The sequence below is a fragment of the Enterococcus sp. M190262 genome (assembly GCF_005843965.1).
GTDB lineage: Bacteria > Bacillota > Bacilli > Lactobacillales > Enterococcaceae > Enterococcus_D > Enterococcus_D gallinarum.
In genome coordinates this window covers 2,391,030-2,448,700 of the sequence record NZ_CP040461.1, presented here as the reverse complement: position 1 = coordinate 2,448,700, position 57,671 = coordinate 2,391,030, and the positions used below count along the sequence as shown (strand labels likewise).

56 protein-coding genes and 2 riboswitches (2 of these 58 cut by a window edge) are annotated in these 57,671 nt (G+C 41.5%); of the genes, 7 read left to right on the top strand and 49 right to left on the bottom strand.

Translation table 11 applies throughout. From position 1 onward, the window contains the following. From FE005_RS17025 to FE005_RS17020, 15 genes are all read right to left on the bottom strand, one after another. On the bottom strand, positions 1-229 hold the start of the coding sequence (locus FE005_RS17025) for a GNAT family N-acetyltransferase (protein WP_228073945.1). It extends 275 nt beyond the left edge of the window; only the first 229 of its 504 coding nucleotides appear in the window; the start codon lies at positions 227-229; its stop codon lies beyond the left edge, outside the window. Between the two features lie 79 nt (positions 230-308). After that, the gene (locus tag FE005_RS11490; protein WP_138371807.1) at positions 309-809 is read right to left on the bottom strand and encodes a GNAT family N-acetyltransferase; all 501 of its coding nucleotides are present in this window, start codon (positions 807-809) and stop codon (positions 309-311) included. A 115-nt stretch (positions 810-924) separates the two neighbouring features. Next, complete coding sequence (locus tag FE005_RS11485; protein WP_138371806.1) at positions 925-1,347, bottom strand: SRPBCC family protein; 423 nt, start codon at positions 1,345-1,347, stop codon at positions 925-927. Between the two features lie 135 nt (positions 1,348-1,482). Then, positions 1,483-2,475 (bottom strand): serine hydrolase, encoded by a 993-nt coding sequence (locus tag FE005_RS11480; protein WP_005472538.1) that lies wholly within the window; start codon positions 2,473-2,475, stop codon positions 1,483-1,485. Positions 2,476-2,717: 242 nt separating this feature from the next. Continuing rightward, positions 2,718-3,257 carry a DUF1697 domain-containing protein gene (locus FE005_RS11475; RefSeq protein WP_113849781.1) on the bottom strand — a complete coding sequence of 180 codons (540 nt, stop codon included), beginning with the start codon at positions 3,255-3,257 and terminating at the stop codon, positions 2,718-2,720. A gap of 259 nt (positions 3,258-3,516) precedes the next feature. Beyond that, a complete protein-coding gene (locus FE005_RS11470; RefSeq protein ID WP_230321049.1) occupies positions 3,517-3,888 on the bottom strand; it encodes a GNAT family N-acetyltransferase in 372 nt (123 codons plus the stop codon). Between the two features lie 36 nt (positions 3,889-3,924). Then, positions 3,925-4,749 carry a prenyltransferase gene (locus tag FE005_RS11465; RefSeq protein WP_113849783.1) on the bottom strand — a complete coding sequence of 275 codons (825 nt, stop codon included), beginning with the start codon at positions 4,747-4,749 and terminating at the stop codon, positions 3,925-3,927. A 408-nt stretch (positions 4,750-5,157) separates the two neighbouring features. Beyond that, a complete protein-coding gene (locus FE005_RS11460; RefSeq protein ID WP_138371805.1) occupies positions 5,158-5,697 on the bottom strand; it encodes a flavodoxin domain-containing protein in 540 nt (179 codons plus the stop codon). After that, on the bottom strand, positions 5,684-6,151 hold the full coding sequence (locus FE005_RS11455; protein ID WP_034704739.1) for a MarR family winged helix-turn-helix transcriptional regulator: 468 nt from the start codon (positions 6,149-6,151) through the stop codon (positions 5,684-5,686). The genes FE005_RS11460 and FE005_RS11455 overlap by 14 nt, the downstream gene beginning before the upstream one ends. A gap of 195 nt (positions 6,152-6,346) precedes the next feature. Further along, on the bottom strand, positions 6,347-7,711 hold the full coding sequence (gene rlmD, locus FE005_RS11450) for a 23S rRNA (uracil(1939)-C(5))-methyltransferase RlmD (protein ID WP_138371804.1): 1,365 nt from the start codon (positions 7,709-7,711) through the stop codon (positions 6,347-6,349). Positions 7,712-7,954: 243 nt separating this feature from the next. Then, positions 7,955-9,784, bottom strand: coding sequence for a translational GTPase TypA (gene typA / locus FE005_RS11445; protein ID WP_003127228.1), 1,830 nt, complete (start codon positions 9,782-9,784; stop codon positions 7,955-7,957). 128 nt (positions 9,785-9,912) lie between these two features. Continuing rightward, on the bottom strand, positions 9,913-10,680 hold the full coding sequence (locus tag FE005_RS11435; protein ID WP_003127227.1) for an inositol monophosphatase family protein: 768 nt from the start codon (positions 10,678-10,680) through the stop codon (positions 9,913-9,915). 9 nt (positions 10,681-10,689) lie between these two features. Beyond that, on the bottom strand, positions 10,690-10,962 hold the full coding sequence (locus FE005_RS11430) for a UPF0223 family protein (protein WP_060814865.1): 273 nt from the start codon (positions 10,960-10,962) through the stop codon (positions 10,690-10,692). 240 nt (positions 10,963-11,202) lie between these two features. After that, on the bottom strand, positions 11,203-11,685 hold the full coding sequence (locus FE005_RS11425) for an MGMT family protein (protein WP_060814866.1): 483 nt from the start codon (positions 11,683-11,685) through the stop codon (positions 11,203-11,205). Positions 11,686-11,749: 64 nt separating this feature from the next. Beyond that, positions 11,750-11,998 carry a hypothetical protein gene (locus tag FE005_RS17020; RefSeq protein ID WP_228073944.1) on the bottom strand — a complete coding sequence of 83 codons (249 nt, stop codon included), beginning with the start codon at positions 11,996-11,998 and terminating at the stop codon, positions 11,750-11,752. Positions 11,999-12,932: 934 nt separating this feature from the next. Between FE005_RS17020 and FE005_RS11415 the strand changes: the two genes are divergently transcribed. Continuing rightward, positions 12,933-13,457 (top strand): type 1 glutamine amidotransferase domain-containing protein, encoded by a 525-nt coding sequence (locus FE005_RS11415; protein WP_138371803.1) that lies wholly within the window; start codon positions 12,933-12,935, stop codon positions 13,455-13,457. A 111-nt stretch (positions 13,458-13,568) separates the two neighbouring features. Here the strand turns inward: FE005_RS11415 and FE005_RS11410 are convergent, their stop codons facing one another. The 18 genes from FE005_RS11410 to purC form a co-directional block, all read right to left on the bottom strand. Continuing rightward, positions 13,569-14,762, bottom strand: a complete 1,194-nt coding sequence (locus FE005_RS11410) for an MFS transporter (RefSeq protein ID WP_138372216.1) — start codon at positions 14,760-14,762, stop codon at positions 13,569-13,571. 165 nt (positions 14,763-14,927) lie between these two features. Next, entirely contained in the window at positions 14,928-16,334 is a 1,407-nt protein-coding gene (gene lpdA / locus FE005_RS11405; RefSeq protein WP_003127217.1) for a dihydrolipoyl dehydrogenase, read from the bottom strand. A gap of 7 nt (positions 16,335-16,341) precedes the next feature. Continuing rightward, on the bottom strand, positions 16,342-17,982 hold the full coding sequence (locus tag FE005_RS11400; RefSeq protein WP_005472521.1) for a dihydrolipoyllysine-residue acetyltransferase: 1,641 nt from the start codon (positions 17,980-17,982) through the stop codon (positions 16,342-16,344). A 25-nt stretch (positions 17,983-18,007) separates the two neighbouring features. After that, positions 18,008-18,985 (bottom strand): alpha-ketoacid dehydrogenase subunit beta, encoded by a 978-nt coding sequence (locus tag FE005_RS11395; RefSeq protein WP_003127215.1) that lies wholly within the window; start codon positions 18,983-18,985, stop codon positions 18,008-18,010. Positions 18,986-18,987: 2 nt separating this feature from the next. Then, on the bottom strand, positions 18,988-20,097 hold the full coding sequence (gene pdhA, locus FE005_RS11390; RefSeq protein WP_003127214.1) for a pyruvate dehydrogenase (acetyl-transferring) E1 component subunit alpha: 1,110 nt from the start codon (positions 20,095-20,097) through the stop codon (positions 18,988-18,990). A 434-nt stretch (positions 20,098-20,531) separates the two neighbouring features. Beyond that, positions 20,532-23,123, bottom strand: a complete 2,592-nt coding sequence (mgtA, locus tag FE005_RS11385; protein ID WP_138371802.1) for a magnesium-translocating P-type ATPase — start codon at positions 23,121-23,123, stop codon at positions 20,532-20,534. 270 nt (positions 23,124-23,393) lie between these two features. After that, positions 23,394-23,564: riboswitch (M-box (ykoK) riboswitch) on the bottom strand. A 93-nt stretch (positions 23,565-23,657) separates the two neighbouring features. Beyond that, a complete protein-coding gene (gene wecB, locus FE005_RS11380) occupies positions 23,658-24,788 on the bottom strand; it encodes a non-hydrolyzing UDP-N-acetylglucosamine 2-epimerase (protein WP_138372215.1) in 1,131 nt (376 codons plus the stop codon). 328 nt (positions 24,789-25,116) lie between these two features. Further along, on the bottom strand, positions 25,117-26,094 hold the full coding sequence (gene guaC / locus FE005_RS11375; protein WP_003127210.1) for a GMP reductase: 978 nt from the start codon (positions 26,092-26,094) through the stop codon (positions 25,117-25,119). 210 nt (positions 26,095-26,304) lie between these two features. Then, positions 26,305-27,219 (bottom strand): aldo/keto reductase family oxidoreductase, encoded by a 915-nt coding sequence (locus tag FE005_RS11370; RefSeq protein WP_003127209.1) that lies wholly within the window; start codon positions 27,217-27,219, stop codon positions 26,305-26,307. A gap of 136 nt (positions 27,220-27,355) precedes the next feature. Continuing rightward, entirely contained in the window at positions 27,356-28,609 is a 1,254-nt protein-coding gene (gene purD, locus FE005_RS11365; protein WP_138371801.1) for a phosphoribosylamine--glycine ligase, read from the bottom strand. 25 nt (positions 28,610-28,634) lie between these two features. Further along, the gene (purH, locus tag FE005_RS11360) at positions 28,635-30,173 is read right to left on the bottom strand and encodes a bifunctional phosphoribosylaminoimidazolecarboxamide formyltransferase/IMP cyclohydrolase (protein ID WP_138371800.1); all 1,539 of its coding nucleotides are present in this window, start codon (positions 30,171-30,173) and stop codon (positions 28,635-28,637) included. After that, positions 30,170-30,751: a phosphoribosylglycinamide formyltransferase gene (gene purN, locus FE005_RS11355; protein ID WP_021150959.1), complete on the bottom strand. Its 582-nt coding sequence runs from the start codon at positions 30,749-30,751 to the stop codon at positions 30,170-30,172. Before purN ends, purH begins: the two co-directional genes overlap by 4 nt. Continuing rightward, entirely contained in the window at positions 30,748-31,794 is a 1,047-nt protein-coding gene (purM, locus tag FE005_RS11350) for a phosphoribosylformylglycinamidine cyclo-ligase (protein ID WP_005472505.1), read from the bottom strand. The genes purN and purM overlap by 4 nt, the downstream gene beginning before the upstream one ends. A gap of 21 nt (positions 31,795-31,815) precedes the next feature. Next, entirely contained in the window at positions 31,816-33,237 is a 1,422-nt protein-coding gene (gene purF / locus FE005_RS11345) for an amidophosphoribosyltransferase (protein ID WP_060814870.1), read from the bottom strand. After that, entirely contained in the window at positions 33,222-35,450 is a 2,229-nt protein-coding gene (gene purL, locus FE005_RS11340; protein WP_113849834.1) for a phosphoribosylformylglycinamidine synthase subunit PurL, read from the bottom strand. Before purL ends, purF begins: the two co-directional genes overlap by 16 nt. Next, the gene (gene purQ / locus FE005_RS11335) at positions 35,443-36,120 is read right to left on the bottom strand and encodes a phosphoribosylformylglycinamidine synthase subunit PurQ (protein WP_103300058.1); all 678 of its coding nucleotides are present in this window, start codon (positions 36,118-36,120) and stop codon (positions 35,443-35,445) included. The genes purL and purQ overlap by 8 nt, the downstream gene beginning before the upstream one ends. Continuing rightward, positions 36,117-36,380: a phosphoribosylformylglycinamidine synthase subunit PurS gene (purS, locus tag FE005_RS11330; protein ID WP_003127200.1), complete on the bottom strand. Its 264-nt coding sequence runs from the start codon at positions 36,378-36,380 to the stop codon at positions 36,117-36,119. The genes purQ and purS overlap by 4 nt, the downstream gene beginning before the upstream one ends. Then, positions 36,371-37,093 carry a phosphoribosylaminoimidazolesuccinocarboxamide synthase gene (purC, locus tag FE005_RS11325; protein WP_060814873.1) on the bottom strand — a complete coding sequence of 241 codons (723 nt, stop codon included), beginning with the start codon at positions 37,091-37,093 and terminating at the stop codon, positions 36,371-36,373. Before purC ends, purS begins: the two co-directional genes overlap by 10 nt. A 264-nt stretch (positions 37,094-37,357) precedes the next feature. On the opposite strand from purC, the gene FE005_RS11320 reads away from it, so the two are divergent. The 3 genes from FE005_RS11320 to FE005_RS11310 all read left to right on the top strand — a co-directional run bounded on the left by FE005_RS11320 (position 37,358) and on the right by FE005_RS11310 (position 40,502). Further along, the gene (locus FE005_RS11320; RefSeq protein ID WP_003127198.1) at positions 37,358-37,744 is read left to right on the top strand and encodes a hypothetical protein; all 387 of its coding nucleotides are present in this window, start codon (positions 37,358-37,360) and stop codon (positions 37,742-37,744) included. A 146-nt stretch (positions 37,745-37,890) separates the two neighbouring features. Continuing rightward, complete coding sequence (locus tag FE005_RS11315) at positions 37,891-38,448, top strand: DUF1054 family protein (RefSeq protein ID WP_230321047.1); 558 nt, start codon at positions 37,891-37,893, stop codon at positions 38,446-38,448. A 5-nt stretch (positions 38,449-38,453) separates the two neighbouring features. Then, positions 38,454-40,502: a penicillin-binding transpeptidase domain-containing protein gene (locus tag FE005_RS11310; protein ID WP_138371798.1), complete on the top strand. Its 2,049-nt coding sequence runs from the start codon at positions 38,454-38,456 to the stop codon at positions 40,500-40,502. 73 nt (positions 40,503-40,575) lie between these two features. On the opposite strand, the gene purB is transcribed toward FE005_RS11310, so the two are convergent. The 9 genes from purB to FE005_RS11265 all read right to left on the bottom strand — a co-directional run bounded on the left by purB (position 40,576) and on the right by FE005_RS11265 (position 48,400). Beyond that, a complete protein-coding gene (gene purB, locus FE005_RS11305; protein WP_041119285.1) occupies positions 40,576-41,874 on the bottom strand; it encodes an adenylosuccinate lyase in 1,299 nt (432 codons plus the stop codon). 13 nt (positions 41,875-41,887) lie between these two features. Continuing rightward, positions 41,888-43,006, bottom strand: a complete 1,119-nt coding sequence (purK, locus tag FE005_RS11300; RefSeq protein WP_171917740.1) for a 5-(carboxyamino)imidazole ribonucleotide synthase — start codon at positions 43,004-43,006, stop codon at positions 41,888-41,890. Continuing rightward, complete coding sequence (gene purE, locus FE005_RS11295) at positions 42,999-43,484, bottom strand: 5-(carboxyamino)imidazole ribonucleotide mutase (protein ID WP_003127192.1); 486 nt, start codon at positions 43,482-43,484, stop codon at positions 42,999-43,001. Before purE ends, purK begins: the two co-directional genes overlap by 8 nt. A gap of 172 nt (positions 43,485-43,656) precedes the next feature. Then, a complete protein-coding gene (locus tag FE005_RS11290) occupies positions 43,657-44,961 on the bottom strand; it encodes a nucleobase:cation symporter-2 family protein (RefSeq protein ID WP_060814165.1) in 1,305 nt (434 codons plus the stop codon). Next, positions 44,961-45,542 (bottom strand): xanthine phosphoribosyltransferase, encoded by a 582-nt coding sequence (locus FE005_RS11285; protein WP_003127190.1) that lies wholly within the window; start codon positions 45,540-45,542, stop codon positions 44,961-44,963. The genes FE005_RS11290 and FE005_RS11285 overlap by 1 nt, the downstream gene beginning before the upstream one ends. Positions 45,543-45,617: 75 nt before the next feature. Continuing rightward, a riboswitch (purine riboswitch) is annotated at positions 45,618-45,715 on the bottom strand. A gap of 89 nt (positions 45,716-45,804) precedes the next feature. Then, positions 45,805-46,482, bottom strand: a complete 678-nt coding sequence (locus FE005_RS11280) for a hydrolase (protein ID WP_138371797.1) — start codon at positions 46,480-46,482, stop codon at positions 45,805-45,807. A gap of 20 nt (positions 46,483-46,502) precedes the next feature. Next, complete coding sequence (locus FE005_RS11275) at positions 46,503-47,102, bottom strand: glycoside hydrolase family 73 protein (protein WP_003127188.1); 600 nt, start codon at positions 47,100-47,102, stop codon at positions 46,503-46,505. Beyond that, positions 47,095-47,883 carry a D-alanyl-D-alanine carboxypeptidase family protein gene (locus FE005_RS11270; RefSeq protein WP_117474474.1) on the bottom strand — a complete coding sequence of 263 codons (789 nt, stop codon included), beginning with the start codon at positions 47,881-47,883 and terminating at the stop codon, positions 47,095-47,097. The genes FE005_RS11275 and FE005_RS11270 overlap by 8 nt, the downstream gene beginning before the upstream one ends. A 13-nt stretch (positions 47,884-47,896) precedes the next feature. After that, positions 47,897-48,400 (bottom strand): hypothetical protein, encoded by a 504-nt coding sequence (locus FE005_RS11265; RefSeq protein WP_034704725.1) that lies wholly within the window; start codon positions 48,398-48,400, stop codon positions 47,897-47,899. Positions 48,401-48,525: 125 nt separating this feature from the next. On the opposite strand from FE005_RS11265, the gene FE005_RS11260 reads away from it, so the two are divergent. Further along, positions 48,526-49,482, top strand: a complete 957-nt coding sequence (locus FE005_RS11260; protein ID WP_081131358.1) for a Gfo/Idh/MocA family protein — start codon at positions 48,526-48,528, stop codon at positions 49,480-49,482. A 55-nt stretch (positions 49,483-49,537) separates the two neighbouring features. Here the strand turns inward: FE005_RS11260 and FE005_RS11255 are convergent, their stop codons facing one another. Next, complete coding sequence (locus FE005_RS11255) at positions 49,538-50,488, bottom strand: aromatic acid exporter family protein (protein ID WP_005472481.1); 951 nt, start codon at positions 50,486-50,488, stop codon at positions 49,538-49,540. Positions 50,489-50,584: 96 nt separating this feature from the next. On the opposite strand from FE005_RS11255, the gene FE005_RS11250 reads away from it, so the two are divergent. Further along, positions 50,585-51,181, top strand: coding sequence for an aromatic acid exporter family protein (locus FE005_RS11250; protein WP_003127183.1), 597 nt, complete (start codon positions 50,585-50,587; stop codon positions 51,179-51,181). Between the two features lie 188 nt (positions 51,182-51,369). On the opposite strand, the gene nagA is transcribed toward FE005_RS11250, so the two are convergent. Both nagA and FE005_RS11240 read right to left on the bottom strand, forming a co-directional pair. Then, entirely contained in the window at positions 51,370-52,515 is a 1,146-nt protein-coding gene (nagA, locus tag FE005_RS11245; RefSeq protein ID WP_060814168.1) for an N-acetylglucosamine-6-phosphate deacetylase, read from the bottom strand. A 56-nt stretch (positions 52,516-52,571) separates the two neighbouring features. Then, positions 52,572-53,429, bottom strand: coding sequence for a helix-turn-helix transcriptional regulator (locus tag FE005_RS11240; protein ID WP_003127180.1), 858 nt, complete (start codon positions 53,427-53,429; stop codon positions 52,572-52,574). A gap of 142 nt (positions 53,430-53,571) precedes the next feature. Between FE005_RS11240 and FE005_RS11235 the strand changes: the two genes are divergently transcribed. Continuing rightward, positions 53,572-53,751, top strand: coding sequence for a DUF2187 domain-containing protein (locus tag FE005_RS11235; protein ID WP_003127178.1), 180 nt, complete (start codon positions 53,572-53,574; stop codon positions 53,749-53,751). Positions 53,752-53,899: 148 nt separating this feature from the next. Here the strand turns inward: FE005_RS11235 and FE005_RS11230 are convergent, their stop codons facing one another. The 4 genes from FE005_RS11230 to FE005_RS11215 form a co-directional block, all read right to left on the bottom strand. Beyond that, positions 53,900-55,117 (bottom strand): pyridoxal phosphate-dependent aminotransferase, encoded by a 1,218-nt coding sequence (locus FE005_RS11230; RefSeq protein ID WP_003127177.1) that lies wholly within the window; start codon positions 55,115-55,117, stop codon positions 53,900-53,902. 202 nt (positions 55,118-55,319) lie between these two features. Further along, a complete protein-coding gene (locus tag FE005_RS11225) occupies positions 55,320-56,195 on the bottom strand; it encodes an ABC transporter ATP-binding protein (RefSeq protein WP_005472477.1) in 876 nt (291 codons plus the stop codon). 11 nt (positions 56,196-56,206) lie between these two features. Continuing rightward, a complete protein-coding gene (locus FE005_RS11220; protein ID WP_103300051.1) occupies positions 56,207-57,421 on the bottom strand; it encodes an ABC transporter permease in 1,215 nt (404 codons plus the stop codon). Then, positions 57,421-57,671 carry the 3' end of a hypothetical protein gene (locus FE005_RS11215; protein ID WP_138371796.1) on the bottom strand. It continues 859 nt past the right edge of the window, so the window shows 251 of its 1,110 coding nt (coding positions 860-1,110); its start codon lies beyond the right edge, outside the window — the gene reads right to left on this strand; the stop codon is at positions 57,421-57,423. The genes FE005_RS11220 and FE005_RS11215 overlap by 1 nt, the downstream gene beginning before the upstream one ends.

The window sequence follows — 57,671 nt, the reverse complement described above, 5'->3', positions numbered from 1 at the left end:
TTAAATAGATATCACCGATCAGCCGTTCATCTAAAGTGTGCACAACTGCTAAATTTTTGCCTTCAGAAAAACTTTTTGTATGCAGCAGTTCTTTGATATACGCAGCTTTTTCCATGTTTTTGAAACCTTGGTACTTCATCCACTCTAAATCATTTCTATAGGTCATAACTGTTGGGATATCTTCGATCCTAAAATCACGGATAAAACAACGTGGTGTGCAAAAATACATGATACCCCTCCTCATTGCATCTTGACCCTTATCTCAAGTAGAGAGTCAACTGACGTTTTGCTTATTGAAAATAGACTCGCTAGTTCCTTGATCTTGGGTGAACAAAAATTTTTTCGTAAGAAAGAACCTTGACTTTCTTTTGATTCATTTGAGCAATGGTTTCTTTAGTGGGCCGAAAACCTAACGATCGCCAAAGTTTACCCGCTGGTTGATTATTCAATAAAACGGCCAAGGCTAGTTTCGTCATCCCTTCAGAAAGAAGAATTTCTTCTAATTTATGAACGATTGCTTTCCCGTGTCCTTGCCTCTTTTCATTGATCAGCAATAATCCAATATAAGCGGTTTGCTCTTCTGGATAGTCAACTAAGTAGTCAAGGATCGCCACCGGCTTTGTATCCTTTCTAACTAAAAAAAAGCGTTTATTTTCTTTCTTTACTGATTCAGGCTTATCTACCATATCTTGTTTTAATAACTGCAAGGAAGCCACATCATCCGTTAAAGAAAAATACGGCTGATTATTTAAATAGATGGAAACAGCTTCCTGTTCATTTGCGTCAGTCACTCTCTCAAAAGTAAACATTGGTCAACTCCTTTAAAACTTTTTCTTTTGTGATTGTCTCAAGTCATTTTCTTGTCTGTTCTATGCTTGATGTGCTGCAGTCTGCTGCGGTTGGCAGCCAGCAACGAAATACATTTCAATGGGATTTTTCCGTAACTTCTTTCTCTCTTTTTAGGATTGCTGTCAAATCTGCGAGATATTTCTCCTGTTGCTTCTTCAAATATCTTTTAGAAAATGGTTTCAAATAAAACTTCTTCAGCGTTACCTCTTCCGTAAAGATCATATCTGTCTGAGCACCTGATTTGGTGAATTTTCCTTGCCAACGCCCTCGCATATTTGTGTTTTCCATCGTAAATGAATACAACGTGAAAGGCTCTTTGTCGATAATCGTAAATGTTGTGGGATACCCGCTTTTTGTGTATTCGATAAACTGCCTTTCATTGATCACCTCAATTTTACTTAAATCACTTCGCCAGGAATAGTCCTGAAGATTGGTGACAATTTGCCAGATCTTTTGGATATCCTGATCAATACTGGCACGAATCGTTGCCTTGACCATAGAGTTCCTCCGTTATCGTTAATTTGTGTTGGTATCTGTCCAAGAAATGCTCATTCGTTCAACGTTCTTTTAAGAAGATTCTCATGGAACGCAGTCGCCGCTCCTTTCCATTCGTCCCTTCAATAAGTGAAGGGCTCAGACTATTTCTGTCAGGACAAATGGCTTCACATACGTTTCTACAAAGTCGACCCGATCAAGGACCGTAGGTTTGAAATACGCGGTTACAGCAATAACCAGTTTGTTTTTCGAATCAACGTAAATGACATTGCCGCTATTGCCAATTGCTGAATAGACATTCTGCTTTGGGTCTAGTATCCACCATAAATACCCATAGTGCATCTGCTGAAATTGGATTAGAGCTGGCTGCGTTGGTGTACTCATTTCTGCGATCCATTCAGCAGAGACAATTTGTTTTCCTTTGTGTCGGCCTTGGTTCAAGCAGAGTTCGCCAATTTTCGCCATATCGCTGGCTGACAAGCACAAACCATAACCAGCTGTACCAACACCCAATGGATCACAAAACCAAACCGGCTCCTTTGGCTCTTTTCCGATGGTGAACTGCTTGTGTTCTGCTGCTGTTTCGGCATGGTAGTTGTGATGTCGACTAACGCCGATGGGTTCAAATAAATAGCTGTTTGCAAAATCAACCGTGGTCATTTTTGTTGCTTGGCATAATAAACCAGTCAAAATATGCAGACAAACTGTTCGATAATCAAATTGATTCGTCAACCCTTTTCTTCCACCCAAAAAGTCTAAAGAAGCTTTCGTCCAATCTTGGCTAGTACAGACTTTTGTCCAAGGATCTCCTTTTCCTTTATAAGGTGCCTGCATGGTGAGTAAGTGTTTGATGGTCACGTCATAGATCGTCTTTTCTCCTCGTTTCACGCTATAATCAGGAAAATAATCAAGGACTTTATCTTCAATACTATAAATTTTTCCCTGATCGATGGCGATTCCGATCAACAACGATACTACGCTTTTTGTCGCCGACATCACATGGCAAGTATCATTTCTCTGATAATGATTCCATTCATCTGAATAGACTTCTTCGTGGTTCTTGTAAGCAACAATTTGACAAATATTTGGCTGGGTACTCGTAATCAACTCATGCAATTCTGCTTTTTTCATCATCATTCTCCTTTCAAGAATAAGCATAAATCCATTAAAAATAGATTACAAGGCTCCTTCTTCGGAGAATTAAAATTTTCAGAATAGTTTTGCATTCAATTGATTTCTTCCATGCTTTGAAAAAAGCGACACTCAAAGTCAATTTATGACCAATAAAACCCAGTAATTAGAGAACACTACCTAAACCTTTCACAATGAGTTTAAGAGCGGAATCAGCCAATAATTGACAGGACTTTCTTTGATCACATGTCAACAATTTTTCTTACAGTATTGGCTGTTCGGATGGTCAGTTGATCCTTTACCTTTGGCTTTGCGGTCTTTGCCCACCAATTTGTTTTTTGATGTTCTTTGCGAATAAAGGACCAAAAGACAATATCTTTATAAGGATACACTCTTTCAAAGTCCGCTTTTGGTTCACCAATCTCAGTCAGTAAAACTTCAAAAGACAATGGCTTCATCATAAATATGACGTTGTCATAAATTTCTTTGTTCTCATCTCCCCACCATTCAGGAGCATTTGCTAATAATTCTTTTAGTTCGGCTTGTAAAACCACATGAATGGGAATGTCTAACTCAAAGCCGAGCTTGATCCTTGTTCTCATTTTATTGGCTAAAATCTGTGGGTCCTCTCTGTTACTGGAAAAGATAACATTGCCACTGTTTAGATAAGTGACAACATCTGTAAATTCGTCTTTCTTTAATTCTTCTTTTAATTCAGACATACTCAACTTATTTTTCCCGCCGACATTGATTCCCCTTAATAAAGCAACATATCGATCCATTCTTCTGACTCCTTTACCAGGTTCACTTTCGTTTCTGCACCAAGAACACTTTTAAAGAAAAGTTCTTTTCGTCTCTAGTCCACTTCAACACACCTATTTACTTCTAGATAAAAAGCATAGTTTTCGTAACTGCCTTGCTTTTCAACATTCATTCTGAAAGATCTTTGAAATAAAGCCCAGTTCCTTCATCCAATTCAAAGCCGTTTTTTTCCAACACAGCGATTGAAACTTGATTTTCTGGCACTGGATCTGCAATGATTCAACGAGCCTGTTCATGGCTCATGATATGGATGACGAGTGCTTTGATCAGCATATTTCCAAATCCTTTTTTGAGATACGTCTCTTCCCCAATGAAATAATCAATGCCAAATGTTCCAGCCGGCTCATGTTCCCATGGGTACCCTTTAACGGTCTTTTCACACACGTAATATTGGCAGAATCCGATGGGCTTATCATCAAGAAGGACGATAAAATGATGGATATAATCAAATTCTCCTGTTTCATTTCTGATTTCCGTCAACCAATCTTCTGCCGAACCAAGCCATTTCTTGATATACTCTTTTCTTAACCAGCGATCGACTAGTTCGATCTCATTGGTCAATGGACGAAGTGTCAAACAAGTTTCTGTCATTTTCTTGCCTCCTGTTCTGCTGAATTGTCAAAAATGCTATGCTAAGTTGGTTAATATTTCTTGATAACGTTTCGTTGCTAATTGACTGGCCTGTCCCTTTTTACAAAAATTCATCTTTCCTAACTTCGGCACAACACGTTCTACAATGACTTTGCCCTCTACTAATTTTGTTTCAAATTGGTGTAACGCTTCCAAAAAGCGCTCATCTCGTTTCGCATAAGGGTAAAAGGACAAAACATACAGATAATAAAAGAGATTATATCCCCTAAAAGGATATTCCGTCTGCATGAACAGCGTGCCAATGCCATAATGACAAGGACTGATTGGCTTTTTCAGTCTCCAATGCGTCAACAGAAACTCGATCGCAGGATGGATAACCGCTTGATTCTTTCCGAATGGACTATAGCGAAAGGCATCTAATACCGTTAAAGTCGTCATCGGTGTAGAATACTCCGTTTCAGGTCCTCGACCAAAGCTATACTTGTTGCATTTCCACCCCCCATCTTCTTGCTGTGTGGAAATAAAATAGTCGAAGGTCTTAAGAAGCCGTTGATCTTCCGCATAACCGAGAACACACAGATTCCTTAGGGCTAACGCCGTATGGCAAGGATACAGCCCACCAGATGGAGAAGTTTTGAAACGACCATCTTCTCTCCAAGTGCTGAAAATCAGCTCCGCTGTTTCTGTTAGGATCGCATCCTGGGGAGACACTCCCAGTTCAAGTAAGTACATTGGACTTTCTAACGTGGTAAACGGAGCCCCTTTCAATAATTTTCGGTCCTCAGTCGTCCAGTAATCGGCGCCATTGTCGTATCGATGTGCGATAATCTCTTCTATGTCTTCCAAATAAAGTTTATCCATAGCCTTCTCCTCTGCCTAAATTAGACTGCAAGCAAATATAAACTGGATTTCCTGTAAAAAAACTTAGTAGCACGTCTCTAGCAACTCTCCTTGTTTCTCTGGTCAATCCTGTTCGAAGAAAACCCGATAAGCATCCGTTTTGCAGGATTTTTGTTATTTTTTCAACCGAATGTCTTGAACGGTGAGTGAAAAACTATCGCATTGATTTTCCTCAAGTTTACTATTTCCCTGTTTGAAAGTAAAATGGAGAATGAATCAATCATCTACTTCAGAAGTTACCAATTTTGATTAAATTGGTTTGCCTTTGAAAACAAAAAGACGACTCTTTTGCAGAGACGTCTTTAACAATCCATTCAATCCACATGTAAGATGAATCATCCACCTCATTAAGTGTATGACTTTATCAGTTTAACTTTCCTTCTCAACTAACTTTCTTACATAAGCTACCAACGGTTCAATAGCGGTTCTATCACTAAAATCGACCGTCTGTCCATATGTTTCGATCAATGCTTTGTTTTCCGAAGTAAGTTCAGCATCAGGTACTTTTTTTAACGAGTTTATTATCACTTTTAACAGCAGTTTATTTGCCATGCTTAATTGTGTATAATCGATTCCGCCTCGAAAATGAAAAATACCTTCGGGAATGCTTTTTAATTTTTGAAGACTCTTATCTAAATCAGCATAATCCGTACCGACGGGATCGCTCAGACCAACTGTAAATACAACCAGATGATCGAAAAGGTTTCGTTTCAGTAAATCAACACCAGTGATTTTCCCAGCATAAATAGGACCGCCAAAAATGACAAATGAATATTTACGCAATTCTACGTCTTTGACTTTTTTCCTGTCGATAAGTGCTGCGTTCAACTCTTCTGCAATCCATCTGGCATATTTTTCTGTCATCCCATGTTTAGAAAAGTATACAACCGCTAGGTTATCCTTCATCATGATCCATCTCCTTGATTATGCGTTCCAGATTCTCTATCATCTTTAGTGTGACTTGAGAAGCAATTGCCAATTCATTGTCTGTTATTCCTGTAAAAACTTTATCTCGAAAATCTTGACTTTCTTTTTCACTTTGTTTTGCCAATTGTTGTCCTTTTTTTGTTATAAAAACTTCTTTGACTCGCTTATCTTGGGCACTTTGACTAACTGATACAAGTCCTTCTTTTTCCATTGTGTCGAGCATCTTGGCAATATTTTGTCTTGATGTATTCATCGTACTCGCTAATTCATTGACACTAGGTACACTCACTTTAGAAAGTTCTCTAAGATTCATTAGTAAAAACCATTGTTTCGTGGTTAATCCAGTGACAGATTTGTCTCCTGCAAATTGGAGTTTGTTCGCTAGAATAAATGTTCCACCAAATAATAGATGTCTAGGATTTTCTGGGGCCTTCATCAGCATTTCCCTTTCACAATAGGTAATAGGTTACCTATATTATACGCAACCTATTGCTTATTATCAAGGTTAAGTTGTTGCTTTTAGTTTATTACATTAAAATGCGCCTTCTTCTCGTAATCGCTAGCTTTTGTTCATCTACTTAAAAAGAACGGCTCAGGATATTTCCTGAGTCGTTCTGATATTTGTTTAATCTTACTTGGTCAACAAGACCACACATTCCACATGAGTGGTTTGTGGGAATAGATCAACTGGCTGGACTTGTTTTGTCACATAGCCTTCTTCTGCAAATAGCGCTAGGTCACGTGCTAGTGTGGCTGGGTTGCAAGAAATATAGACAATGCGCTCTGGCTTAACCGCAGCCGTTGTCTCGATAAAGCTAGCTTCTAGACCTTTTCTTGGCGGATCGACAAAGACAACAGTTGGCTGAATGCCTTCACGTAACCATTGAGGCATGATCTTCTCCGCTTTGCCTACAAAGTAATGAACATTTTCTAAGCCATTTCTCGCAGCATTTGCTTTGGCATCTTCGACCGCTTCAGCAACAACTTCCATTCCGAGAACTTCTTGGACACGATCAGCTAAACTGATTCCGATGGTTCCGATTCCGGCATATGCATCCACGACAATGTCATCCGGCTGTAGATCTGCTAATTCAAACGCTTTTTGATACAGCACTTCTGTTTGGGCCGTATTGACTTGGTAGAAAGATTTGGCAGAGATTTGGAACGTCTTATCGAACAATTGGTCATCAATCGAAGCTTTTCCATAAAGGACTTTCTCTGCATCACCCATGATGACATTGGTTTTTTCTTCATTGATATTTTGAATCACCGATACTACTTCAGGAAGCTCTTCATGAATGACTTCAGCAATCTCTTCTCCTTTGAAAAACTTCGCTTTTCGTGTGACTAAAACGACCATCATTTCTCCCGAGTGGTGTCCGCGACGGATCACAACGTGCCGTAAAAAGCCTTCGTGAGCTTCTTCGTTGTAGGCTTTGACGTTAAAACGCTGCAAAATGTTCCGCACGGTTACGATTGCTTGATCGATCGCCGGATCTTGGATATAGAAATCTTCGATTGGTACCAGGGTATGACTATTTTTGCGGTAAAAACCAGTAGTCAACTGCCCTTTGATTTTTTGAACGGGAATCTGCGCTTTGTTACGGTAGCCAAAAGGTTGTTCCATGCCGATCGTAGGCAATACCTCAACTTGCGGCATTTTCGCGACTTTTGCTAAAACATTCTCTACTTGTTGTTGTTTGAATACCAATTGCTTTTCGTACTTCAGATGACTCAAAGGTGCGATACCGGTTCGCAATAAATCTTCATTAGGCAGTTCTTGACGATCTGGACTCGTTTGTAACAGTTTCATCACTTTGGCAAAACCAAATTTATTGCCAACTTTCAACACTTTGACTAACGCACGTTCGCCGGGTAATGTGTTTTCAATAAAAAGTAAATAGCCATCGACTTTGGCGATGCCGTTTCCTTCATGGGAAAGGTCTAAAATATCGACCTCAAATTCCTGGTTCTTCTTAACAGGATAATTTTTCATAGGTTTCTCCTTTGTGCTTGCTTTTCTCATTTTAAAAAGGAATCGCTGAAATTGCAAGCGCTGTTTATTTCGATGATGGCTCTTCGCCAACATTTTGAACAAAAAACATCCGAAGGACAGAATCGGCTGATTGCTTTTAGGCTCTGCGGCGAAGAGCCGCTGCACCACAAGAGCAATTCCTTTTCCATCCTTCGGAAAATCATCTACACGAGAAGTCTTAGACTTCCATAGGTGTTTTATTTATCAGCTGTTTTTCTTTTTCTGTGATTTTTCCCGTTCGCTCTTGTTCAAGATTTGTTTTCTCAAACGAATGCTTTCTGGGGTTACTTCACAGTATTCATCATCGTTCAAGAATTCCAATGATTCTTCCAAAGAAAGAATGCGAGGTTTCTTGATCACAGATGTTTGGTCTTTGTTTGCTGAACGAACGTTAGTCATTTGTTTTGCTTTCGTGATATTAACGGTTAAGTCTTTGTCACGAGAGTTTTCACCAATGATCATTCCTTCGTATACTTCGGTACCTGGTTCAACAAAAACAGTTCCCCGTTCTTCAATACTCATGATCGAGTAAGTCGTTGCTTTACCTGTATCGATAGAAACAAGTGCCCCTTGATGACGACCACCGATTTGACCTTGGATCATTGGCAAATATTGATCGAAGGTGTGGTGCATGATGCCGTAACCGCGAGTCATAGATAAGAATTCTGTCGTATAACCGATCAATCCTCGAGCAGGTGCCAAGAAAATGATCCGCACTTGTCCATTTCCTGTATTGATCATGTCTTGCATTTCTGCTTTACGCATGCCCAATGATTCGATGACTGATCCCATGTATTCTTCCGGTGTATCGATTTGAACACGTTCAAATGGTTCACATTTCACGCCATCAATTTCACGTTCAATGACTTCTGGACGAGAAACTTGCAATTCAAAACCTTCACGACGCATATTTTCGATCAAGATCGACAAATGAAGTTCTCCACGGCCAGAAACGATCCATGAGTCAGGTCCAATTGGATCAACACGCAATGACACGTCTGTTTGCAATTGAGCCATCAAGCGCTCTTCGATTTTACGTGCTGTAACGAATTTTCCTTCACGACCAGCAAAAGGAGAATTGTTCACGATGAATGTCATTTGCAATGTTGGTTCATCAATATGCAGCACAGGTAATGAATCTTGGTGATCAATTGGTGTCACTGTTTCACCAACGAAGATATCTTCCATTCCGGAAACCGCGATCAAATCACCGGCTTTGGCTTCTTGGATCTCTAAACGTTTCAAACCAAAGAAACCGAAAAGTTTCGTTACACGGAATTTTTTGACTTCTCCATTTAATTTCATCAATGCAACTTGGTCGCCGACTTTGATTGATCCGCGGAAGACACGGCCAATTCCGATACGTCCAACATAATCATTATAATCAAGCAATGATACTTGGAATTGCAAAGGTTCGTCACTGTTGTCGATTGGTGCTGGAATGTGTTCAATGATCGTATCGAACAATGGCGCCATCGTTTTTTGCTGATCAGCTGGATCGTCTGATGCACTAGATGTACCGTTGATTGCAGAAGCGTAAATGACTGGGAAATCTAATTGGTCGTCATCTGCCCCTAATTCAATAAATAATTCCAACACTTCATCGACAACGTGTTCTGGACGAGCAGATGGTTTATCAATTTTGTTTACAACAACGATTGGCACTAAATGTTGTTCCAACGCTTTTTTCAAAACAAAACGTGTTTGCGGCATCGTTCCTTCATACGCATCAACAACTAAGACAACACCGTCGACCATTTTCATGATTCGTTCCACTTCTCCACCGAAGTCCGCGTGTCCTGGGGTATCCATGATGTTGATTTTTGTGCCATTGTATTCAACGGCCGTATTTTTTGCTAAGATCGTGATACCACGTTCTTTCTCGATCGCATTTGAATCCATCGCCCGTTCTTGTAATTGGGTATGGCTATCTAACGTTTGGGATTGTTTCAATAATTCATCAACTAATGTAGTTTTTCCGTGGTCAACGTGGGCAATAATAGCGACGTTGCGGATATCATTTCTAATATTCAATTTATAAACTCCTTTTTTGGTGACATTGCACTCGACAAGCCATTATACCAGAATTTCTTTCTGAAATATAGTGCAAAGTTTTCATTTTTACAGAAAAAAACAGATACCCGTAGATATCTGCTCGTCATTTATTGATTTGCGATCGTCAATAATTCTTGAAATGCTGTTGGTGTGCCACCAATAAACAATTCCCGACCATCTAGAGCAAGTTCCTCTCCGGTGATATTCGCCATCTTCAAACCTAATGTTTCCATTAAGATACCGCCAGGGGCATAGTCCCATGGCGCTAGGTTGGAAATATAGCCTGCGCGCTGACCTAAGACCAGCGCAATCAATTCGATGCCCGCACAACCGGTCATCCGTACACCTAGTGCCCGTTCACTCATTTCGACTTCATGATGACGATTATGCATCAACATGGGCGCATTTAATCCGATCAATCCTTCCTCTAAAGCGATATCTTTCGGCGGATCGATTTTTTTTCCGTTGCAAAAGACCCCAATTTCCGGACCACCCCAAAGAAATTCATTTTTCATGACATTATAAACAAAGCCAAAACGTCCTTGGCCTTCTTCATATACAGCAATCATGATACAGAAATTCTCTTTTTCCAACACGAAATTCATGGTTCCGTCAATAGGATCAATGATAAATACTCGTCCACTAAAATCTGAAAGTCGATCTAAACCATTTTCTTCCCCTAGAATTTTTGCTTCTGGGTCAAAGGCTTGAATCTTCTCAATTAGAAAATCCTGCGTCGCCTTATCCAGTTCAGTCACCAAATCTTTCCGACCTGATTTTGTTTCAACGATCAGAGACTCTTTATTTAGGTTTTCTTTGATTTTTTCCCCTGCTGCAATCATCCAGCTATGGATTTCACTAACGATTTCTTGCATGGTTGCTTTCTACTCCTTCATTTTCAGTTTACCGCTTGTCGTCTTGGCCGCTTGAACCGTTCGATACAATGAGTATCCGCTCAAGTCTTCGAAATCTCTGCCTAAACGGCGCTCTTCCCCAATACCTGGCACAACTTTCTTAAACTGCTGATAAGCTTCTAAAAACTCCGCTGCCGGGATCCCTTTCTCGTAGGCTTGTTCTAAGCGATCCCATAGATTCATTACAATAACCATTTCATCTGTTGACCAGTCCAGATCTAGAGGATATTGATAATCACGCATTTTAATCACCCCTATTCGTCCTATTCAGTGTACCATAAAAATACAAATTGGTCAGAGACTCTGTCGCAAAATAAAAGAGGACACCTCTCAATGAGAGATGCACCCCCTATTTAAAAAAATGAACGAATGTTTTGAAGAAGACCCCATGATGCCTAGGCCATATCGCCTTTTACAGACTTAATCGAGCTTAGTCCTAGCTCTAACTAAAATACGAGATACCTTAACTCATTCTACGTTGGTTCATTTAGATAGTTGTGCTAGAACTTCAGTAAAGTCTTTAACATAATAGCGTAGGTTTTTTCTTCCCTTAATAAGGATCGTATGTCCCTCGTTTTCCAAAGCGCTTTTTTGTTTCTCGATTCCGCCTGGATACTTAGGGTTTAACTCCCCATTCGCTTTTAATGTCCGCCAGAAAGGAATTTTATCTGTTTTTCTTTGTTCACTAGCCCATGCTGCGATGGAGACAAAAATACCCGCGGTGATTGGATCTGTGAAATCGGCACCATACCTTTCTGCCAGATACTCGCGAATCTTACTAATCGTCATCACTTGGCCTAATGGGATACGCCCCATGATTTGATTGTAATCCACTGGAGGAGCCAAAAGCATTCTCTTTCCCCCATATTTCTCAATACTCTTTTCATCTGTGATTTGCTTGATTTTCGGCATTCCTTTCGTTTCATGGAGCATCTTATTGAAATCTTTCTTTTTTTCATCGACCATACTAGTCCCTCCTTTACTTTCAAAGTACCGCCTTCTAAATCAAACTGCAATGAGAAGCTTCAAATTATTTTGAAAAAGCATGCAAAAATAAAAAATTCTTGATGATCTGAACGGATTTCCACCAATTCACGCTGATATAAAACTTTGTATATTCTGTGCCCCATTGCCATGGAATAGGTAAAGAACCATCTTCTAGCTGGTTCTCTGAGATTTTAGCGGCTTCTTGCTGACAAAGTTCTTTATCAAAAATGGTGAGCAGTTGTTCTTTCGAGAAAAAAAGTCCGATGGTTTGCTGGTGTAAGAAGTAAACCATTCTTCTGGGGCTTTCGAGACGGTTTGACGAATTTGTTGGCACAACACTTCTTGAAAATTTATGTTCTCCAAAAGAGGTTGATCATGTGTTTTTTTACAATAGTTTAGCATTTCCAAATAAACGACTAACGTATGCCTATCATCGTTGTCTCATTGAGAAAGCTATCAATGGCGGTTTGAAGGATTCCCTCCGCTTGTTGAGATAAACCAGTATCTTCCACACGGATGATCATACCAGCAAAACTCACGGTGGGATTATTAGCCGGCACACCTACAGGACTCTCCTATCAGATGGCATGGGAGTAAAAAGCAGTCGAAGGTACTTGGTTCCGCCATTTCCCTTCAGAAAAATTTTTCCCACTGGACAAGTACCTCAAGATCCCCTGTATTATAGGATTTTTAGCATCAAGGCAATTGATCTCTCGTAAAATACTGCAGGCAGCTCACGTCGCAATCGGGGTGCTGTTGGGTTTCCAATTGTCTGGCTCTAAGCCGTGACCAAAGCCGCCATCCTCGTTTTGATAGACCTCTAACATCTGTATAACATTCTCTCGGTTACCGTCTTCAAAATGAATCTGCCAGCGTGCAAGTTCCAATGGACGTGCATTTTGATAAATAGATTGTCTAGCTTTTTCAAAAGGTTCCCTATTTTCACGCTCCTATTCAATCTTGTTCAGATCTGTTCAGACTTGCTAAGACTTGCTAAGACTTATTGGTTACTTTGATTATGACCTAATTTATTATTCGTTACAACGCTTACACTGCTAGAACTATCCCTTCATTGATCTTCTATTTTCTTTAACGACTGCTTTTTTTTACTCTTGCGGCTACACTTTACAGATAAATGCTAGTCGTCTTTCTTGAAAAGCATTCTTTTGGTGTTTCCTTTTCCTTGATGTTACAGTAAGAATAGCAAGAATAAAGGAGGATTTCATTTGCGCTTAGAAAATAAAAAAATCATCGCGTTAGTCGATAATGATTTCGAGGATTTAGAGCTTTGGTACCCTGTTCACCGTTTGCGAGAAGAAGGCGCTCAAGTGGATTTAGTTGGCGAAGAAGCCCATAAAAGCTATAAAGGAAAATACGGAGTTCCTGCAGAATCTGCGTTTGCTTTTGACGACATCCATGTGGCTGATTATGATGCCATCTTAGTCCCAGGCGGTTGGGCACCGGATAAACTGCGCCGATTCCCACAAGTCATTTCTTTTGTTCAAGCAATGGACAAAGAAGAAAAAGTCATTGGTCAAATATGTCATGCCGGCTGGGTCTTGATTTCCGCGAATATATTGCAAGGAAGAAAAGTGACTAGCACCCCTGGCATAAAAGACGACATGACAAACGCCGGAGCTACTTGGATGGATACACCAGTTATCACCGACGGTCACATCGTTTCTAGCCGTAGACCACCTGACCTGCCCGATTATATGCGGGAATTCATCGCTGTTTTAGAAAAGAAATAACCCGGCTAGGCTGATTCACTTTAACGAAAAAGAGTGGCGATGATTGTTCGCCACTCTTTTTCGTTATCATTTTTGAACATTGCTCTAGCTATTTTTGTCATTCCTTGTCTGCTATTCGGAAAGATCGGAAACAACAGAGGCCTTTGGCAGCTTACGGATCCCCCATAGCGTCAATAACGCTCCAATCAAAGCAAAGCACGTGCCGCACAATAACATCTGCCAGACACCGAAGTTCTGTAAAAGGCTGCCGCCTAAGATATTCCCCAGCACACCGCCTAATGTCGTCGCAATAATGATCAGCGTTTGTCCAAATACCCGATCTTCATCTGCCAATACGTGATTGAAGAGATAAGCAGACGCTGGGATAAATAAAGCAAAACTAAAGCCCTGCAATAGGTGTGTCATTTCCATCATAACAATCGTGCTGGTAAGCAACATCATTACTCCTCTGACTGCAAATGCGATACTAGAAAACAAAAGCCAAAACTTGCTGGACTTTCTTTTGACCAAACGTTCGAAGAATATCATTCCTGGCAACTCGCATAATGCAGCAATCATTAATGAAATTCCTACTTCTTTGCTGCCGCCTCCGATCGAAGCAAAAATCTGTGCCAAGAAGCTATTGATCATTGTGTGAAAGCTGAACAGAAAGCTGAATCCTATGAATAACAAAAGTAAAAATGGATATTTTTTTCCTAACCCATCCGAATGCTTCTCTTCTATCTTCAACGGCAGAACCCTTGTCTTCACTGTGGGCAGCAAAAGTAAGAGGACAAAAAACAGTCCTGCTTCTACTAATGCCATTATTGGGAGAAGCGCAGCCGAATAGCTCGCCAACAACTGCCCTAATAAGAAAGAGGTTGCGGCATATCCTAGTGAACCACCTGCTCTCGAAAAACCAAAATTAATCCCATAGCCGGTGTTCACATACTCAAATGCAAGAGCATTGATAAATGACTGCATGGAAACTAGCACGATTGCACCAATGATAAAACTGATAATCGTCAGTGCTGGCAGTAATAACCCTACTAGAAGAGCGATAATCAGGCTCAGTGTCATCCCTTTTAGGACAGCAATCAAGGGAATCCTTTTTCTTTTAATGATCACTTGACTGATGAAAGGCTGAAGCGCGGCTGAAAAAATATTGATAAGTGCTAAGATCCCACCGATTTTTGCTGGATCGATCTTAAAATAAATCAGAAATAATGTGGCAAATCCATAAATTGAACAAAACATCATCCAATAAAGAAATTGCAGACTTGTATAATAGAGACGAATCGTTTTCCCACCCAATTGTTTACGCATACAATCCCCGCCTTCATCCGTTTTAGATAGCAACTTAATATAGCATAATTCAGACAGATTTGCTACAGCAATCAAGTAGGCAACCGTCAGTATTTTATGCCTTTCACTGATACTTGATCCCATAAAAAAACTCGCTCATCGAAAGGATGAACGAGTCTTCTATCATTAAATATGGATTGGTAAGCCTAATGCCAACTCAGCAGCATCCATGGTGATCTCACCTAAAGATGGATGTGGGTGGATCGTTAACGCGATATCTTCTGCGTTCATACCTGATTCGATTGCAAGAGCCAATTCTGAAACCATGTCACTTGCACCTAAACCAGCGATTTGCGCACCGATGATCACATTGTCTTCTACTGTTGTTACTAAGCGGATAAATCCTTCGGTTTTACCAAGAGACAATGCACGACCATTTCCAGAGAATGGGAATTTGTAAGCTTTCGCTTCAATTCCAGCATCTTTTGCATCTTTGATCGTCATACCGACAGAAGCTAATTCTGGATCAGTAAAGGCAACCGCTGGCATTGCTTTATAATCAACAGCAACTTTTTTACCAGAAATGGCTTCAGCAGCAATTTTTGCTTCATAACTTGCTTTATGAGCAAGTGCTGCACCAGGTACGATATCTCCGATTGCAAAGATGTTTGATACGTTCGTACGGCCTTGTTTGTCAACTGTGATCAATCCACGTTCGCCAACTTCAACACCGGCTTGCTCTAAGCCCATGTCATCTGTATTCGGACGTCGACCAACTGTAACCATCACATAGTCAGCTGTCACTGATTCTTCTTTGCCATCAACAGCGTATTTAACCGTTACACTATCGCCATTATCAACAGCTTCTTTAGCCATTGCATTAGTAACGATCGTTACGCCTTTTTTAGCGAAGTCTTCTTCAACTAATTTAACCATATCTTTTTCATAAGTTGGCAAAATTTGAGGAGAACCTTCAAGAATCGTTACTTCTGCTCCAAGGTTTGCATAAGCAGCACCAAGTTCAGAACCGATGACACCGCCACCGATAACAACGAATTTTTTAGGCACTTCTTTCAATGCCAATCCGCCAGTAGAATCAAGCACACGTCCACCGAATTTGAAACCAGGGATTTCAATTGGGCGAGAACCTGTCGCGATGATTGCATTGTTGAAAGAATAAGTTTGAGCTGAATCAGGATGAATCACACGTAATGTGTGATCATCAACAAAGAAAGCTTCCCCTTCAATTGTTTCAACTTTGTGTTTTTTCAATAGGAAGCCAACACCTGAAGTCAATGTTTTCACAACTTTGTTGTCTTTCCATTCTTGTGTTTTAGCAAAATCAAGAGATACGTTTTCGCTTGTTACACCAAACATTGTCGAATCTAGTGATTCTTGGTAATGATGTCCTGCTGCAATCAATGCTTTTGAAGGGATACAACCAACGTTCAAACAAACACCGCCAATGTATTCTCTTTCAATGATCGCAACTTTTTGTCCCATTTCCGCTGCGCGGATGGCAGCTACATAGCCGCCAGGTCCCGCACCGATTACAACTGTATCTAATTCAACAGCAAAATCTCCAACTACCATTTGTTAATCATCCTTCCATCATTAATAGCTCTGGATCAGCTAATAGACGTTTGATATTATTCATTGCTTGTTGCGCTGTTGCACCATCAACGATTCGGTGGTCAAAGCTCAATGAAAGTTTCATTACGCGGCCGACAACGATTTCGCCCTCAGCATTGACGATTGGTTGTTGCGCGATTGTACCAACACCCAAGATAGCTACTTCAGGGTAGTTGATTACTGGTGTGAACCAGCCACCGCCTACAGAACCAATGTTACTGATAGTGATCGTTCCGTTGCGCATGTCATCTGCAGAAAGTTTGCCGTCATGAGCAAGTTTAGCTTTTTCGTTGATTTCATCAGCGATAGCAAACATTCCTTTGCGGTCTGCATCTTTGACATTTGGTACATATAACCCATGATCCGTATCCGTAGCAATACCGATATTGTAGTAGTTTTTGTACACAATTTCTTGTTTTGCATCATCGATTGAAGCATTCAAGATAGGGAATTTTTTGACTGTAGCAGTCAATGCTTTTACAACATATGGCAAGAAAGTAAGTTTTGTGCCATTGGCAGCAGCAACTTCTTTAAATTTCTTACGATTATCCCAAAGATTTGTTACTTCTACTTCATCATGCAATGTTACATGAGGTGCTGTATGTTTGCTGTTGACCATTGCTTTCGCAATTGCTTTACGTGTCGGAGTTAATGCTACACGTTCTTCTAAATCACCCAAGTTAGACTTGAAGGCTTTAGCTGGTGCTGCTGGTTTGCTTTCAGCTGCTGGTGCTTGCGCTTCTTCTTTTGCTGGAGCTGCTGCTTCTGCAGTTGCTGAAGCTCCGCCACCAGATAGGAAGTTCTCAATGTCTTCTTTTGTCACGCGGCCACCTTTGCCAGTTGCAGTTACTTGTGTGATGTCGACATCTTTTTCACGAGCAAATTGACGGACAGAAGGCATTGCTAATACACGTTTGTTTGGATCAGCAGCTTCAACGACACTTGCTGAGCCAGAAGTTTCAACTTTTTCTGGCGCTGCAGTTGGCGCTGCAGAACTAGCAGCTGGTGCACTGTTGTGTCCTGGAGCATCGATTTCTACTAATACATCACCAACATTGGCAACTGTTCCTTCTGATACAAGGATATTTTTTACAGTACCTGTGACTGGAGATGGGATTTCTTCAACTGATTTGTCGTTTTGAACTTCCAATAAAGTATCATCTTCATTGATGGTGTCGCCAGCTTTAACGAACCATTTTACGATTTCGCCTTCTGCAATTCCTTCACCGATATCTGGTAATTTGAATTGGAATACGCCTTCGCCTTCTGAAGAACCAGCAGATGCAGCTTCCGTTGTTGGAACAGCAGCTGGTTGTGCAGGAGTTTGGGCTTGCGCTGCCACACCTGCATCTCCTTCATTGTCTTCATGGCCAGGTGCATCGATTTCTACTAATACATCACCAACATTGGCAACTGTTCCTTCTGATACAAGGATATTTTTTACAGTACCTGTGACTGGAGATGGGATTTCTTCAACTGATTTGTCATTTTGAACTTCCAATAAAGTGTCATCTTCATTGATGGTATCGCCGGGTTTAACGAACCATTTTACGATTTCGCCTTCTGCGATCCCTTCACCGATATCCGGTAATTTAAATTGAAATGCCATTTTCTATTCTTCCCTTCTTCAACTATTAAAAGTTCACGATTTCTTTCACTTTGTCTTCGATATCTTTAGCATTTGGCAACCAGATATTTTCTGCTTGACCGAATGGGAAGATTGTATCTGGAGCAGATACACGTCCAATTGGTGCTTCTAATGAAAGAACCGCACGTTCAGAAATTTCAGAAACGACTTGAGCGCCTACGCCTGCTTGTTTTTGAGCTTCTTGAACAACAACCACACGACCTGTTTTTTCAACAGATTTAATGATTGTTTCCACATCAAGAGGAGCAACTGTACGCAAATCGATAATTTCAGCATTGATGTTTTCTTTTGCTAAGTTATCCGCTGCTTTGATTGCTTCACGAACCATTGCACCATAAGTGATGATCGATACGTCTGTTCCTTCACGAGTCACCGCTGCTTTATCCAATGGAACTTCATACGCTTCTTCTGGCACTTCTTCACGGAATGAACGGTAAAGTTTCATATGTTCTAAGAAAACAACAGGATCATTGCTGCGAATAGAAGCAATTAACAATCCTTTTGCATCGTATGGGTTTGATGGAATCACGACACGGATACCTGGTGATTGAGCAATCAATCCTTCCAAGTTATCTGAGTGCAATTCTGGTGTATGCACACCACCACCAAATGGTGAACGAATCGTAATTGGCAAGTTGCGTGTGCCGCCCATACGGTAGCGAGTACGTGCCATTTGTCCAACGATTTCATCAAATGTTTCAAAAACGAATCCGAAGAATTGAATTTCTGGAACTGGACGGAAACCTTCTAGTGCTAAACCAAAAGCTAAACCGCCGATACCAGATTCAGCAAGAGGGGTATCGAAAACACGATCTTCACCGAATTTTTCTTGTAAACCTTCTGTTGCCCGGAAAACCCCGCCGTTTTTACCGACGTCTTCACCAAAGACTAAAATTTCTTTGTCGTTTTCCATTTCAACAGCTAAGGCATCTGTAATTGCTTGAATCATTGTTTTTTGTGCCATGACTATTTCGACTCCTTCGCTTCGTAAGTTGCAATTTGTTCTTTAATGTTTTGAGGTTGTACTTCAAACATATTTTTCAAGAAATCTGAAACTTTTTGTTTAGGTACACGGTCAGCTTCAGCGATTGCAGCTTTGATTTCTTCTTTAGTTTGTTCAATGATTTGTTCTTCTTTTTCTTCAGACCATAGTCCTTTTTCAGTCAAGTACGTACGGAAGCGAACCAATGGGTCTTTTTGTTGCCATTCGCTGTCCATATCTTTTGAACGGTAACGCGTTGGGTCATCCCCTGATAATGTGTGTGGACCATAACGGTAAGTCAATGTTTCAATCAAAACTGGTCCATTGCCATTTGCTGCCCATTCACGAGCTGCTTTTGATACAGTGTAAACTGCTAATGGATCCATACCATCCACTTGGATTCCTGGGATACCAGCTGCAGCTGCTTTTTGAGCTAATGTTGGCGCAGCACTTTGAACTTCACGAGGTGTTGAAATCGCAAAACCGTTGTTTTGGATGTAGAATACAGCGTTTGCATGGTAAGCACCAGCAAAGTTGATTGCTTCATAGAAGTCCCCTTGTGAAGAACCGCCATCACCTGTATAAGTGAAGACAACATTTTTCTTGTTGCGCTTTTTCAGACCAAGAGCTACACCAGCAGCTTGCACGTATTGCGCACCGATAATGATTTGTGGTGGTAAAGCTTGCAAGTCTTCTGGATAAAGGTTTCCAGCTACGTGTCCGCGAGACCATAAGAACGCTTCTTTCAATGGAAGGCCGTGTTGGATCAATTGAGGGACATCACGGTAACCCGGTAAAAGCACATCTTCTTTTTCAAATGCAAAATGACTTGCTAATTGACTTGCTTCTTGACCAGCTGTTGGCGCGAAGAAACCTAGACGACCTTGACGGTTTAACGCAGTAGAGCGTTGGTCTAATACACGGGACCATACCATGCGAGTCATCAACTCGACTAATTCGTCGTCACTTAGATCAGGTACTAAATCTGGATTTACGATTTTTCCGTCTTTATCTAATGCTTGATAAGTTGGAAAATCTGCATTGACTTGCTCCAAAATTGCTTGGAAATCAAGTGCTTTTTGTTTTTTTGCCATCTTGACACACTTTCCTCTCTGATATAAAAATTCACTTTCGAATGTAACAGGGATAAAATCTGTATCATCGAAAAATCATTTACTACTATAAATTATCATTTAAACGAGAATAAGACAAGTGAAAAGGTATTTTTTTTTAATAAAACGATTCCCATTAGACCAACTCTTAAGAAACGATTAGTGAAAACAATCACATTTAAGCAATCGCTTTCTTGCTTTGCTCCTTATTAAATTCTTTTTTTCTTTTAAGAATAGTACAGACTTCGCCTTTTAACTAAACAGAAACGTAACACCTCGAGGACTTTCCCTTGTGAATGTTCCGACTTAGTAAAATTAGTTTTTTTTGATAATGAGAAAAAAATAATACAGAATAGAATAAAAAAGAAACAGATAGCATAAAAGTTAAAATCTTTTATGACTATCCGTTTCTTTTCTCAGATCCACTCTTTTGTATAATGGATATAGATTCTCTTAGCTACTTCTACGCTTACCAGGTAGGCAAGAATAATGCCGACAAACCATGGCCAGTAAGAAGATGGTAGCGCTGCAAAATCAAAGACTGTGTGCAGCGGCGACAAGATAATACCGAAACCCACCAAAATCGCAAGAACGCTTGACAGTAAGACTGCTGGCGATGCGATACTTTGGAGAAATGGCAGTTTACGCGTCCGGACCATATGCACGACTAATGTTTGCGTCACAAGACCGATCATGAACCAGCCGGCTTGGAACAGCGCTTGTTCTTGAATGGTATTTGCTTGGAACACATGCCACATCACGAAGAATGTCAAGATATCAAAAATACTGCTGACTGGTCCAATGCTTACGGTGAATTTCAATAAGCCTCTGACTTGCCACTTGACTGGTTTTTCTAGTTCTTCCACATCCACATTATCCCAAGGAATAGTCAACTGTGCCATATCATAGACTAGATTTTGCACCAGCAATTGAATAGAAAGCATTGGCAAGAAAGGCAAGAATGCACTAGCGACAAGAATCGAAAAAACATTCCCAAAGTTTGAACTCAATGTCATCTTGATGTATTTCATCATGTTTGTGAAAACTTTACGGCCTTCAATGACCCCTTTATCTAACACATTCAAGCTTTTTTCTAATAAAATGATCGAACTTGCGTCTTTGGTAATGTCTGCGGCCGTATCTACAGAAATACCGACATCAGCAGCCCGCAGTGCAGGCGCATCATTGATTCCATCTCCCATAAATCCGACAGTATGACCATCGGCTTGCAGCGACTGAATGATGCGTGACTTTTGCATAGGATTCAACTTAGCAAATAGATTGACCGCTTCTGCTTTTTCAGCCAATTCTTCATCAGAGAGACGATCAACGTCTATCCCTAGAAGATAGTCGTTCACTTCGATCCCCACATCTTTACACACCTTTTGCGCCACGATCGCATTGTCACCAGTCAAAACTTTCACGTTGACACCATGACCATGTAATGAAGCAATAGCTGTTTTTGCGGACTCTTTCGCTGGGTCTAAAAAGCCCATGAATCCGATCATGATCATATCTTGTTCATCTTCAACTGTGTAGACGGCTTCTGCGTGAGCATCTCGCTTGATTGCTACTGTTAGGACACGCATGCCCTGTTTGTTCAAGCGGTGATTTACCTCACGAAGTTTTTCTCTTAATTCATCTGTCAATTCCAGAACTTGTCCGTTGACTTCCACGTATTTGCAGACTTTCTCCATTTCCTCAGCAGCACCTTTTGTGACCATGATTTGGTGCCCATCTGCTTTGACAACCACTGTTAAACGCCGGCGGGAAAAGTCAAAGGGGATTTCATCCACTTTGATGACTTCTTGATAAGGCGCTTGGCGCTCTGTATCTTCGAAGTAGTTCAATACCGCAATATCCATCAAATTTTTCCAACCTGTTTGATAGTAGGAATTCAAATAGGTCATATCCAACACTTGTTGGTCTTCTTTACCAAACGGATTCAGATGCTGCACTAATACGACGCGATCTTCAGTGATCGTGCCGGTTTTATCCGTACATAAAACGTCCATACTGCCCAAGTTTTGAATCGAAGGCAATTCTTTGACGATCACTTTTTCTTTAGCTAACGACATGGCACCTTTTGCCAAATTACTTGTGACGATCATTGGCAACATTTCCGGAGTCAAGCCAACAGCTACAGCGATTGCGAAGAAAAGGGCTTCTCCCCAGTCGCCTTTTGTCAATCCATTGATCAAAAAGACGATGGGAAACAAAACCATTACCATTCGCAGCAACAATTTACTGACTTTCGTCAAACCATCCTCAAAAGTAGTCTTTCCTCGTTTTGACGTTGCATTTTTGGCAATATCACCAAAAAAAGTACTTTGACCGGTTTTTAAAATAATTGCTTTACCTTGTCCACTAAGGACATCCGTTCCCATGAAAACCAAATCTTGCATATCTAATGCGGAAATCGTTTCTTTAGAATCTTTGATCCCAGCATCGACAAATTTTTCCACCGGCATAGATTCTCCGGTCAGAGAAGATTGATTGATAAATAAATCTTTTGTCCAAATCAAAATAGCATCTGCCGGAATCATATCCCCGGTTGCCAATGTCACGATGTCTCCTGGTACGACTTCATCCATCGGAATCTCGATCGTTTCGCCGTCTCGAGTGACAGAACATGTATTTTCAATTAATTCTTTTAAGGCCAAACTTGCTTTTTGCGAACGATATTCTTGCACGAATGTGATCGTAACACTTGCTAAGATCATGATTCCCATCACGACCACTGCTTCATAATCACCTGTGAAAAAAGAAATGACCATCAGCAAAGCCAAAACTAATACAAAAGGATCTTTGAAAGCACTTAAAAACATCAGCCAAGCAGGTGTTGGTTTTTGTGCATCTACTTGGTTTGGTCCATATTCTTCCAGACGTTCTGCTGCATCCTCTTTTGATAGTCCATTAAACGAAGTCCGCATTTCCATCAGCAACTCTCTTTCCGAAAGTTGTGCAAGTAATTTTAATTCTTGATCTTTAGATAATTTTTTTAACATCTTCTTTTCCTCCTATAACTAGGAGTTGCATTTGCTACCCCTAGCATTCTTTTTATTGTTCATCTGGGGACTGGGGTATTCCATGTTCATCTTCCTCTCTGTTTATCAAGCAAGAAACTCTGGATCATGCAGAAGTGTTGGTCAAAAATAAAGGCAGTCAGCAATTGTCTTGCAGCACCTCATAAAGGTCTGTATGTATCAGCTAAAATAAAGGCATCAGTGACCATTAACACAAAAAAACGCATGCTCCCAATAAGCATGCGTAAAAAAACTCATGATCATTGTAGAGCTTTAGCACTATAGGGCGTAGATAACTTGACGTTATCAGCTGCTTTGGGTTTAACCTTCACGATTAGACCTGTCCTACCAACTAAGCATCTCTCGATACTTTTGCGGCAGCAGCTTGTGTCCATATAGGAGCCTCACCTAACAATTATTTATTTCTATCCTCACTATAGTCTATCTAATTATATAGGTCAACCATTATGTGAAAATACTTTTGTTATTTTTTCAATTCCATTTTCAGTTTTTGGATCATTGGATCGAAGGATCTGCCATTCCGGACAGACGGTAATATTGAGCCAATACTTCTTTGATTCGCTGACTTGCTTTACCATCACCATAAGGATTTTCAGCATGCGCCATTGCGGTATATGCAGCGTGATCCTGCAACAACTGCTTCGTTGCTTGATACACATCCTCTTCCCCTGTACCGACCAATTTCAACGTTCCTGCCGCAATGCCTTCTGGACGTTCAGTTGTGTCCCGCAACACCAATACAGGAACACCGAGAGAAGGGGCTTCTTCCTGGACACCGCCGGAATCAGTTAGAATCAATGTGCTTTGGTTGGCAAAATTGTGAAAATCGATGACATCTAAAGGTTCAATCAATGTAACATTCTCTAAAGCACCCAGAGTTTCTTGAGCAATTTCTCGAACTTCGGGATTTTTATGCATCGGAAAAACGACTGAGACTTCTGGAAACTCGCCTGCGATTCGAGCCAATGCCTGAAAAACATTCTTCATCGGCTGACCTAAATTCTCTCTGCGGTGCATCGTCAACAAAATCTTTCGCTGTTTTCTGTCTGTTAGTGTAGGATGCTGATAGTCTTGAGAAACAGTGTAGCGCATGGCATCAATCGCGGTATTGCCGGTGACAAAGATGGCTTCTGGATCATGATTTTCCGCAAGTAGATTTTCTTTACTTTGAAGCGTTGGAGCAAAGTAAAGATCCGCTAGCACATCGATGAGTTGCCGGTTGGCTTCTTCCGGATAGGGTGATCGTTTATTCCACGTCCGCAAACCAGCTTCAACATGACCGATCGGGATCTGAGCGTAAAAAGCTGCGGTTGCTGCGGCATATGCCGTTGTTGTGTCACCATGAACAAGCACAATTGACGGTTTTTCTTGGTGGAGAATCGGTTCTAATTCCAGCAAGACTTTTGTAGTGATGCCGGTCAACGTCTGTCCCAATGTCATGATATCCAAGTCGTAATCAGGTTCGATCGCAAAAACCTCTAATACTTGATCTAACATCTCGCGATGTTGGGCTGTCACCACGACAATTGATTGAAATCGAGGATCAGCCTCTAATTCTTTTACCAAAGGCGCCATCTTGATGGCTTCCGGTCTTGTCCCAAAAACGGACATTACTTTGATAGTCAAACACTCACCTGCTTCTTTCTGCATGTTTACTTTATTGTTATTGCTCTTACTCACTTAGTCAACTGAATATCCGCTTTTAGCTCAGAATATTTTTTTAGTTTTTTTCATCATTTCTTCTATTATAACGAAAGATTAAGAAAAACCAAATAGTCGATAGAGATGATTCCACAAAAAGCAGAAGGTCAGCGCTGAAAATAAAAAAACCAAAAGACTTGTTACCCTCAGCAGCAAGTGATAAGAATGTTTTCCTATCGCTTGCTGCAAGACCAAGAAATCTTTTGGATCGAACTTTTATTCATGCCACTGTCAATTCTACAGCCGAAGCAACTTAAATTGTATCGCCATTGAAAATCGAGTTTTTCACGATCACATAATCAACTTTTCGAATCGATTCGAGGTCTTTGCCACCGGCATAGGAGATCGATGATTGTAGATCTTGCTGCATCTCAACCAAAGTATCTTTCAAAGAACCTTTGTAAGGGATCCAGATTTTTTTCCCTTCGACGTTTTTCTTTTCCCCTTTTTGGAATTCAGAAGCAGAGCCAAAGTATTCTTTTAAAACGACACCATTTTCGACTTTTGTTTCCCCGGGAGATTCTTCATGTCCAGCAAACAATGAACCAATCATGACCATCGTTGCCCCAAAACGAACAGATTTTGCGATATCTCCATGGGTGCGGATTCCCCCATCGGCGATAATCGGCTTGCGAGCTGCTTTTGCACACCAGCGTAATGCAGCTAATTGCCACCCACCAGTTCCAAAACCAGTTTTGATTTTAGTGATACAAACTTTCCCTGGTCCGATCCCAACTTTCGTTGCATCCGCGCCGGCATTTTCCAATTCTCGGACCGCTTCAGGTGTACCAACGTTCCCTGCGATCACAAAAGCATCTGGTAAATGTTTTTTGATATGTTGGATCATATTGATGACAGCATTGGAATGTCCATGGGCAATATCGATCGTAATGTAATCAGGCACCAGTCCTTCAGCAGCCAATGTTTCGACAAAAGTATACTCATAGTCTTTGACACCGACACTGATCGAAGAGATCAGGCCTTTTTCCTTCATTTTTTTGATAAAAGGAATGCGGGCTGCTTCGTCAAAACGATGCATAATATAAAAATAGCCATTTTCAGCTAAAAATTCTGCGATTGATTCATCAATGATCGTTTGCATATTTGCAGGAACGACCGGCATTTTAAATGAATGTTTGCCTAAAGTAACCGTCGTATCACATTCTGAACGGCTATTCACGATACATTTATTAGGGATCAATTGTATATCTTCGTAATCAAAAACTTTCATGTCAAACATAAAAATATCCTCCAAATCTTGATAAGAGTGAAGCAAGCATCAAATGGCTGTCGCCTATTTTTAATGCCCACAACAATTTAAACCAGCTCACTCATAAATACAAGTGTTTTAGAATCTTTTTTTTAAAAAGCAACAGGAATGTTCGTCTTTTACGAACATTCCTGAGATAGTTTCCATTAAATAAAGGGTTTCTTCTTTTTTTTAAGGTAAAATATTGCCAGCTGCCAAATATACTTCATACCATTCTTGGCGTGTCAACACAATCGTAGATGCCTTAGCGATCTCTTCGATACGATGCGGCGTCATCGTGCCTGCGATCACCTGCATATTTGCTGGGTGCCGTAGAATCCAAGCAGATGCGATTCCTGTCGCAGTCGTTTGATACTTCTCAGCCAATTCTTCTAGTTTTGCATTCAGTTCTGGGAATTTCTCATTTCCGATGAAGACACCTTCAAAGAATCCATATTGGTATGGCGACCACGCTTGGATCGTCATATCATTCAGCCGAGAATACTCAAGAATGCCGCCATCATGATCGACACTGCCGCTATCCGTCATATTGACATGGATGCCTCGATCGATCATTCCAGTATGCATGATGCCAAATTGCAATTGATTGGCCAGCAATGGTTGAGAGACATATTTTTTCAACAATTCGATTTGACCAGGATTTTGATTGCTGACTCCAAAATACTTAACTTTTCCCGCTTTTTCCAGCTCGTCGAAAGCAGCAGCGACTTCTTCGGGCTCCACTAACGTATCCGGGCGATGCAACAGCAACGCGTCAAGATAATCCATTTTCAAGCGTTTCAAACTGCCTTCAACGGATTTAATAATGTGTTCTTTCGAAAAATCGAACATTTTCCCTGGGACGATACCACATTTCGATTGAATGAAAAGATCTTCCCTTTTATATTCGGTTTGTGCAAGGGCATCTGCAAAAATACTTTCGCATTCGCCACCGCCATAGATATCTGCATGATCAAAGAAAGTAATACCATTCTCGATTGCTGTCGTCAGTACAGCTACAGGATCTTTTGCATTATTGATTCGCATCAATCCCAAAATGACACTTGAAACTTCTAAATCGGTTGAACCAAATTTAATTTTTTTCACGTATTTTTCCTCCTCTGTTTGCTCTTCTATTTTAGCATATCCGTTTGAAAACGCTACCTCTTTTTAAGAAAAAAAGATCGCTGTTCTCTCATCAGCGATCTTTTGTTTAAACGATGGAACCAAAGAGAAGTTGCGGTTACTTTAATGCTTTGGCACCAATATCTTTTCGATAAAACATCTTGTTCAAAGGCATTTTTGCTAGCGCTCGGTAAACTCTCTTTTGCGCTTCCTCCAAAGAAGCACCTTGCCCTTCCGCTAAAAATACTCGCCCGCCTGCTGCCACCAATTCTCCTGCTCTTTCAGCAACCCCTGCATAAAACAGTTGAACATCTTCAGCCGCTTTTTGCGGAATGATCATTCCCTGTTGATAGGTTTCTGGATACCCTTCAGCCGCCACGACCACACCAACAGAAAACTGCTGATTCCAAGTAATTTCCGGCTGTCTTCCATTGAGCAATGCATCAATAATCTGAGCTAACCCACTCGTTAGCCGACTCAAAACGACTTGCGTCTCTGGATCTCCAAAACGAGCATTGAATTCAATCACTTTAGGTCCTTCAACTGTGGCAATCAGCCCCGCATATAAAATACCCGTAAAGGGTGTTCCTTGATCAATCATTCCTGTAGCAGCCGGGATCAAAACCGTCTCGATTGCTTGATCGATCATTGACTGAGGAATTTGCGGAACAGGAGAGTAAGCTCCCATTCCACCAGTATTCGGTCCTTCATCCCCATCAAACGCTCGTTTATGATCTTGCGCAATCACCATGGGATAAACTTGCTCTTCATGAACAAAAGCCAGCAGCGAAAACTCTTCTCCTTCCAGAAAATCTTCGATCACAACTTTGGCACCACTTTGACCAAATTTTTGTTCTTCCAACATTTCTTCTACCGCAGCCAGTGCCTGATCCACTGTTGCTGCGACAACGACCCCTTTTCCAGCAGCTAAACCGTCTGCTTTGATTACGATTGGGGCACCTTTTTCTTGGATATACGCTTTCGCTTTTTCACTATCTACAAAAGACTGGTATTCAGCGGTTGGAATCTGATATTTTGCCATCAATTCTTTGGCAAATTCCTTCGAACCTTCAATCATCGCCGCTGCTTTATTTGGGCCAAAAATGTTCAATCCTGCAGCTTGGAAATCATCAACGATGCCATTAAGCAAAGGAACTTCAGGGCCTACAAAGGTCCAATCGATGGCCATCTCTTTTGCAAACGCGATCAAGCTTTGATGGTCTGTTTCAGGGATAGCAACTACCTGAATGCCATCGCTGACCATGCCCGGATTCCCTTTCGCGCAGTAGACTGTTTCTACGATCGGATCTGCGAGTAATTTCTTGGCGATTGCATGTTCCCTACCACCACTACCAATAACTAAAAGCTTCATCTGCTCCTCCTGAATTTAATGTCTTTTAATGTCTAAAATGCCGAACGCCAGTAAAGATCATCGCTACTCCGTATTGATCTGCCATTTCGATAGACGCTTGGTCTTTAATACTGCCTCCAGGTTGAATGATCGCCTTGATTCCCCGTTTTGCAGCATATTCCACGCTATCATCCATTGGGAAGAACGCATCGCTAGCTAAAACTGCATCCGTTAATTTTCCAGCTTCAGCAGCTTGTTCAATGGCGATTTTTACAGAACCCACGCGATTCATTTGGCCAGCACCAATTCCAACTGTTTGATATTGGTTCGCTAAAACGATGGCATTTGATTTGACATGTTTTACCGCTTTCCAAGCAAAAGCCATTGCTTCCAACTCATTCTTGCTAGGCTGACGTTTCGTTACGACCGTCCAATCCTTAGGAGATTCTGCTAATGTATCTTGTTCTTGAACTAATAAACCACCTAATACAGAGACCATTTCTGTTTCGACAGGATTTGCTACAAAATCTAACGTCATCAAGCGAATGTTTTTCTTCTTCGTCAAAATATCCAGCGCCGCTGGTTCAAAAGCAGGCGCAATCACGATCTCAAGAAATATTTGATGCAGTGCCGCAGCTGTTGCTTCATCAACGGGGCGATTCAATACGATGATTCCTCCAAAAATCGAAACTGGATCTGCTTCGTATGCCCGTTCAAAAGCGTCAAAAATCGTCGTCGCTGTTCCGATACCACAAGGATTCATATGTTTAAGAGCGACTGCAGTGGGTTCCGTAAATTCTTTTGCGATTCGCAAAGCGGCATCCGCATCTTTGATGTTGTTGTAGGACAATTCTTTGCCGTGAAGTTGTTTTGCACTAGCGATCGAATAAGGAACTGGCAATGCATCTTGATAAAAAGCAGCAGTTTGATGGCTATTTTCTCCGTAGCGCAACGTTTGTTTCAATTCATACGTCAGTGTCAACTTCTCCGGTTCAGATTCTTCAACTGCTTTTGTCAAATAATCGGCGATCAAGGCGTCATAAGCTGCTGTATGGCGAAATACTTTAGCCGCTAAGCGTTTGCGCGTGGCAAGCTGCGTCTGACCGGTTTCCGTCAATTCATCTAGAATGAGGGGATAATCTTTAGGATCAACGATCACTGTCACTGCAGCAAAGTTTTTTGCAGCGGAGCGCAGCATGCTTGGTCCACCGATATCGATATTCTCAATGGCTTGCTCTTCTGTCACATCCGCTTGGGCAATCGTTTCCTTAAAAGGATAAAGGTTGACAACAACCAGATTGATCGGCGCAATGTCATGTTTTTCCATTGCTGCTAAATGTTCAGGCAGGTCCCGGCGACCCAGCAAACCACCGTGGATCTTTGGATGCAATGTTTTGACACGTCCGTCCATCATTTCGGGAAATCCTGTGACCGTTTCTATCGCAATCGGTTCAAGACCAGCCGCTTCCAGAGCAGATTTTGTCCCTCCTGTCGAAATGATTTCGTAGCCGTTTTGTACTAAATTTTTGGCAAAAGATACGATCCCTTGTTTATCTGACACACTGATCAACGCTCTTTTTTTCACGATTGATGGTCTCCTTTATGAATGATTTCAGCTATGACCGCTGGATAGACTCGATGCTCTAATTGATGGATCTTTGCTTCTAAGCTTTCTAATGTATCTTCCGATTCGATACGTACCACTTCTTGCGCAATGATCGGCCCCGTATCGATACCACTGTCAACGTAATGAATGGTGATCCCAGTCACCTTCACTCCATAATGAAAGGCATCGGCAATACCGGATTTTCCAGGAAAACTAGGCAGCAATGAGGGATGCAGATTGATGATTCTATTGGGAAAAGCGGCTAGCAACGTAGGTCCAACGATCCGCATATAGCCTGCCAAAACGATCAGCTCAATCGAATGTTCCGCCAACTCGTTCAACAGTGCGGCTTCGAACGCTGCTTTCGAAGGAAATTTCTGCGGGGATAACTGCAATGTCGGTACCCCCGCGTCTTTAGCCCGTTCCAAGACAAATGCGGCGGCATTATCTGAGAACAGCAGCGCTAATGTAGCCCCTTTGAGTTCTTCTCCTCTAATCGCATCGGCAATTGCGGTAAAATTACTGCCGTTTCCTGATGCAAAAACAGCGATCCTCATAGCGGATCTCCTTGTAAAAGAACCGCATGTTCTTGAGCCTCCGTTACTTTACCAATAACGTAAGCTGCTTCATTCTGCTCGTTTAACAAAGCTAGCACTTGTTCTTTCTTCTCTGGTGCAACAGCAAGAACCATCCCAATCCCCATATTGAAGATCTCATACATTTCATGGGCCGGGATTTTTCCATAAGAAGCTAGAGCCTCAAAAATCGGCAGTTGCGGCCACGTTCCCAGTGTGATTTCTGCTGTTGTCTGCGGCGGCAACATCCGGGGAATATTCTCGATAAAGCCGCCACCCGTGATATGCGAGATACCGTCAATTAATTGTTTTTCAAGTAACGGCAGTACAGCGGATACGTAGATTCTCGTTGGTGTTAACAATTCTTCTCCGAGAGTTTTTCCGCCTAATTCCGGCAACTTCTCTGCCATTTGAAAACCTTGCTGTTCAAAAAAGATCTTGCGAACCAATGAATACCCGTTTGAATGGATACCAGAAGCAGGCAGCCCGATCAGAAAATGTCCCGGTTCAATCGATGCTCCCGTGATCAGACGAGATTTTTCAACAATTCCCACCGCAAAACCAGCCAAGTCATAGTCCTCTTCCGAGTACATCCCTGGCATTTCTGCTGTCTCACCGCCTATCAGAGCCGCTCCCGACTGAACGCAGCCCTCTGCAACCCCGGCGATAATTTGTTCGATTTTTTCGGGATCATTCTTGCCCACTGCGACATAATCCAAAAAATAGATCGGTTCTGCTCCTTGAGCGACAATATCATTGACACACATCGCAACACAATCGATTCCAATCGTTTGGTGTTGATTTTGTTGGATCGCTACTAATAATTTCGTTCCTACACCATCAGTACCGGATACCAGCACTGGTTCTTTCAGCGGATAGTTTGACAAGTCAAAACAGCCGCCAAAACCACCGATGGCACCCATTACACCTAACCGTTCTGTTCTTTTGACATGTTTTTTGATTCGATCAACGACTTCATACCCGGCGTTCACATCAACACCAGCCTTTGCATAAGCATTTGCCACTTTGAGTTCCTCCTGTACCATTTATTCGAGCGACGCTAAATAGCTTTCTTCATAATCATAAAGCGGTGTAGGATAATCACCATTGAAATAGGCCATGCACAATCCAGAATAGGGGGCATCTAAATCTAACCCGATTGCTTCGATCAAGCCAGTCTCACTGAGAAAAGCCAACGAATCGGCACCGATCGTTTGGCGAATTTCTTCGACACTTTGCCGAGCAGCGATCAGTTCTTTCCGCGTCTGAATATCGATTCCGTAAAAACAAGGATATCTTAATGGCGGTGAAGCAATCCGAACGTGAACTTCTTTGGCACCGGCTTCTTTTAACAATTGAACGATTCGTCGGCTAGTAGTGCCGCGAACGATCGAGTCATCCACCATGATCACTTTTTTTCCTTCAACCACACCCCGGACGGCAGATAGCTTCATCCGAACGCCTTGTTCCCGTAATTCTTGAGTGGGCTGGATAAATGTTCGTGCAATGTATTGATTTTTGACTAATCCTAATTCGTAAGGAATGCCAGATTCTTCTGCAAACCCGCTGGCGGCCGATAAGGATGAGTTCGGTACACCGATCACCATATCTGCTTCGATCGGTGCTTCTTGGGCAAGATTACGTCCCATATTTTTTCGTGCAGTATGGACATTGACGCCGGCAATATTCGAATCTGGTCGTGCAAAATAAATGAATTCCATTGAGCAAATCGCTGGTTGGACTTCTTCCGTATATGTTTCAACACGGTAGCCCGCTTGATCCACAATGACAACTTCCCCAGGACAGATATCTCGAACAAATTCAGCTCCGATCACTTCTAAAGCACAAGTCTCTGAAGCAATCACATAAGCACCATTGACCATTTTTCCTAACGAGAGTGGCCGAAATCCATTTGGATCAAGAGCAGCGATCATCGCATCTTCTGTCAGCAAAAGATATGCAAATCCACCTTTCACTTGATTCAGCGCTTCTTTGATGCGATCCAGCAAATTCGCTTGACCACTGCGGCGAATCAGATGCATCAAAATTTCGGTATCTGAATTTGAATGAAAAATGGCTCCTTCAGACTCAAGTGATTTCCGCAAACTCTTGGCATTGGTTAAGTTCCCGTTGTGCGCCAACCCAATCTGCTGATCAAAAAACTTAAAAAGAAAAGGTTGGATATTATCGACGCTGCCATTGCCTGCAGTAGCATAGCGAACATGTCCGATTGCTGCTTCACCTGTCAATCGTTGAAGAAGTCGTTCATCGGAAAAAACTTCTGCTAATAAGCCAAGATCCCGATGTCCGGCAAGTTTGCCTTGCTGATTTGCGACGATCCCAGCGCCTTCTTGTCCCCGATGCTGTAAACTGTGCAAGCCAAAATAAGTAACTCGGGCAGCATCTGGGTGACCCCAGACACCAAAAACCCCGCATTCTTCATTCAAGCTTTTTACTTCAATAGACATGGAATTGCTTCCTCCCATTTCTTACGTGCTAAGGCTGTTTCCACTACGATCATTCCATCGTTACCTTGGATTTTTAGTTGCGGTTCTGCTGTAACTTTTCCGATGAGACAAGCGCTATCACCTGCCAAAGCTTCAAAAGCGGTTTGATTTTCTGGAGCAATGGACAGCACAAATCGCGATTGTGTTTCTGAAAAAAGCCAAGATTGCGGCAAATCTAGTTGAACAGATATACCGACATTCTTCTTAAACGCAGATTCAGCTAATGCAACAGCTAATCCGCCTTCTGCACAGTCATGGGCACTTTTTACAAGTCCAGCCTGGATCGCAGATAAGACGATTGCCTGATTCTGTTTTTCTTCTAATAGATCAAATGCCATCAAACGGCCATTGATCGACCCATTTTGTAATTTTTGGAGTTCACTGCCGTTAAAGTCGGCCTTCGTTTCTCCAATCAAATAAATCAAATCCTCCGGTGTCTGGAAATGTTGTGTGGTGATATGTTCGACCTTTTCAATCAGCCCTACCATACCAATCACTGGTGTTGGATAGATTGCCTGCCCGTTGGTTTCATTGTACAGCGAAACATTACCTGAAATAACAGGAGTTTCTAGAATTTCACAAGCTTTGGCAATCCCTTCTGCCGATGTCCATAACTCCCAAAAGCCTTCTGGTTTATCCGGCGAGCCATAGTTGAGACAGTCTGTGATCGCTAGTGGTCGTCCCCCAGAAGCAACAATATTGCGAGCTGCTTCTGCTACAGCAATCTGTCCGCCTCGTTCAGGATCAAGGTACAAGTAGCGAGCATTACAGTCCGTGGTCATAGCTAAAGCTTTGTTGGTCCCTTTGATCCGCAGGACTGCAGCGTCACTTCCTGGGCCAACAACGGTATTGGTTCTCACTTGAGAATCATAGGTTTCAAAAATCGATTTTTTTGAAGCAATCGTGGGTTGCTGCAACAATTGTAAAAAGACTGCTGTTGCATCATCAATGACTGGTTCAAAATCAGGCTGTTGACGAAATGCTTGGATTCTAGCAGGTTCTGCTTTTTCTTTATGATAAGTTGGCGCATCTTCTGCCAAAGCATCAACAGGTAAATTGGCAACTTCTTTTCCCTGATGGTACAAGCGATACGCACCATCATCGGTTACTTCACCAATCACTACCGCTTCCAATCCGTATTTTTGAAACAACGCTTCAACTTCTGCTTCATGTCCTTGTTTCACACAGATCAGCATCCGCTCCTGGGATTCTGATAGCATCATTTCATAAGGTGTCATACCAGTTTCTCGTTGCGGTACATCATCTAAATAAAGTTTTAATCCTGAACCAGCTTTTGAAGCCATTTCAGAACTGGAAGAAACGAGACCGGCTGCCCCCATGTCCTGAATACCGATCAAACTGTCTGAATGTTCAAGGATCAGCTCAAGACAAGCTTCTAATAACAATTTTTCCATGAAGGGGTCTCCTACTTGGACAGCCGAGCGCTGCTGTTCTTCTCCCTCCACGAACTCCTCGGAAGCAAATGTTGCACCATGGATCCCGTCTCTACCTGTTTTTGCTCCCACATACATGATTATGTTACCAACGCCTTTGGCCTGTCCTTTTTGAATATCTTTGTGGTCGATCAAACCGACACACATCGCATTGACCAATGGATTCCCTTCGTAACAGGCATCGAAGGCAACTTCACCACCGACTGTAGGGATTCCGATACAATTTCCATAGCCGCTGATTCCTGCCACGACTTCTTCTAAAAGGTATTTGGTCCGCTCATTCGTCAATTCGCCAAAACGCAACGAATCTAGGATCGCGATGGGCCGCGCCCCCATACTGAAAATATCACGAATAATCCCACCGACGCCGGTTGCGGCGCCTTCATAAGGCTCCACGGCCGAAGGATGGTTATGACTTTCTGCTTTAAAGACAACTGCTTGGCCATCACCAATATCGACGATTCCCGCTCCTTCGCCTGGCCCTTGTAAAACTTGCGGGCCTTCGGTTGGAAATTTGCGCAAGACCGGCTTGGAATTTTTATAGGAACAATGTTCGCTCCACATTACTGAAAAGAGACCCGTTTCTGTATAATTAGGTAGTCGACCTAATATTTCTTCTGAAATCATTTGGTATTCTTCATCAGTGAGCCCCCATTGTTGATAAAGCTTGGTTTCTTTGATTTCCTGTGGTGTTGGCTCTGCTATGATTGCTTTATTCATGTACTGGCACCTTCCCGAAATTTTTCAATAAAGACGCAAAGAACTTCTTGCCATCCTTTGAGCCAAGCAACTCTTCCATTGCCCGCTCAGGATGGGGCATCATCCCTAAAACATTGCCTGCCTTGTTGCAAATGCCGGCAATACCATGTAAACTCCCGTTAACGTTATCCACATAACGGAAGACAATCTGGTTATTGGCTTCCAGTTCCTGGTAGGTTTGATCGTCGCAATAGTAATTTCCTTCTCCATGAGCGACAGGGATCGTGATCCGTTCATCTTGCTGGTATTCAGAGGTAAAAGGCGTCTGGTTATTGACTTGCAACTGTACCGGCTTGCAAATAAAGTGCAGCGATTCATTTCTGCGTAAAACCCCTGGCAGCAAGCCAGCTTCTGTCAAGATCTGGAAGCCATTGCACGTACCAAAGACCGGTTTTCCTTCTTCTGCAAAACGAATGACTTCTGCCATAATATTCGAGAAACGTGCGATGGCTCCGCAGCGAAGGTAATCCCCGTAGGAGAAACCTCCTGGAAGCAATACACCATCAAAGCCAGCTAACGAGGTCTCGTCATGCCACACATATTCGGCTTCTGCGCCCATCACATCTTTGATGGCATACATTAAATCGACATCACAATTCGAACCAGGAAAAACGATTACTGCAAATTTCATTGTTCCTTGTCCTCCATCTCAATGATTTCATAACGATAAGTCTCCATATTGACATTTGCCAGTAACTTGTCACAAACTTCTTCAATTTCTGCCGCTACTGATTCTTTATTGCTGTCTGTAACTTTGATCTCAAAATATTTCCCAATACGTATTTCAGAGACATTTTGATACCCCAAACGATGAACCGCTCCTTTGACTGCTTCTCCTTGAGGATCCAAGACCGACTCTTTATAAGTGACATAAACTTTGACTAAATACATGAACTATACTCCTTTTCTAAGCGATTTAATACTTCTTGATAAACAGGAATCAGATCCCCGATTTCACGACGATAGACATCTTTATCCAAATGTTCTTTCGTTGTCAGATCCCATAAGCGACAAGTATCCGGCGAAATCTCATCCGCTAAAAGAATTTTCCCATCACTTTTACCGACTTCAATTTTAAAGTCGACCAAGTGGATCTTAATTTTCTCAAAGAGTTGGCACAATGCGGTGTTGATTTGTCGAGCAAGCATTTTGATTTGAGCAACTTCCTCAGGGGTGGCGATTCCCAAATAACGAATGTGATCTTCATTGATGAAAGGATCGTCTAAGCGGTCTTCTTTGTAATAAAATTCAATAATCGGAAAAGGCAGCTGCTCCCCTTCAGCAATTCCCAGGCGCTTAGAAAAGCTGCCGGCAGCCGTATTACGGACGACGATTTCCAACGGTATCATTTCAACTTCACAAACTAATTGTTCGTGTTTAGACAATATTTTGATAAAATGACTTGGAATACCCTGCTTTTCTAATTCTTGAAAAATAAGACTGGTAATCTGATTATTCAGTGCTCCTTTTCCTGAAACTGCATCTTTCTTCAATCCATTCAACGCGGTAGCCTGATCGAGATACTCCACACGGAGCTCTTTATCTTTGCTAGTCTTGAAGAGTTTCTTTGCTTTCCCTTCGTAAATCAATTCTTCTTGCACCACCGGACACCTCACAAAAGTTAGTTTTTTCACATAGATTTTTAGTCTCTTCTTGTTGTTTTCTATTCTAACAACGCAAAGAATAAGGGTCAACAAAATAATGTACATTAACAACTAAGTTTTCTTTAAATGTTCGTGTTTAACTTAAAATCATTTTTTGTTCTGCTGATTTCCGACTTTTTCACACGCTATAAAGCGTTTACATTTATTTTTTTTCATGTTATATTGATTTTGTGAATACTGGTATCTCCAAGGAGGAATTGATTCATGTGGTCACTGAAAAATCAAGCGCAACGATTTATCGCTCATTTATCGGACACCGACAGAAAACAGCTACATAATGAACTACTTGCCGTTCAACAAGTGTTGACCGCAAATCAAATGACATCTTTTTATTTATTCAGTCCATTCAAAAAACATGCCCGGCCTCATTATTCCGAACATCGAAAACGGGTACTCCAATATAAAAACGGATTAAACGAAGAATTGATTATCCATCAAATCCATCAGCAGACTTTCTTTAAACACACCTATTGTTTCCGTATTTATTTCAATATGGAAGAAATGCAAACTGCCTTTTTGGATGTCTTGCTAAACTTACTCAATGAGGAAAAGACTTTCACTCCTTTAAAACCTAATTTTATAAATAGTTAAACACACTCTTAAAAAACGCCTAAATTGTGATTTTAAGGGTGTTTTTTTGCTATACTATCTCTTAGAATACAAGAAAGGAATTCTACTCTATGTTATTTACTAATAAAAGCTTTCACGTCTTCCAAGCTTCGAGCTTGGAAGAACGAATGCAGGAAATTCGTAAAGAGATCCAACCGATTTTTCAGCAAATTGGTGAAAAAGTCTGCCCTTTTTTCACAGAAAAGCTAGACACTCCTTTTTATCTGCATATCGCACAGCACCGACGGCGAAGTGTCTATCCTCCAGAAGAAACTTGGGCAGCTTTTGGACCAAACAAGCGAGGTTATAAGATGGATGCCCACTTCCAGATCGGTATTACTCGTGAGTATGCTTTTGTCTGGTTAAGTGTGATTGATCAGCCGAAAAATCAACAGCAAATCGCTCGCTGCTGGTCAGAGAAACCGGTACTGTTTGAAACTCTACCTCAAGATTTTGTCCTCTCTCTGGATCATACGCAATATGGCTATCAGCCGATCCGAGAATGGCCCGCTGCTCTAGAGCGGCTGACTACTGTAAAAAAAAGCGAATTACAGATTGGCAAAGTCTATCTCAAAGATCAGATTTCTACGCTCACTATGGAGCAACTGTTAGCAGATTATTGCTTGCTGCTGCCGCTTTATCGGAATCGCGAAGAGTTACCGATACTTAACCAAGAAGGGAATTAAGAAAAATGGAACGACAAAATCGCCGCTCTCAAAATCAACCACCAAAAAAACGGAAGACTTTACTGATTGTTCTTCCTCTGCTCTTATTGCTTGTAGTAGGTGGCTTTTTCGGCTATCGCTATTATGACAAACAGCAACGACAAAATCAGGCAGAGAAAGTCGTCCACTCATTCATTGAGAACCTTTCAAAAAACAAATTCGACAAATTACCATCCTTGATTCTTTCTGATAGCGCAGAAAGAAATGGTTATACCAATGATCAAGTAGCAGAAAAATATCAAACAATTTTCAGCGGAATTGATGCTGCCAACATCAAGGGTTCCAAAATCACTTTAAGCGATGATGTCAAAGATGCAGATTATCAGTTTACGTATCAGTTATCTCTCACTACTAGCTTGGGGGAAATCAAAGATCTGAATTATTCCGGAACCATCAAATTTGAAAAAGATCAGCCAAAAATCGATTGGGCTCCAAACCTGATTTTCCCTGACATGGCTGGACAAGATAAAGTAAGTATTTCTGTTGATGAGGCTGTTCGAGGTGAAATAGTGGATCGCAACAAAACACCACTGGCTGCTAATGGCACCTTGTACCAGCTTGGGGTGATTCCCGGACAATTAGGAGATGGAGAGGATAAAGAGTCAAGAATCAAAGCGATCGCTAAGCAGTTTGACCTGACTGAGAAAGCGATCCAGCAAGCATTGGATCAATCTTGGGTGCAAGACGATTACTTTGTTCCTTTGAAAATCGTGGAACCCACAGCTGATCTCCCAACCGGTGCAAGCATTCAAGAAACCGCGGGCAGAACCTATCCATTAGGTGAAGCCGCTGCACAATTGATTGGTTATGTAGGAGACATTACGGCTGAAGATGTTGAAAAAGATGATACATTAGCCAGCAATGGAAAAATTGGCCGCTCTGGTCTCGAGGCAGCTTTTGACAAAGAACTTCGAGGAAAAAACGGTGGTAAGATAGCGATCACCGATGAAAAAGGCACAGAGCGAAAAGCATTGATCGAAACGAAAAAAACTGACGGCAAAACGATTCAACTCACGATCGATGCCAAAGCACAGAAAATCGCTTTTGATTCCCTTAAGAATCAGGCTGGTTCTACCGTGGTCACTGAACCAACCACAGGGGATCTGCTCGTTCTAGCTAGTTCTCCAAGTTTTGATCCCAATAAAATGACCAACGGAATTTCACAAGAGGACTATGATGCTTACCAAAACAATAAAGATCTACCATTTATCAGCCGCTTTGCAACTGGTTATGCTCCCGGTTCAACCTTTAAAACAATCACAGCAGCCATCGGTTTAGACAATGGAACGATCAATCCAGAAACCGTCCTTTCAATCAACGGATTGAAATGGCAAAAAGATAGCTCTTGGGGAGATTACTTCGTGACTCGGGTCAGCGATGTCGCATCCGTTAACTTGCGTAACGCTCTCGTCTATTCGGATAATATCTATATGGCTCAACAAACATTGGCGATGGGTGAAGACAAATTCCGTGCTGGTTTGGAGAAATTTATTTTCGGTGAAGAATTGGACTTGCCGATTGCCATGAACCCTGCACAAATCAGCAATGACAAATCCTTCAATTCTGAGATTTTGCTGGCAGACACTGGCTATGGCCAGGGAGAATTGTTGATCAATCCAATTCAACAAGCAGCGATGTACTCTGTTTTCGCCAATCAAGGATCTCTGGTTTATCCACGATTAGTGATGGGTGCAGAAACAAAGACGAAAAAAGAGTTGATTTCACCAGAGACGATTTCACTGATCAATGAGGATTTGAAAGCTGTCGTTACCGATGAGAATGGGACAGCCCATTCCCTAGCAGCCCTCGGTTTGCCTCTTGCTGCCAAAACTGGAACAGCTGAGATCAAGGAGAAACAAGATGAGAAAGGACAGGAAAATAGCTTCTTATTTGCTTTCGATGCCCAGAATCAAAAGTATTTGATGGTGTCCATGCTAGAAGATCGGCAAGAAAACTCTTCTGCTACAGCATTAGCCCCAGATCTTTTGTCTTATCTTTCCGAAAACTATAACTAAATAATAAAACTACCCCAAAAGGCACGCTGCTTATTGAAGCAGCGTGCCTTTTGTTTTTTTCGGGGTTTATTTCCTATTCACCTAAACCTACGCGCGCAAAAATCGTATCCACTTGCTTTAAATGATGATGATAATCAAATGCATCATCCAAGTCTTTTTCACTTAACGTAGACATAATGGTTTGGTCAGCTTCTAACAATGGTCGAAAATCCCGCTGTTCGTCCCAAGCTTGTGCCGTCTTCGGCTGAACAAGATCATATGCCTGTTCTCGAGTCATGCCATGATCGATCAATTTCAACATAACACGTTGACTATAGATCAAGCCAAAAGTCGCATTCATATTACGTTTCATATTTTCTGGGAAAACAGTCAGATTTTTGACGATCGTTCCAAAACGATTGAGCATATAATCAATCAAAATCGTTGTATCCGGGATAATAATCCGTTCAGCAGAAGAGTGAGAGATATCTCGTTCATGCCAAAGAGAAACATTTTCATACGCCGTCACCATATGGCCGCGGATCACTCGTGCTAATCCCGCCATATTTTCTGAACCAATAGGATTGCGTTTGTGCGGCATTGCGGAAGACCCTTTTTGCCCTTTAGCAAAAAACTCTTCAACTTCTCTTGTTTCTGATTTTTGCAATCCACGGATTTCTGTCGCAAATTTTTCAATGCTTGTTGCAATCAGTGCCATGGAAGCAAAATATTCTGCATGGAGATCTCGCGGCAATACTTGCGTAGAGATTTCTTGAGGACGAATCCCCAACTTGTTACATACATATTCTTCAACAAATGGCGGAATGTTGGCAAATGTTCCTACTGCACCGCTGATTTTCCCAGCTTCAACTCCAGCCGCCGCTCGTTCGAAACGTTCAATATTGCGTTTCATTTCAGAATACCACAAGGCAAGCTTCAACCCAAATGTCGTCGGTTCGGCATGCACCCCATGGGTCCGTCCCATCATGACAGTATATTTGTGTTCTTTTGCTTTTTCACCAATGATAGCTGTGAATGTTTCTAGATCTTTACGGATTAAGTCATTCGCTTGCTTCATCAAGTAACCATAAGCCGTATCTACCACATCAGTAGAAGTCAGCCCATAGTGGACCCACTTACTTTCGTCACCAAGCGATTCAGAGACAGCCCGGGTGAATGCGACCACATCATGACGCGTCTGTGCTTCGATCTCTAAGATACGGTCGATATCGAAAGTTGCCTTCTCTCTAATTTTTTCCACATCTTCTTTGGGAATCTCACCAAGCTCGGCCCACGCCTCATCAGCTAAGATTTCGACTTCTAGCCATGCTTGGTATCGATTTTGATCTGTCCAAATTTTGCCCATCTCAGGTCTTGTATAACGTTCTAACATGCGTTACTCTCCTTTAATCCCAAATATTCGTTTGATAGATTTCTTCCAATGAAGCAGTAATGTCTTCGGTCAACAACGTAATGTGTCCCATTTTCCGACCGCTCTTTGCTTCTTCTTTGCCATAATAATGGAATTGCCAATCTGGCTTATGAGCAATCAGGTCATATGTTTCAATGAGTTCATCACCTAAGATGTTCACCATGACCGCATCACTCAACAGTTTAACCTCTGCAAGCGGCCAACCGCAGATCCCACGTACATGGGCATCAAACTGGCTCATAGAACAAGCTTCAATCGAGTAATGACCTGAATTATGTGGGCGTGGTGCCAACTCATTCACATATAGTCCGCCGCTTTTCGTTAAGAACAGCTCGATCGCTAAAACACCGCGTAAATCAAGGGCTTGCGCAATCACACGCGCGATCCGTTCTGCTTCCTCCGCTACCTCAGAATCGATTCGAGCAGGTGCAATCGTTTGATGCAAGATATTGTTGCGGTGGATATTTTCAACCACTGGGAAAGTGGTGATTTCACGACCATTCCCTGCCACCATGATCGAGAGTTCTTTTTCGTAAGGGATCCATGCTTCTAATTCACAAGTTCCTTCTCGCAAAAGATTCATCGAAGGCGCTAAATCAGCTGTGCTGTATAAAACATATTGCCCTTTGCCATCATAGCCTCCTCGAGTCGTTTTCAATACACAAGGATAGCCGATACTCTCGATGGCATCTTGAATATCGGTAGGACTGATGATTGTCGCATAAGGTGCAATAACAATATTATTGGCTTCTAAAAAAGATTTTTCTAACAAGCGATCTTGGGTGATTGCCAATAGATCAGTTCCCTGAGGAATATTTGCATAGGGCAAAATCGAATTCAAAGCCTCTACGCTGACATTCTCAAATTCATAAGTAATCACATCAGAACGCCGCGCCATTTCTTCCAGTGCAAAGACATCGTCATAAGCAGCAACAATATGCCAGTCAGCTACTTGTGCTGTCGGACAATTGGCTGTTGGATCCAGCACGCCGACACGGAAACCCATTTTTTTGGCACTCATTGCCATCATACGCCCCAATTGTCCGCCGCCAACGATTCCGATCGTCGCATTGGGCATCAAAGGTTTAATCAAGTTGATCACTACTTTCCACTACTTTTTCTTTCAACGTCTTTCTTCGTTGATCCAACTTTTCCGCTATTCCTAAATCATACATGGAAAGCATCTGAGCTGCAAGTAGTCCCGCGTTGATTGCACCAGCTTTTCCAATCGCTGTCGTTGCCACAGGAACGCCTCCCGGCATCTGTACGATGGAAAGTAACGAATCCAATCCATTTAATGTTCGTGATTGAACGGGTACGCCAATCACGGGTAACGTTGTTTTTGCAGCGACCATACCTGGCAGATGAGCGGCACCGCCAGCACCAGCAATGATTACTTTCAGCCCTTTTTCTCTTGCATTTTCGGCAAAGGAAAACATCAAGTCCGGTGTCCGATGAGCCGAAACAACCTTTTTGATATAGGGAATCCCAAGCTCCTCTAAAATCTCACAACTGTGTTTCATCGTCTCCCAATCCGACGTACTGCCCATAATGACTGCTACTTGTTCCATAAGACAACTCCCTTCGATTATTCACTTAAATACTAGCAAGTGACATCCATAAAGTCAAAAGAAAATCGAACTATAGAAAAAATACGAGATATATTGTTCGTCTTTTTACAAAAGATTATTTCTTCTCTCTAAAACAAAAAAAGCATCCTGTTGACCAGAATGCTTTCGTAAATCAAACTTCGTTAAATTCTCCTGATTCGACCGCTTCTTTTTTTGGTAAGCCATTGAATAAAAGATTCAAGATAATCGCAGTCATGCTGCTCATAACAATTCCGTTACCAGTAAACATTTGCAAGGTTTCAGGTAAGCGGCTAAATAAAGTTGGCATAATGTTGAACCCTAAGCCGAATCCCAGTGAAACAGCGATAATCAGCAAATTTTTGTCATTTGAATAGTCGACTTTCGACAACATTCTCATCCCTTGGACAGCCACCATGCCGAACATGACTAACATGCCGCCACCCAATACAGCTTCAGGAATGATTTGCGCCAAAGCACCAACTTTCGGAAACAAACCTAATATAATCAAAAAGACCGCAGAGAAATAAATCGGTTTACGGGTTTTGATACCAGATAACTGTACGAGCCCTACATTTTGTGAGAAGCCCGTATAAGGGAATGTGTTGAAGATTCCGCCCAGAATCACTGCTAACCCTTCAGCCCGATAACCTTTTTTCAATGATTCTGATGAAACAGGTTGTCCTGTAATATCTCCCAGTGCAAAATAGACCCCCGTAGACTCCACCATACTAACGATTGAAATAATGATCATCAATAAAATCGACCAAATATCAAAGGTTGGTAACCCAAAGTAAAACGGCTGCGGCAAATGAAAGACAGGCGCGTGAGAAATCGCGGATAAATCAACTAACCCTAAGACAGCTGCTAGCAAAGTTCCGCCGATCAAACCGATCAAAACAGCAATCGAACGAAGAAATCCTTTGGCAAAAATCTGAATACCAATAATTAATGCAATCGTGACAAAACCTAAGAGTAAATTGTCTGGTGCGCCAAAGGAAGCTGCGGCAGCATCCCCACCACCGATTTTGGTAATGGCAACGGGGATCAACGTCAAACCAATCACTGTAATGACAGTTCCCGTAACCAATGGCGGAAACAAGACTTTGATTTTTGAGAAGACACCGGAGATCAAAACAACAAAAATACCAGAAGCAATAATGGCTCCATAAATGGCACCGATCCCTGACTTAGTTCCGATCAAAATCAATGGTGAAACAGCTTGGATGGCACAGCCCAAGACAACCGGCAATCCGATCCCGAAGAAACGGGTGACGGTCAATTGCAGCAATGTTGCTACCCCGCACATAAAAATATCAATGGAAATCAAATAAGTCATTTGGGCTTCATTAAATCCTAACCCGGTTCCAATCAATAGTGGTACTGCGACAGCACCCGCATACATCGCGAGCAAGTGCTGCAACCCTAAGACAGCAGAGCGTCCATTTTGTTCGTTCATTAAGCGTCACCCTCCAAGAAAGTTGCTTTACCCTCGGATAAGGAAGCGATCCGCGCGAGAGAAACAACAGGAATCGACATTTCTTCAAGCAATGCTCGTCCAGATTGGAAGGATTTTTCAATGACGATTCCGATACCAGCAACCGTTGCACCGGCTTGCTGGCACAATTCGATCAATCCTTTTGCTGCTTGGCCATTTGCTAAAAAGTCATCGATGATCAATACATTGTCTTCCGCAGACAAAAATTTCCGAGAAATCGATACTTGACTCGTGACTTGCTTGGTAAAGGAATAAACCGAGGCTGTCAATAATTCTTCGTCCATTGTCAGACTTTTGGCTTTACGGGCAAAAATCATTGGCACACCTAATGTTTGTGCCGTAAATAAAGCTGGTGCAATCCCTGAAGCTTCGATAGTCACTACTTTAGTAATCTGCTCTGCTTGAAATCGTTTGGCAAATGTCGTGCCGATTTCCTGCATTAATTCCGGATCCACTTGGTGCGTTAAAAAACTATCAACTTTCAGAACGCCATCACCTAAAACATTTCCGTCTTTTTCGATCCGTTCGATCAACTTTTTCATCCTATACCTCTTTCCTTTCCATTTAGGCCTATCAACAAAAAAACACCTTTTTTGCTAAAGCAAAAAAGGTGCATCAATGGCACTTTTTTTACTTATAGTCCGATATTTACGGTATCGGGTAGAGACTGTCGACCTTATTACGACGATATACAAGTTAAATTTTATGAATGATAGGTTCGATTATGCCGAAGATTGATTAAAAAGGCAAGTTTAGAAAACTCTTCCAAAATAAGAATGTTCTCATTTTATTTCTCAATGCTCACTAATCAGGTTTTTCCATTTCCCGATAGTGCTGCATTTTTTTGCTGAATAACTCTCCATTGGAAGGTGGTGTATAGGTGATTGCATTGGCGCCTGCTTCGATCGTTTCTAAAATACTTTCATCTGTAGGGCCTCCAGTAGCGATGATTGGCAATTCAGGATACCGCTCGCGAAAATAACGAACAGTCTCAGCGGTTTTTTTCTCAGCACTGATATTGATCACTTTGACACCTAGCTTCAATTTTTCATCAATTTTGGTATATTTACTAGTTACGGTACTGATCACAGGAATATCAATGACCTTACAGACCTGCTCCACAGTTTTCAGTGGTGTCGGACCATTTAGCACCACACCAATGGAACCTTGCGCTTCTGCAAACATGCTCATATAAGAAGAACGAAATCCTTGAGTCAAACCTCCTCCGACCCCCGAAAATACGGGAATATCAGCTGCCTCGATAATCGCTTTGGTAATCGCAGGGTGCGGGGTAAAGGGATAGACGGCAATCACCGCATCTGCATTGGTATTGCGGATGATTGCAATATCTGTAGTAAAAATGATCGAGCGGATCTGTTTGCCAAAAATTTGAATCCCGCTGGCTTGTCTGATAACTTTAGGAACTTTCACGATATCTTTTCGCAGTTCCGTTGTGATCTTTGGCATGTATTTTTCTTCCATGGGCACCCACTTCTTTCCGTCTATTGGTCGTATTGATTTAAATGATAGGTTTCAATTACACGAATGATTTTCTCTGCATAATCCGGATCTGTGGCATAACCAGCTTCTTGCAATGCTTTGGCAGCTGTTTTGTAGTCTGTTGCCGACAAAACATTTACATAGAGCGCTGGATTCCAGTCTACGCCATTGACAAAGAGCATCGTGTGGTCATCCATGGACTCTTCCCACGAATCATAGACTCGAAAATCGCCTTGGATCGTTACCCACTGCTCATTATAAAACTCTTGGGTATCTAATGTCACTTTTTTACTATGTCCAAATGCTTTGATTCCGAAAAGATTATTGTATTCACTAGCTAGTGTACTTTTGCCCCAATCAGACTCCAAGATGGCTTGCCCTAAAATAATGCTCGGTAAAATACCGTACCCCTTTTGCAATTCCTGTGCATGAGGTGCAATGCGATCAATAAATTCTTGCTGAGTCATTTCTTCACTATCCTCTTGTTTCGGCAAGGGATCGGCTAAACTGTTCATTGAAAAAATAAAAGCAAGCCCAATCAGGAGGATACCTAAAAAGACAAACGGCAGTCGAGTCTTCGTTGTTTTGCGTCGTTTACTCATTTTCTTCCTCCTGTTCTTTTACTTGCTCTAGAAATTCTTCCAGAGTCAGTTGATGTTTTTCAATATATGTAGCAGTTTCTACACCAACATAGCGTAAATGCCAAGGTTCATAATCGATCTGAGTAATGGCCTGCTTTCCTTCTGGGTAACGAATGATAAAGCCGTATTCCCGGGCATGCGCTTGCAGCCACTTGCCGCCATCTGTCTCACCAAATCGGTGGTCCAATACGGTTTCTGGATAAGAATCATACCATTGTCGATCAACTACGTCTACGGCTAAACCCGTATGGTGTTCACTGTAACCTGGTTCTGTCATCGTTCGTTTGGTTGTTTCGATTGCCTTCTCTTTGTTTTGTCCTTGACTCATCAGCATCGTGACATTCTGATCAAAAACAGCCTTTTGCGAGGCGATGGAGCGAAAGGCGGAGATCATCACTAAAGGATGACCAGCTTTTTCTGCGGCAGCTTTTAATTTTTCATAGTCAGAAACGATTCGTTTGTCCACGAGATAGCCATTGGTTAATTTTGCTAATCCCCCCGTATCGATTTCAGTTCCTTTATTCAGGGGGCCCACTAAAACAAGCGCCCAATCATTTAAAGATACTTTAGGAAAATCTTTACTCTTCTGAGAGACTCTTGTTTGTTCTTTTTCACTGCTAGACGCCACTGTCTGACTACTTGCGATTGTTTCGCTGCTCGCTGAATGTTCCTGCTGCAGACTAGCTACCAAACTAATTAATAGAAAGCCAGCAGCAGCTAAGATACCTAAATATTTTTTCAAAAAAACCCTACCTTTAATTATATGTCTCTTCTAAATTCTCTTTGACCCATGCCAACAACTCAATTTTCTCATTCTTGATTTGTTGTTGGACAAAAGCAGGCAGACGGAAGTTCAAAATATCGTCATAGCCCCATTCATCATACGTAATACTGACTCTTAAATCAAGGTATTGAGTACTTTCTTCAGATTGTGTTAATAATTCCACTTTTGCCAAATCATTTGAAAGCCACGTGCGTGCAATCTGTGTCTTCATTTTCTTGAATTCAGCTACCGCACTTGTTCTCTTTTCGGGATAGATCACCGTTTGACGAACAATTTTTTGAATCAGCATCCATTCATAATCAGAGAACAGCAATTTGATTTTCTGATTTTCAGCAGGTGTCAAACTCGCTGTCCCATTTTTCCAGGCCTCCCATTGTTCTCGATCGATTCCAAGCTGCGTTTCATAGAAACGAGCTTCCGTAGAATATTGTTCAATAACTGTACTTAAAATAATTGCAATAGACACGTTATGCATCATACATCCCTCCTGTATCTATTTTACTGAAAGCTGGACATAAATGGAACTTTTAACTTTGGCTTTGCAATATTTTTAAGATTCACTAAGTTTTGTTATACTAAAAACGAAGGAGCTGATAGAAAATGAAAAAATATCGTTGGGGCATAATTGGCCTTGGAGACATCGCCACACAATTTGCCGCTGGATTTGCAAGCGATGCTAGCGAATTGTACGGTGTCTGTGCCCGCCGTTACTCAAAAGTCCAAGCATTTGCGGAACGTTTCTCGATTCCTCAGGCTTATGAATCTGCTGAAGCAATGTTGGCTGATCCATCGATCGATATCGTCTATATTGCGGTACCAAATGATATCCACCATCACTACATCATGGCAGCACTGGCAGCAGGGAAACACGTTCTTTGCGAAAAAGCGATCACTACAAGTGGCGATGAACTTGCTGAAGAACTGGCCTTAGCCAAAGAAAAAGGATTGGTTTTAGAAGAGGCGATGACCATCTACAACATGCCGCTTTATCATCGTCTAAAAGAAATCGTAGCCTCTGGCAAACTAGGAAAATTAAAAATGATTCAAGCACCTTTTGGCAGTTACAAGGATCCTGATCCTCAAAATCGTTTTTTCAATCCTGATTTAGGCGGCGGTGCACTGCTTGACATTGGTACTTATGCCGTCTCTTTTGCCCGCTTTTTCATGAGTGAGTCACCAAAGGTAGAATTCAGCAGCATGAAGCCTTTTGAAACCGGCGTTGACGAACAATCCGTGACGATTTTGCGTAACCCAGCTGATGAAATGGCCAGTGTGACCCTAACTTTCCAAGCTAAAATGCCAAAAACAGGAATCGTTGCTTTTGAAGAAGGCTATATCACAGTCGAAGAATATCCGCGGGCTGATAAAGCAACCATCCACTATCGTGATGGCTCCAATGAGTTTATTGAAACAGGCGATACGACCCAAGCACTAAATTACGAAATCGCCAATATGATTAAAACTATTGAAGGGACTTCTAAAGGATCGATCCATCTAACAAGTGACGTCATTGCCGTCTTAGACCAGATGCAACAATTTTGGAAGCAAACAAAATAAAACAATTGACTGCCCAGCGATTTGATTCGCTGGGCAGTCGTATTCTTTCCTTTTCTTAATGATCCCGTTCAGCAAATTCGGCTTTGATTTCAATAAAACGTTTAAACGACTGCAAAAATTGAAACAATTGCGCGCGATTTTCAAACTCCTCGCGATTTCTAGGCAGCGGTTTTTGTCGATAATCTTGATACAACTCTTCGATCCTTAGCAAAAGGTCTTCGCCGTCGTTAGCTTCATCAAATGTTTCTGCGGTATACAGCAGCAAGGCACGAAATTTCTCTGTATAAACTTCTTCTACCCAAATGGATCGCAAGAGACCAATCATTTCTGTCAACAAACGAACTTGCGCACGCCGCATCGCAAAATACGCTTCATAGTAACTATTCTTTTGGCTCCATTGGTTTTCTTGATGGACCTGTGCTTTTTCTTGTCCTTGTCGAATCTTTGCCAATAATGATTGACATTGCCCTTGCAAGGTCAATCGAGAAGGTTGATTTAAGTGTTCAGACATATCTTTTAAAAGTCTTTTAAACGTCTTTTCTGTTTCTTGCTGCAATTCTTTCAGTTCTTTTTCTCCATCTGGCATATAAAGATTAAATACTAATGCAAAGCCAACTCCGAGAATCATGAGCAAGAATTCATTGACGATCAAGCGCCAAGCAAAGGATTCTTCCAGTAAATAGTGCGTTACTAAGACTGAATTGACCACGATGCCATCTGTCAATGAAAAACGGACAGCCATTGGGATGAACAAAAACAAAAAGAGCACAAACCCTAAAGGATTATATCCCAGAAGCGAAAAACTGCAAAATGCCAGAATTGTCGCCAGTGCCAGTGAGATCAAGCGTCCAATGCCCGTATAAAGCGATGTTTTCTTTGTGTTGCCTACGCTCAAAATCGCAATGATCCCTGCGGCTGGCGCATATAATAACCCAATCGCTTGAGCCACTGCCATCGATAAACCCGAAGCAATCGCTGTCTTGACTGTTCTCATTCCAATTTTCATTCTGCACCTCCTTTCAAAGTATACTAAACAAAAAAGGATTTCACTAGAATTTATCGGTTATTTTGGTTATGATTAAAGAAAAGGAGGAAATCGATCATGCAATTTGGCCGCTTTCGTCTAGGGATGCGAACGATAAAAACCGCAATTGCTGTCATGTTGTGTATCTTGCTGTTTCGATTTTTGAATCGCGGACAGCCTTTGATCGCTGCCCTTTCCGCTGTCTTCTCACTACGTCAAGATTTAACAACGACCCTTTCTTTTGGGAAATCACGAGTTTTAGGAAATTCGATCGGTGGGGCTACTGCCATCATCTACTTCTTCATGAAACAATATTTCCACAATGATTTTTTGATCGAGTTATTGGTGCTCCCCGCTTTAGTGGCCTTCATTATCGTTCTTTCGGATGGGATCAATAATAATTCCGGTATTATTTCTGGAATTGCTACGATGTTATTGATCACTCTTAGTGTTCCACAAGGAGAGTCTTTTATTTTTGCATTAGATCGCGTATTAGACACTTTTATTGGTACGCTGATTGCGATCTTCATCAATTTTGTCTTGAGGCCTCCCGAAAAAGAAAAACAAGCAGAAATCAAAGAAGACTTGGTTGTATTGAAGGAAAGAGAAACGGAATTGAAAACTATGCTGGAAGATGTTCAAGAAGAAATCTCCAAGCAGCAAGAACAAAAATAAACGCCCTCTCACTACTTAGCTTTTTGCGTATCAAGACAGCTTGTGAGGAAGGCGTTTTTGCTGTTTTCTTTTGTTGGGCAAGAAAAATTTGATCTACCTTCCAGCTATTGATGAAAATCGATAAAACAATTAAACGTTTTTACAAAAAAGCACAGATCACCAATTGGCGATCTGTGTCTTTTTTCTGCTTAAGCTTCGTACCGGCAAACACCATCTAAAAATGTCGCTTGCAGATTCATTTGAGGGTCCAACACGATAAAGTCAGCTGCTCGACCTTTCTTGATCATGCCGCATTTGTCATCGATTTTACAACTGATTGCTGGCACTAGACTTGCCATCATGATTGCTTCTTGCGGGGTAGCAATCTCCCACTCAACAACATTTTTGATGGCTTCTTTTAATTTCAAAATACTTCCGGCCAAGTTTCCTTCTTTTAGACGAGCTGTTCCATCTTTTACGACAACAGGGAATTCTCCAAGAATATAATCTCCATCCGGCATACCTCCTGCCATCATACAGTCGGTGATCAAAGCAACATGGTCATGCCCGGCTTTTTCCATCAAGATCTCAGCCGCTTGCGGATGAACATGATGTCCATCACAGATCAATTCAGAGAATACTTCTTTTAATGATAGCAATGCTCCTACCATCCCTGGTTCACGGTGATTTAGTCCTCTCATTCCGTTATAGGCATGAACAAAAACACTGGCTCCTGCTTCAACAGCAGCTTCAGCTTCCTGTAAAGTCCCATTACTATGACCTAAGGCAACCACAACACCTTCTTCTGTCACTTGAGACACAAAATCGGTAACGCCTTTACGTTCAGGAGCTAAGGCAATTTTTTTGATAATCCCACCAGAAGCTTCCTGCCATTCGTGGAATGTATCGATGTCTGGATCACCAAAATAGATTGGATTTTGAGCACCTTTGTGTTCTTCAGTAAAGAAAGGTCCTTCAAAATAAATCCCTTGGATTTTCGCACCGGTAACAGAATCTTTCACTTGTCCGACAGTTTCTGCTACATCTCTTAGACGTTCTTTGCTGGAAGTCAATGTCGTCGGCAAGAAAGAAGTTACACCACAAGACAATAAGCCTTCTGACATAGCTTTGATCCCTTCTGCATCGTTGTCCATGACATCGTGGTTCATGAACCCATGGATATGGGTATCTACGAGTCCTGGAGCTATCCATTGCCCAGAATAATCTTTTACTTCCGCATCTTCCGGTACTTCATTGACGATATCGCCAAATTTGCCGTCAATGATCTCCAGATAACCTGCCCCATGAACAGCTGACTTCAAAAAGAATTTGTCCGCATAAATATATGTTTTCATCTTGATCGCTCCTTATTTCTTTTCTTCCTTAAAATTACTCTTATTTGAGTAAGAAGTCAAGAAAGGTCTACACCATTTCTCGATGAATTTCGAATATCGACGACCGCTTGATAAAGAGCAAAACTTTCATCGGCTGCTTGCTGATTGTCAAGAGCGACAAAGACATGGCCTTTCAGTTCAAACAATTCTTCTAAAAAATAGAAACTGTTCTTTTCTCTGGCAAGATCGATACCTTCTTCTAGAATTTGTAAAGCAGTGGTGAATTCTTCTTGTTTCGCTAAAAAAACTGCATAGTTGTAGAATACTTTGGTCAAGGTTGTGGTCATCCGTTCTGCCGGCAGCACTTGCACCCCATGGTAACTTTTTTCTAGATGAAAACGTGCTTCTTCTAATTGCTGCATATCATTATACACTCGCCCCATACAACTTAAGAGTCGAATCTCCATCACAGAGATATTGATTTTATCTTGCTGATAAGAGTAGGATAAGCCTTTTTTAAGGCTTTCAATCGCTGCTTCATAATCTTGGAACAAGAAATATTCGCAACTCCCTAAAAAGTAATAGTACATTTGCATGTCTGCGTCCAAATATAGATAGTCCATGATCGTTTTATCCTGCAGTTTGGTCAATAACTCTTGGTACTCTTTATGAACAAAATGGCTTTCCATTTGAGCGAACACTTGATTCGTTCGATTGATCTCTTCAGCATGGAGCATCATTACTTGATCTAAGGTAACGCCTAATCGTTGACAGATTTGATGCATGACCAATACATTCGGTAATTCTTCATTATTTTCGATCCGGCTCAAAACACTTTGTGAACAGATATCTTCTGCCAACATCTTTTGTGTCATCTTGCGCTTTTTGCGGAACGTGCGAATGATTTGGCCAAAGGATTCTTGTGAATTTGCCATGACTCTCCTCCAACTTTTTCAACATTAAAAAAAATGCGAATTCGCATTTTTAATTTTCTTCATTTTAGCACATAATAGCAAAAAGGAAAGCAATTCCAACAATATCTTGGTATTTTTTAACAATTTAAAACGAGGTGTTTCTATGACGATTAACAGCACCATTACCTTCACTTGGGAAGGCAAGGTCTATGCAGGAAAAGTCGAAAGAGAATATGAAAATTCGGTTCTTGTGCAAGTGACAGACCCTAGCGAAGAAATGCTGGAAAAATTCAATGATCGAATGATCATCAGTAAAAAAAAATGTCAGCAGACTGCTGACTAAGCATATGCAATAAGCGCTATGATTTTAAGATATTCGATCAATCAAAAAAACGAGCAGTTGGATCTGGTCCGATGCCTTGCTACAAGGTACAGGATAAGGAGCCAACTGTTCGTTTTTTTTACTATTGTTCATTCCTACTATTGCTTACTTATTTTTGCTGATAAGTGGCTAAAAACTCCCGCATCTTTTCGGTCGTTGCTTTCAAATCATCCATATTCGGTAAATAAACGATTCGGAAATGATCTGGTTCTTGCCAATTAAATCCGCCCCCGTGCACTAATAGCACATGGTGCTCATGCAGAAAATCCAACACAAACTGTTCATCATTCTTAATATTGAAGCGTTTGACATCGATCTTAGGGAAAATATAAAATGCCGCTTTAGGTTTAACAGCTGATAAACCAGGAATGTCATTCAATGCTTGATAAATATACTCTCTTTGCTCATAGATCCTTCCTCCTGGAAGCAGCAGTTCATCCGAACTTTGATAGCCACCTAACGCCGTCTGAATGATCTGCTGAGAAAGAACATTTGAACAAAGCCTCATAGAGGAAAGCATATTCAAGCCCTCAATATAATCTTTAACGTTTCTCTTATCCCCGCTAAGGACCATCCAGCCAACCCGGAATCCGGCTACACGATGTGATTTAGACAATCCACCAAGAGTCACAACAAAGCGATCCGGAGCTAATGTAGCGATTGGGACGTGAACATAATCATCCATTACTAACCGATCATAGATTTCGTCAGAAAAAATAATCAAGTCATGGTCGCGAGCCACATCAACAATTTGCTGCAATACTTCTTTTGGATAGACAGCACCTGTAGGATTATTAGGGTTGATGATCACGATGGCTTTCGTTTTACTTGTGATTTTTGAACGAATATCTTCAATATCTGGGTTCCAGTCAGATTGTTCATCGCAAATATAGTGTACAGGTTTTCCACCAGCTAAAGAGATCGATGCCGTCCATAAAGGATAATCAGGCATCGGCACCAACACTTCATCGCCATTATTACATAGCCCTTGCATACACATGGTGATCAGTTCTGATACACCATTTCCGGTATAAATATCATTGATCGTCACATTTGGAAACTTTTGTAATTGATAATATTGCTCGATGGCTTTGCGGGCTGAAAAAATTCCTTTAGAATCAGAGTAGCCTTCAGACTCCCGCACATTCATAATCAAGTCACGGACGATCTCATTTGGCGCTTCAAAACCAAATGGTGCCGGATTACCTGTATTCAATTTCAAGATGCTGATGCCTTCTTCTTGCATCCGTTCTGCTTCTTCTAGGACTGGTCCCCGGACATCATAACTTACGCCTTCTAGTTTTGATGACTTTTCAAATTTTCTCATTCGAATTCTCCTTTGACAGTAGAATCAATGCAAATTACCTTGGTTCTAGTGATATTCTTTTTTAAAAGATTGCATTTATTATAGCAAAAAGTTTAGAAAAAAAACGGTCAAATTGACAGAACTTTACGACTTTTAAATAAATTCTTTTCTAAAAGAAACGAATGAACGCTCTTTTATTGCCTAGCCGTTCATTCGTTTTTGTTCAGTCATTCTCTGGAAAGAATTTTAAATAGCGTTCAGCTAATGCGAGATGGCCAATTGAAAATTCTGTAAAACCAGCTTCAATAAAGCGTTGCGGCAGCTGAGGATCACTGATTTCGATTAAATAGACTTGTTCTTGAAGATCGATTGTCAATGTTGTTAATTCGGGAAATGAAACCAAAAACTCTGGATCTTTTGCTTTTAAATAAATTGGTTCATCTACTAAAGAATTCTTTCCCAGGTATTCATGGATAATCTTGCCATCTTTCAAAAACAAAACGCGATCTGCATAACTATCCAAATTGGTCAAAATATGGGAAGCAATCAGGATCGATTTCTTTTTCTCCCGCAACCCTTTTAAAACGTTAGAAATCAATTCCACATTGGTCGGATCCAACCCATTCATGACTTCGTCCATCAACATATAGGGCGTGTCTGTCACGATCTGCATCGCAAAACACAGTCTTTGACGCATCCCCAACGAATAGGTTCCAACCGGCCGCTTGATATAGTCAGTCATTCTTAATTGATTCACGGTTTGATCAATCAGCGCTTCCTCTGATCGCCACATTCGTTGATAAAGTTTTAAATGTTCTAATCCGCTGAGATCATTATATAGATCGTTCTGATCAGGGAAAAAAGAGATTTTCTGGTGAGCTGCCATTTCTGACTTCTTGGACGTGTAAAGCTGTGTTTGATCGAGAAAGATCTCCCCACTAGTCGGCTGAACAAAATTCATCAATACATTGAGTAGTGTTGATTTTCCAGTACCGTTCGGCGCCACTAAGCCGACGATTTCTCCAGGATGAAAGGCCAACGTTAAATCATCCAAAACATTTCGTTTAAATGTCACAGTTACGTTTTTCATTGCTAACATTTCCAAACCTCCTAAACAAGCTTAAATTGCTTCTGCTGTACACGAACAAAAAGACCGATCTCGATCAGCAGCCACACTACACCAAAAAGCAGCAGTCCTTTCGCAAGGACAAACTCAGAGGACCCAAAATAAAAACGGCTGAATCCTGAAAGGATCTGACCATAATTTTGATACAAATAGGCATCATTTGATTTATCCAAGAATGCACTAAACCAGCGTCTCTGAAAAATAAGTGGACTAATCAAGCCAAAACCAGCAAGAAAGAGATTGGCTAATTCTGAGCGCCAAAGTGTGCTAAGCAAGAGAATGCCTCGGATATAGATCAATTGCAGCACGATTCCTACCCCCATACACTGAAGTAAGAAAACTCCAACAGGGCGTGTATAAAAAACATCGGCAGAAGAAATAGGATAACGGGCATCAAAGGATGAAGACAAGATACTGACGGGTAGGTCCAATGAGCCAAAGCCGAATTGGCAGCCGACACCGATCCAAATCAAAACGAGTGTACTGATCATCATCAGTGTTGACACAATAAACAGTGCCGCTGTCTTCGCCCAAAGAATCTCATCTACCGTCACCGGCAAAGATAAGAATAAGCTTTTGTGTCGACGATCTTTGGTCAGACTATCGATTGCCAAAAAGATCGTCACGCCAAGAAAGAGAAACGGCAAGTAATTCGTAAATGCCCGCTGAACAGATTGGATACCCGTTTTTTGTTCCAACACATACTTGGAAAGCTTTTTGTTTGGTAATTGGCTGGCACTTTCCATCCATTTTGCAGTGGAGGCATAGCCGTATTTCCCATCATAAGCCGCATAATAGTTCTGATAAGTATAATAGTCAGGCGTGAAGAAAATTGTTTCATCATCGGTATATTGGAGACTCAGCTGATACCATTGGCTCGTTGCTTTGGCATACTTTTGCCAATCATTGGCAGCTAGGGAAGTTAATCGTAAGCTATCTGCTTGATTCCATGGCTCGAACATCGCTACTGCCATGGCGGCGGACCAATGATCTGAGGGATTTTCTGCTTGTTCATCCAAAAAGGATTGTCTAGTCAAATACCGCTGTTCAATTTCATTTTTGTCTATTCGCTCAATTGGCCGATAGGTGCGATCACGAAAACTGTATACGCCAGCAACGATTACTAACAAGCACCATAGCCCGATCGTTTTTTTACTTTTGATTAATTGCTGTAGTTCAAAGAGAAAATAATTTTTCATTATATGACTCCTTTCGCTAGCCAGTTTTTCTTATCTGCGATCAACAAGAAGGCGACCGCTCCCACCCCCCATAAGAAAAGAAGGATGAAAGCTGTCCCTAACCCGACTGTCGATTGCGATCTGACTGCAAACTCACCTGTGAGGATCTTTTGCAAATCAAAAACAGCAAAAGGGGAATATTTACTGGATGGTGTACTAGCTATTGTACCGAGACCATAGCAAAGACAAAGGAGAAAAAAAGAAACATAGC

What these genes read in the sequence shown, in the direction of transcription:
- FE005_RS11490 (WP_138371807.1), bottom strand. Translation starts at nt 809, where the DNA reads ATGTTTACTTTTGAGAGAGTGACTGACGCAAATGAACAGGAAGCTGTT.
- FE005_RS11485 (WP_138371806.1), bottom strand. Translation starts at nt 1,347, where the DNA reads ATGGTCAAGGCAACGATTCGTGCCAGTATTGATCAGGATATCCAAAAG.
- FE005_RS11480 (WP_005472538.1), bottom strand. Translation starts at nt 2,475, where the DNA reads ATGAAAAAAGCAGAATTGCATGAGTTGATTACGAGTACCCAGCCAAAT.
- FE005_RS11475 (WP_113849781.1), bottom strand. Translation starts at nt 3,257, where the DNA reads ATGGATCGATATGTTGCTTTATTAAGGGGAATCAATGTCGGCGGGAAA.
- FE005_RS11470 (WP_230321049.1), bottom strand. Translation starts at nt 3,888, where the DNA reads ATGACAGAAACTTGTTTGACACTTCGTCCATTGACCAATGAGATCGAA.
- FE005_RS11465 (WP_113849783.1), bottom strand. Translation starts at nt 4,749, where the DNA reads ATGGATAAACTTTATTTGGAAGACATAGAAGAGATTATCGCACATCGA.
- FE005_RS11460 (WP_138371805.1), bottom strand. Translation starts at nt 5,697, where the DNA reads ATGATGAAGGATAACCTAGCGGTTGTATACTTTTCTAAACATGGGATG.
- FE005_RS11455 (WP_034704739.1), bottom strand. Translation starts at nt 6,151, where the DNA reads ATGAAGGCCCCAGAAAATCCTAGACATCTATTATTTGGTGGAACATTT.
- rlmD (WP_138371804.1), bottom strand. Translation starts at nt 7,711, where the DNA reads ATGAAAAATTATCCTGTTAAGAAGAACCAGGAATTTGAGGTCGATATT.
- FE005_RS11435 (WP_003127227.1), bottom strand. Translation starts at nt 10,680, where the DNA reads ATGCAAGAAATCGTTAGTGAAATCCATAGCTGGATGATTGCAGCAGGG.
- FE005_RS11430 (WP_060814865.1), bottom strand. Translation starts at nt 10,962, where the DNA reads ATGCGTGATTATCAATATCCTCTAGATCTGGACTGGTCAACAGATGAA.
- FE005_RS11425 (WP_060814866.1), bottom strand. Translation starts at nt 11,685, where the DNA reads ATGGTCGATGAAAAAAAGAAAGATTTCAATAAGATGCTCCATGAAACG.
- FE005_RS17020 (WP_228073944.1), bottom strand. Translation starts at nt 11,998, where the DNA reads ATGGTTTACTTCTTACACCAGCAAACCATCGGACTTTTTTTCTCGAAA.
- FE005_RS11410 (WP_138372216.1), bottom strand. Translation starts at nt 14,762, where the DNA reads ATGCGTAAACAATTGGGTGGGAAAACGATTCGTCTCTATTATACAAGT.
- lpdA (WP_003127217.1), bottom strand. Translation starts at nt 16,334, where the DNA reads ATGGTAGTTGGAGATTTTGCTGTTGAATTAGATACAGTTGTAATCGGT.
- FE005_RS11400 (WP_005472521.1), bottom strand. Translation starts at nt 17,982, where the DNA reads ATGGCATTTCAATTTAAATTACCGGATATCGGTGAAGGGATCGCAGAA.
- FE005_RS11395 (WP_003127215.1), bottom strand. Translation starts at nt 18,985, where the DNA reads ATGGCACAAAAAACAATGATTCAAGCAATTACAGATGCCTTAGCTGTT.
- pdhA (WP_003127214.1), bottom strand. Translation starts at nt 20,097, where the DNA reads ATGGCAAAAAAACAAAAAGCACTTGATTTCCAAGCAATTTTGGAGCAA.
- mgtA (WP_138371802.1), bottom strand. Translation starts at nt 23,123, where the DNA reads ATGTTAAAAAAATTATCTAAAGATCAAGAATTAAAATTACTTGCACAA.
- guaC (WP_003127210.1), bottom strand. Translation starts at nt 26,094, where the DNA reads ATGAAAGTTTTTGATTACGAAGATATACAATTGATCCCTAATAAATGT.
- purD (WP_138371801.1), bottom strand. Translation starts at nt 28,609, where the DNA reads ATGAAGCTTTTAGTTATTGGTAGTGGTGGTAGGGAACATGCAATCGCC.
- purN (WP_021150959.1), bottom strand. Translation starts at nt 30,751, where the DNA reads ATGAGGATCGCTGTTTTTGCATCAGGAAACGGCAGTAATTTTACCGCA.
- purF (WP_060814870.1), bottom strand. Translation starts at nt 33,237, where the DNA reads ATGTCTATTGAAGTAAAAAGCTTGAATGAAGAATGCGGGGTTTTTGGT.
- purL (WP_113849834.1), bottom strand. Translation starts at nt 35,450, where the DNA reads ATGAATAAAGCAATCATAGCAGAGCCAACACCACAGGAAATCAAAGAA.
- purQ (WP_103300058.1), bottom strand. Translation starts at nt 36,120, where the DNA reads ATGAAATTTGCAGTAATCGTTTTTCCTGGTTCGAATTGTGATGTCGAT.
- purS (WP_003127200.1), bottom strand. Translation starts at nt 36,380, where the DNA reads ATGTATTTAGTCAAAGTTTATGTCACTTATAAAGAGTCGGTCTTGGAT.
- FE005_RS11320 (WP_003127198.1), top strand. Translation starts at nt 37,358, where the DNA reads ATGTGGTCACTGAAAAATCAAGCGCAACGATTTATCGCTCATTTATCG.
- FE005_RS11315 (WP_230321047.1), top strand. Translation starts at nt 37,891, where the DNA reads ATGCAGGAAATTCGTAAAGAGATCCAACCGATTTTTCAGCAAATTGGT.
- FE005_RS11310 (WP_138371798.1), top strand. Translation starts at nt 38,454, where the DNA reads ATGGAACGACAAAATCGCCGCTCTCAAAATCAACCACCAAAAAAACGG.
- purB (WP_041119285.1), bottom strand. Translation starts at nt 41,874, where the DNA reads ATGTTAGAACGTTATACAAGACCTGAGATGGGCAAAATTTGGACAGAT.
- purE (WP_003127192.1), bottom strand. Translation starts at nt 43,484, where the DNA reads ATGGAACAAGTAGCAGTCATTATGGGCAGTACGTCGGATTGGGAGACG.
- FE005_RS11290 (WP_060814165.1), bottom strand. Translation starts at nt 44,961, where the DNA reads ATGAACGAACAAAATGGACGCTCTGCTGTCTTAGGGTTGCAGCACTTG.
- FE005_RS11285 (WP_003127190.1), bottom strand. Translation starts at nt 45,542, where the DNA reads ATGAAAAAGTTGATCGAACGGATCGAAAAAGACGGAAATGTTTTAGGT.
- FE005_RS11280 (WP_138371797.1), bottom strand. Translation starts at nt 46,482, where the DNA reads ATGGAAGAAAAATACATGCCAAAGATCACAACGGAACTGCGAAAAGAT.
- FE005_RS11275 (WP_003127188.1), bottom strand. Translation starts at nt 47,102, where the DNA reads ATGAGTAAACGACGCAAAACAACGAAGACTCGACTGCCGTTTGTCTTT.
- FE005_RS11265 (WP_034704725.1), bottom strand. Translation starts at nt 48,400, where the DNA reads ATGCATAACGTGTCTATTGCAATTATTTTAAGTACAGTTATTGAACAA.
- FE005_RS11260 (WP_081131358.1), top strand. Translation starts at nt 48,526, where the DNA reads ATGAAAAAATATCGTTGGGGCATAATTGGCCTTGGAGACATCGCCACA.
- FE005_RS11255 (WP_005472481.1), bottom strand. Translation starts at nt 50,488, where the DNA reads ATGAAAATTGGAATGAGAACAGTCAAGACAGCGATTGCTTCGGGTTTA.
- FE005_RS11250 (WP_003127183.1), top strand. Translation starts at nt 50,585, where the DNA reads ATGCAATTTGGCCGCTTTCGTCTAGGGATGCGAACGATAAAAACCGCA.
- nagA (WP_060814168.1), bottom strand. Translation starts at nt 52,515, where the DNA reads ATGAAAACATATATTTATGCGGACAAATTCTTTTTGAAGTCAGCTGTT.
- FE005_RS11240 (WP_003127180.1), bottom strand. Translation starts at nt 53,429, where the DNA reads ATGGCAAATTCACAAGAATCCTTTGGCCAAATCATTCGCACGTTCCGC.
- FE005_RS11235 (WP_003127178.1), top strand. Translation starts at nt 53,572, where the DNA reads ATGACGATTAACAGCACCATTACCTTCACTTGGGAAGGCAAGGTCTAT.
- FE005_RS11230 (WP_003127177.1), bottom strand. Translation starts at nt 55,117, where the DNA reads ATGAGAAAATTTGAAAAGTCATCAAAACTAGAAGGCGTAAGTTATGAT.
- FE005_RS11225 (WP_005472477.1), bottom strand. Translation starts at nt 56,195, where the DNA reads ATGTTAGCAATGAAAAACGTAACTGTGACATTTAAACGAAATGTTTTG.
- FE005_RS11220 (WP_103300051.1), bottom strand. Translation starts at nt 57,421, where the DNA reads ATGAAAAATTATTTTCTCTTTGAACTACAGCAATTAATCAAAAGTAAA.